The organism is Burkholderia sp. 4NA327C6 (assembly GCF_005502655.1).
Classification (GTDB): domain Bacteria; phylum Pseudomonadota; class Gammaproteobacteria; order Burkholderiales; family Burkholderiaceae; genus Burkholderia; species Burkholderia contaminans.
Window position 1 is genome coordinate 115344 of sequence record NZ_SCNZ01000005.1, and the last position, 56129, is coordinate 171472.

The window sequence follows — 56129 nt, forward strand, 5'->3', positions numbered from 1 at the left end:
GGCGGTCGCGTTCATGCGGCTCGACCGCGGCGACACGCCGGCCGACCATCACACGCTCGCGCTCGCGCAGGGCTTCGTGTCGACCTACAGCCACAGCGCGTTCGAGGTCGTCGACACCGACGCGCTCGGCATGGGCCAGCGCATGCTGCGCGACGCCGGCTGGACCCACGCGTGGGGCATCGGGCGGCACATTCTCGGCAGCCAGGTATTCGATTACTGGCAAGACCCGTGGGGCGCCAAGCACGAGCACTACTGCGACGGCGACCTGTTTACCGCCGACGAACCCACCGGCATCCACCCGGTCAGCCGCGAAGCGATGGCGCAGTGGGGCCCGACGATGCCGCGCAGCTTCACGAAGCCGCGCTTCACGCCGTCGAGCATTGCCGCGCTGCTTCGCAACCTGCGCCGCAGCCCTGATCTGACACTCGGCAAGCTGCTGACCCTCGCAAAACTGTTCGCCTGACTCCGACGCCTGTTCGACTCACGAGAGACCCACACATGTCACTGCTAGTCCTGCACTTCCGGCACAACGGCCGCGCCCAGTGGGGCGTCGTCGCCGATGGCGCCGTCACGCCGATTCCCGGCGACTTCGATACGACCGCGCGCTTTCTGGCGGCGAACCCGGTCGAGCGGCTCGTCACGCTCGACGGGCCGACGATTCCGGAGGCCGACGTGGAATGGCTGCCCCCCGTCACCGCCAACCAGCAGTTCGTCTGCCAGGGCGCGAATTATCGCCAGCACATGATCGAATCCGGCATGGATCCGGATGCGAAGAAGTTCAACATGATCTTCACGAAGGCGACGAGTTGCATCGTCGCCGCGAATTCGCCGGTCGTGAAGCCGCGGCACGTGCGGTTTCTCGACTACGAGATCGAGCTCGGCCTCATCCTCAAGCGCGACATCACGAGCCGCCAGCGGATCACGGACGCGAACCTGCACGACTACGTCGCCGCCACCGTGATCGTCAACGACTACTCCGCGCGCGACGTCCAGATCCCTCAGATGCAGTTCTACAAGGGCAAGAGCTTCCGGACGTTCGGCCCGGTCGGCCCTTACCTGTGCCTGCTCGAGCAGCGCGACTTCCCGAAGCTGAAGGCGCTCGACCTGACGTTGACGGTCAACGGCACGGTGCGTCAGCAGGATTCGACGTCGAACCTCGTCTATGGCCCGGCCGAGACGTTGACCGAATTGTCGGGCGTGCACGACCTTCACGCCGGCGACCTGCTCGCGACCGGTACGCCGGCCGGCTGCGCCCTCAGCATTCCGTCGCCGCTCAAGCAGCGGGCCGTCGCGCTCTTTCCCGAATCGGTCAAGTGGAAGATGTTCATGAAGGTGCAGGCGGGACGCACGCAGTACCTGAAGGCCGGCGACATCGTCGAAGCCCGGATCTCGAGCCGTGACGGCACGATCGACCTGGGCGTGCAACGCAACGAAATCATGGACGAAGCGGCATGAACGGCATCGCGACCCAAGACGACGTGCTGGCGATCGAAGCGCAGGGCCTTCCGCCGGCGCTGCCTGCCAGCACGTACGAGATGATTTGCGCCGGTGCGGCGATCGATCCGTTAGCGCCCGCGCTGTCCTTCTTTCCGACCGCCGACGCCCACCGCGACGCCGAGCGCTGGACCTATCGCGAGCTGGTGCGCGACATCACCCGGACGGCGAACATGTTCACCCGCATCGGCGTGCGCGCGAACTCGGTGATCGCCTATGTGCTGCCCAATCTTCCGGAAACGCATTTCGTGATCTGGGGCGGTCAAGCGGCCGGCATCGTCTGCGCGATCAATCCGCTGCTGGAAGGCGAAGCGATCGCAAAGCTGCTCGAGGCGGCCGGCGCGAGCGTGCTCGTCACGCTCGCGCCGTTCCCCGGCATCGATCTCTGGCAGAAAGTGGCCACGATCGTCGATCGGGTCGAGTCGCTGCGGCACCTCGTGCTGGTCGATCCGGCGGATCGTCTGCGCGGCCGCACGGTGCCGCCCGCCCCGCGAACGGGCGTGCACGACGATGGCGGCTTGCGCGCCGCGGTGCCCGCCCACATCGAGATCCACGACTTCGGTACGGCGATTGCGCGGGAATCCGGCGACGCGCTCGATCATCCGCGCCGCGCCCGCCCAGACGACATGTCGTCGTTCTTCTGTACCGGCGGCACCACGGGCCTGCCCAAAATCGCGATGCGCAGCCACGGCAACGAAGTCGCGAACGCATGGAGCGCGAGCCGATTCCTCGGCGACAGCATCGGCCCCGGCAAGACGACGTTCTGCGGCTTGCCGCTCTTTCACGTCAATGCCGCGATGGTGACCGGCCTGCTGCCGTTTTCGCGCGGCGCCCATGTCGTGCTCGCGACGCCGCAGGGCTACCGGGGGGACGGTGTCGTCAAACGTTTCTGGGAAATCGTCGAACACCATCGCATCAATTTCTTCAGTGGCGTCCCGACGCTCTATGCGTCGCTGCTCGACGTTCCCGTCGACGGTCATGCGATCGATTCGCTCGAATACGGCCTGTGCGGCGCGGCGCCGATGCCCGTCGGCGTGTTCAAGGCGTTCCAGGAAAAAACCGGGATCCGGATCCTCGAAGGCTACGGCCTGACCGAAGGAACGTGCGTGAGCAGCGTCAATCCGCCGACCGGCGAGCGCCGGCTGGGCTCGATCGGGCTGCGCCTCCCGTTCCAGGCGATGAAAACGATCGTCGTGGACGAAGCGGGACGGTACGTGCGCGACTGCGCGCCAAACGAGGCGGGGCTGCTCGTCATCGCGGGGCCGAACGTGTTCAGCGGCTACCTGCGTGCCGACCAGAACAACGGGCTGTGGCCCGATCTCGGCGACGGCCGGCGCTGGCTGAACACCGGCGACCTCGGCCGCTGCGACGCCGACGGGTACTTCTGGCTGACCGGCCGCAAGAAGGAACTGATCATTCGCGGCGGCCACAACATCGATCCCGCGTCGATCGAGGAACCGCTCCATCGGCATCCGGCCGTGCAGGTTGCCGCGGCCGTCGGGCGTCCCGATGCACATGCCGGCGAGCTGCCCGTCGCGTACGTCCAGCTCAAGCCCGGCATGCACGCTACCGAGGACGATCTGGCAGCGTTCATGCAACAGGAAATCGCGGAACGGGCTGCGGTGCCCAAGCACGTGCGGATCGTGGCCGCCATCCCGCTCACAGGCGTCGGCAAGATCTTCAAGCCCGAGCTCAAGCGCCGCGAGACACGCGATGCGTTGCAGGCCGCGTTGGCTCAGGCAGGCGCGCCGTGCACGTCGCTCGACGTCAACACCGACGACGCGGGCAGGATGTCGGTCGCGGTCGCACTGAGCGACCCAGCGCTCGAGGCCGCCGCGCGCTCGGTGCTCGGGCGTTTCCCGTTTGCATTCTCGATCTCGATCGCCGCGCATCCGATGCGGCCGGCCTGACCGACAACGACAGATTCCGGGCGACGAGGGATTCCCGGTCGCCCGGATGACTATCGCGCTTCAAGGCAGTACGCGCCGTTTGATCAGTAATCCATACGAGTTTTGAAAATTGAATCGCCATTCGTAAAACGAATCGAGACGGAGGAGACACGAGATGAATTTCAACAGGACGACGAGCGCCGCAAACATCGCGGCTTGTATCTGCATGGCTTCACTTGCGGGCCTTGCGAATGCGCAGACGGCCGGCAGCATTACGACGTCGGTGGGATGGCTGCACATCGCGCCGCAGGGGGACGCGACGCCGCTGACCGTGCAAAGTGTCGGCGGCGTCGCGGTCAATCAGCAAGTGGCCGGTACCGGCGCACATGCGAGTTCGACCGACACGATGGGCATCACGACCGAGTATTACGTCACGGACAATCTGGGTATCGCGGTACTTCTGGGCATGCCGCTGACAGTGAACCTGATCGGCGACGGCACCCTGCAGAAGTACGGCACGCTCGGCACGACACGGCCGATGCCGCCCGCGATCGAGCTTCGCTACCACCTATTTGCAGCCGCATCGAAATTCCGTCCGTACCTCGGCATCGGCGTGAACTATACGTGGTTCACGCAGGTTCGCGCGACCAATAGCCAGTTCATTACCGACAGCTTCGGCCCCGGCGGCTCGGCGCGTGCGACCCTCAGCGCATCGTGGAACCCCGTGTTCGAGATCGGCGCGAATTACGCGCTGACGAAGCACTGGTCGGTCGGCACCTCTCTCAACTACATGCCGGTGAAGACCCACCTTACGCTGTACGGACAAACCGCGACCGGCACGCCGGTGGTGTCCACCTCGACGCTCCGGCTCAATCCGCTGAGCGTGTTCCTGAACGTCGCCTATACGTTCTAGCAGAGTGGGCCGGATGCCGATCGAGGCTGGCAGGGGCAGCGTGTCATCGACCAATCTCGACGCCGGCATCGAGCCAGTCTCGCATCATGATGGCGACCTCGTCACGCAGCCACTGACGGAACAGTCGGTACTCCGGCCGCGAGTGCGCATTCCTGTGCGTGATCAGGTAATGATGGCGATCACGAAACACGAGGACATCCTGCACCGGGCGCACCAGCACGCCCGCGTCGATCTGCCGGTGCACGAGGTGGTGCCAGCCCAGCAGCGTGCCCTCGCCGGCCTCGGCCTGCGCGACGAGCAGCCGGTAGTCGTTGCTTTCCAGATACTTGCTCCCGGCCAGCGTCTCGGTGCCGTCGCTCTGCTGGAACCAGTTGCGCCACACGCGCCAGTCGACGTGCTCGCACACCTGGGCACGGCCGAGCATCGACAGGTTCAGCGTCGGGCACGACAGCAGGTCCAGCGGCTTCAGCGACCGGCCATGAAAATGCCGCTCGCGAAACGACGGACTGCACACCGGATACACGATGTCGTGGAACAGCGGTTCGGCTTCGAACTCCGGGGCGCGCGGCGGGTTTTTCGTGATGATCACGTCAGGCTCGATGAGGCCGTCGAGCTCCATGAAATGCTCGGTGACGATCACGTGCAGCTGGATATCCGGAAACCTTTCGCGAAACGCGGGCAGTCGCGACGACAGCCACAGTGCGGAAAACGTGTGCGACGCGCAGACCATCAGCGCGTGCTTGTCGGTCCGGCGCACGGCCTCCGCCGCCTCGGCGATGTTCATGATCGACAGGTACGACGCGTTGTACAGGACCCGCCCGGCATCCGTCAGCGCGATATGCCTGCCCGTGCGCTCGAACAGCGCGACGTCGAGCGAATCCTCGAGCTCCTTGATCTGCCGGCTGATCGCGGCCTGCGTCACGCACAGCACCTCGGCGGCCTGAGTGAAGCTTTCGTAGCGCGCCGCCGTCACGAAGCAGCGCAGCGCGCGAAGCGACGGCATCTGCGCGAGAAGTCGGTCGGCAAACAATTGCTTCTTCAACATGGCTTCCACTCTCAAAACGGCGGTCGGACGCTGCGCCGACGAACGCGTCGACGGCAGTCCCGCCGGCTGCCTTCAGTCAGTCTCGCCGCAAACCTTTCAATTGGCTGATATCGCAGCTTGCGCATCGGTTGGGCGGTTCGCAAGAACGAGGCGGCCGCGCAAACGGCGTCACGATGACGCCATTTTCGATCGATTGTGCACCGTATCGCTATTATCGGAAGCGATGACGGGGACGGCAACACGCACGTCCGGCAGACACCGCCGCTCCTTGCCTGGCCTATGCGCGGCACACCGCAGCCGATACCGTCACGGTGTCGCGTCGCGCCGCCAGGTGCGGATCGCGCTTTCCTTAGCGCGCCACCTCTGGGGCGCTCGCCGGCGGTCGGCCGGTGACCATGCCCGCACAACAGGGGGCAGCACGACATCGTGGTCGATCGGCGGCAGCGCGCGCGCCGCCGAAACCGCTCATCCAAGCGCCATCGCGGGCCGTGCGAGCCTGCGATGCCGCGTGCTCCGCATCGCTCAGTCGAGCTTCAGCCAGGTGGTCTTCAGTTCGCAATATTGATCGTGCGCGTACACGGATTTGTCGCGGCCGCCGAACCCCGACTGCCTGAATCCGCCGAACGGCGTCGAAAGATCGCCTTCGCCGAAGCAGTTCACCGTGACCGTCCCCGCGCGAATGCGCGCGGCGACCTTGTGCGCACTGTTCACGTTGTCGGTCCAGAGCGATGCAGCGAGCCCGTAGCACGTATCGTTCGCGATCCGCACCGCGTCGTCGACGTCGTCGTACTCGATGAAGCAGACGACCGGCCCGAACACCTCGTCGCGCGCGATGCTCATCCCGGGCGTCGCCTGGTCGAAGATCGTCGGTTCGACGAACCAGCCGCCGGTTTCGGCGAGCATTGCCTGCCCGCCGCACACCACGTGTGCGCCTTCCGCCTTCGCCTTCTCGATATGGCCGAGCACCTTGTCGTAGTGCTTCTGCTCGATCAGCGCGCCGAGCTTCACGTCCGGGTCGAGCGGGTCGCCGGTCTTCCAGCCGTCGAGCACCGCCAAAACCTTCTCCAGCAGCTCCGCCTTGAGGCTCGACGGCACGAGGATCCGCGAGCCGGCGCTGCAGTTCTCGCCCATGTTCCAGAACGCGGCCGCGACCGCCTGTTCGGCGACCGCATCGAGATTCGCGACGTCCGGCAGGATCACCTGCGGGTTCTTGCCGCCGCATTCGAGCACGACGCGCTTCAGGTTCGTATCGGCCGAGTAATGCAGGAAGCGCTTGCCGGTTGCGGTCGAGCCGGTGAACGCGACGAGATCGACGTCCGGATGGCGGCCAATCGCCTCGCCTGCCTCGCCGCCGAACCCGGTGACGACGCTGAACACGCCCGGCGGCACGCCGGCTTCCCGCGCGAGATCGGCGATGCGCAGCGTCGACAGCGACGTCTGCTCGGCCGGCTTCACGACAACGCTGTTGCCCACCGACAGGGCGGGGCCGATTTTCCACGCGAGCATCAGCGCCGGGAAATTCCATGGCAGCACGGCGCCGACGACACCGATCGGCTCGCGCGTGATCATGCTGACGACACCGCTGCCGGACGGCGACAACGCGTCGTAGCGCTTGTCCGTCACCTCCGCGTGCCAGCGGATGCACGCGGCCGACTCGGGAATGTCGAGCCCCAGGCACTCGCCGATCGGCTTGCCGGCTTCCAGCGCCTCGAGCAGCGCGAGTTCCTCCGCATGCTCGTCGATCAGTTGCGCGACGCGCAGCAGCACCGCCTTGCGATGCGCGGGCGCGGCCTTCGACCAGACACCCGACTCGAATGCCTCGCGCGCAGCCGCGACCGCGCGATCGACGTCGCGCTCGTTGCAGCGCGCGACTTCGGCGAGTACCTTGCCCGACGCCGGGTTGAGCGTCGCGAACGTCACGCCCGACGCCGCCGCACTGCGCTCGCCCGCGATGAACGCGCGGCCGTCGAGCGACAACGCATTCGCCTTCTGCTTCCAATCCTGATGGGTCGTCATGTCGTTTCCTCAATAATCAAAGCTCGGCACCGGCCGAGAATTCCTTCGCCCAGATCGTCGCCGACACGGCAAGGTCGACGAGCGGCCGAACCGGCAGCGGCCGCGGATGCGGCTGCTTCAGCAACTGCTGCACGAGACTGTTCGATTCGCCGAGAGCGTATTCGGCGATCAGCTTGCCGGACGACGATCCGCGGCTCAGCCCGAGACCGTTGCAGCCGATCGCCTCGTAGAGACCGTCGTCGCGCTTGCCGAACAGCGCGCCGTTGTTCGCGGACAGGCACAGCGGCCCACCCCACGTATATTCGAGTTCGACGCCACCGAGCATCGGGAAGCGGCGCTCGAACGAGCGCTGATGCAGATGCCGCGCCTTCGCAAGATCGGCAGGCGATACCCTCACGTCCGGCCTGAACGCGAAATGGTTGCGCACGCAAATGCGATCGGTGATCAGGCGCCGCACCGTCGTGCCCATCGGATCGGCCGGAATCACTGCCCACGACCGCATTCCGCCGAGCTTCGCGACTTCGTCGGCATTCATCTGCCGCGTGAGCGACGCGAACGTGTAGACCGGCAGCAATCCGTTCGAATGGATGCCGAAGGTCGCTGCGTACGCATTCGTGCACACGATGACCTGCTTCGCGACGATCGTGCCGCCGGCGAAGTGCAGCGCGCGCGTGTCGCCGCGCGGCTCGATCCGCGTGACCGGGCTGAGCTCGAATACCGTCACGTTGTCCGGCTGCGTGGCCGCGAGGCCGCGCATCAGCGCGGCAGGCTGCACCGTGCTGCAGCCCGGCGTGAACAGCGCGCCCGTGTAGAAGTCGGTGCCGGTCACGGCCCGGATGGCCGGCTGGTCGAGCCACTCGAACGCTTCGCCGATGCGCGACAGGCCGTCCGCGAAATGCGTGAGCGCGGCGGCGCCCTTCCTGTTGACCGATGCGTGGAATTTGCCGTCGTCGCGCCAGTCGCAATCGATGCCGTAGCGCCGCACGATGTCGCGCACATAGTCGATGCCGTGCCGCTGGAACCGTACGTCGGCGCGGTCCTCGTCGATGCTGCGCGAGTAGCTTTCGCTGCTGATGTCGTGCGGCAGGTCGACGAAGAATCCGGAATTGCGCCCGGCGGTCGTACGGCCGATCCGGTCGGCCTCCACGAGCGCGATCGACGCGCCGGGCGCGAGCTCCGCGAGCCGGCGAGCCGCGCACAGCCCGGTGATGCCGCCGCCGACGACGACCCAGTCGAACCGGCCGTCGGACGTGACGGTGCGCGCGTCCGGTGCGGGCGGCAGGCTCTCCCACCAGCCGTTCATTCCGTCCGGCGCCGGAAACCGCGCGAATTCCAGATTCGAACGCATGATGAATTACCGGCCGTCGCGCAGCAGCGGCTTCACGAGCTTCGCGAACGCGTCGCGCTCGTCGCCCGACAGCGCGCCGAGCGGGGCGCGTGCGACCCCGACCGGCAAGCCGGCCAGCTCGCATCCGTAACGCACGTACTGGATGAACTTGCCGCTGCGCTCGAGCAGTTCGAGCACCGGCAGCAATTGCGCCATCAGCTTGCGGCCTACCGCGAAATCGCCGCGCGTGACGCACGCGTCGAACAGGTCGGTGTGTGCTTCCGGCAGGAAGTTCGACGCGCCGCCGACCCAGCTGCGGGCGCCCCATGCGAAGAACTCGAGCGCCTGGTCATCCATGCCGCAGCTCAGCACGAGCCGGCCGCTGAAATGTGTGGACAGGTGATGCAGATGCGCGATGTCGCCGGTGCTTTCCTTCATCGCGACGAAATTCTTGCGCTGGAGCAGCGTCTCGAGAATTCCGTCGCCGATTTCGGTGCCGGTGCGGGCCGGAAAGTTGTACAGCATGATCGGCATGTCGAGCGCGTCGTCGATCGTGAGCAGGTGCGCGAGCAGTTCCTGCTGCGTCGGCTGCGCGTAGTACGGCGCCGCCACCAGCAGCGCATCCAGCCCCGCACGTTTCGCTTCGCGGCCGAGGCGCAGCACTTCCTTCGTCGTCGTCGCGTTGATGCCCGCGGTCAGGAACGTCTTGCCGCCGGCGGCAGCCGCGACCGTGTCGAACGTGCGCACGCGCTCGTCGAAGCTCAACGCGTAGTATTCGCCCGTCGTGCCGCCGATGCCGAGGCCGGACACGCGGCCGGCGAGATCGGCCGCATGCCGGCCCAGCAGTGCGTGATCGATTTCGCCGTCCGCGTCGAACGGGGTGACCAGCGGTGTGTGTACGCCCTCGAAGCTCATTTCAATTCCTCATTCAGGTGAGTGGGTGCCCGGTTCCCGCCGTCACGCACGGACGGGCACGGGACAAGACGTCGGCGCGCGCCGTGCGTGTTCCGCGCAGCCACGCCGATCGATTCGTCAAGCGGTTCGAGCCATGCGTCCGCCCGATCCGGTTCCGGCGATCAGGCAAACGCCTCCGCGTGGGCGTAGATCGGAAACTGGGCGCACAGATCGCGCACGCGAGTGCGGACCGCGCGCTCGACGCCCTCGTCCCCGTCCGGATTGCGCTCGAGCGCCGCCAGGACCGTGAGGATCATGTCGCCGATCTGCTCGAACTGCGCGGGCCCGAAGCCGCGCGTCGTGCCGGCGGGCGTGCCGAGCCGGATCCCGGACGTGACGGTCGGGTTTTCCGTATCGAACGGAATTCCGTTCTTGTTGCAGGTGATGCCGGCACGCTCCAGCGCCTTCTCGGCCTGCATGCCGGTAATGCGCCGCGCGCGCAGGTCGACCAGCAGCAGGTGGTTGTCCGTGCCACCGGTCACGAGCGTCAGGCCGCCGGCCGTCAGCACCTGTGCGAGCGCTTGCGCGTTGCGCAGCATCTGGTCGATATAGCGCGTGAACTCCGGGCGCAGGGCTTCCGCGAAGGCCACCGCCTTGCCCGCGACGACGTGCATCAGCGGGCCGCCCTGCAGCCCCGGAAAAACGGCCGAGTTGATCTGCTTCGCGACGTCGGCGTGGTTCGTCAGGATGAAACCGCCGCGCGGGCCGCGCAGCGTCTTGTGCGTGGTCGACGTCACGACGTCGGCGAACGGCAATGGGCTCTGATGGCGGCCGGCCGCGACGATGCCGGCGATATGCGCCATGTCGACCATCAGCTTCGCGTCGACGCTGTCCGCGATCTCGCGGAACGCGGCGAAGTCGAGCGCGCGCGGATATGCGGAATAGCCCGCGATGATCAGCTTCGGCCGATGGCGCTGCGCGAGCCGGCGCACATCGTCGTAATCGATGCGCAGCGTGTCCGGGCTCACGCCGTACTGCACCGCGTTGAACCACTTTCCCGACAGCGCGGGGCGCGCGCCATGCGTCAGGTGGCCGCCCGCATCGAGCGACATCCCCATCACCGTGTCGCCCGGCTTGACGAGCGCGAGCATCACCGCGCCGTTGGCCTGCGCGCCCGAGTGCGGTTGCACGTTCGCGTGGCTCGCGTCGAACAGCGCGCACGCGCGGTCGATCGCAAGTGCCTCGATCCGGTCGACATGGTCGCAACCGCCGTAGTACCGGCGCGACGGATAGCCTTCCGCGTACTTGTTCGTCAACACGGTGCCCTGTGCTTCCAGCACCGCCGCGGACGCGATGTTTTCGGATGCAATCAGTTCGATCTGCGTCTGCTGGCGACGCAACTCCAACGCGATTTCAGATGCGATCACCGGATCGCGGCTCTGGAGCGTTTCGGCAAAAAAGCGGGCGTTCTCGTTCACTGGGTGACTCCGCGACGCGATTCGTGACGTGCTGCGTGGATTCAAAGCACCGCGCGCTGCAAGGCCGGTGCCGTCGTGACGGCTCCAGGCCGCCGGCATCGGCCAGCGCCCGCGCGCGGCTTGCGCGGACGACGCGGCTCGCGTCGTCCACGTGGCCGGCGCGTGGCCTTATTGCTGCAGCCAGGCTTTCAGCTTCTCCGGATGGGTGTCGACGAACTTCTTCGCGGCGCTCGCGTAGTCGTTCGTGCTGTTGCCTTCGAACTCGATCGCCTCGACGTCGGCCAGCGTCAGTTTCAGGTGCTTGAAGAACACGTCGGCGCGCGGAAACTTGCCCGCGAACTTCTTCGACGCGAACGCGTGGATCTGCTCGTCACCGCCCAGCGTGCCCTTCGGGTCCTTCAGGTAACGCATCTGCCACTTCTGGAACAGCCAGTGCGGGCTCCACACCGTCGCGACGATCCACTGCTTCGACTGGTACGCGCGCGACACGCTGGCCAGCATCCCGGCCTCGCTCGACGCCTGGAGGGTGTAGCCGTCCAGGCTGTAGCCCTTGATCGTCCGCTCCGACGCCTGCATCAGGCCGCCGCCCGGTTCGATGCCCTGGATCGTGCCGTTCAGCTTGCTCTTGACTTCCGGCTTGTTCAGGTCGGCGATCGACGACAGCGCCGATTCCGGCACGTAGGTCGGCACGGCCCAGCCGTTCTTGCCGCCGGTGTAGATAATGCCCACGTCATCCAGGTCGTTCTTGTACTTCGCGTAGTACGCGCCGTGCGTGACCGGCAGCCAGCCGCCGACCATGATGTCGAGATCGCCGCGCGCGACGCCCTGATACTGGATGCCGATGTCGGCCTGCACGAACTGCACCGGCTGCTTGAGCTGCGTCTCGAGCACGTACTTCGCGACGTTGGCCACCGCGAGCACGTCCGCCCAGTTGGTGACCGCGATCTTGACCGGCTCCGCCGCCGACGCGGCACCCACACCTGCGCTGCAGGCGACCACCGTCGATAGGGCAAGTTTCGCCAGAAGCGACTTGAACACATGGGCATTCATCTAGTACTCCTTTTTAATCACGCGAGTCTTTCGAAGATGAGGAACGCCTTCGATCGGCGTTTCCGGTCTCCACGCACTGCTACACCGGTTCCGCCGCGGCACCGTGGCCGCGGCGCTGCATCGTCTTTCGATGATCTTCGACTGCCGTGTCCGTCAGGTCCGTGCCGCGCCGCGCGGCTCTGCCTTGCCGGCACGCGCGAGCGGCCTTTTCACGTTCTTCTTCGCCTTCACGCCGAAGCTCTCGGTCAGTCGATCCAGCACGATCGCGAGCAGCACGACGCCGAGCCCGCCTTCGAAGCCGATCCCGATGTCGAGACGCTGGATCCCGCTCAGCACGTATTCGCCGAGGCCGCCCGCGCCGATCATCGACGCGACCACCACCATCGACAGCGCCATCATGATCGTCTGGTTCACGCCGGCCATGATCGACGGCAATGCGTTCGGCAGCTGGATCTTCCACAGCAGCTGCCAGTCGGTGCTGCCGAACGAACGGCCGGCTTCGATCAGTTCCTCGCGGACCTGCCTGATGCCGAGCGTCGTCAGCCTCACGACGGGCGGCATCGCGAACACGATCGTCGCGATCACCGCCGGCACGCGTCCGAGCCCGAACAGGATCACGGCCGGGATCAGGTACACGAACGCGGGCATCGTCTGCATGAAATCGAGCAGCGAGCGCAGGATCATGCCGATCCGGTTGTTGCGCGCCCCCCAGATGCCGAGCGGCACACCGATCACGAGGCTGAAGAACGTCGCCGCCGTGACGAGCGCGAGGGTCGACACCGTCTGCGCCCACAGGCCCATGTAATGGATGACGAGCAGCGCGCAACCGACGAAGATCGAAAACACGACGCCCCGGCGCCACACTGCGAGGCCCACCAGGATCACGACCATCGCGATGAACGGCACGGCGGCGAGACCGTCCTCGAGCAGCTTCACGACCGCGCCGAGCCCCGCCGAGAACGTGTCGAAGCCGCCACGGAAATGCAGAAACAGAAAGTTGACGACGTTCTCCGCGAACTTCCCGATCACCGACGAATTCATGCTGCCCTCCGTTGCATCATCTGCTTGAGTATCGTCCGGCAGGACACGACGCCCGCCAGTCGTCCCGCTCCGTCCGTCACCGGCACGTCGTGCTGCTGCGTCAGCGCGATCGACGCAAGCCGATGCAGATCCGTATCGATCGACACCGCGTTGAAGTCGTTCAGGAACGCGTCGCGAATCGGCTTCGCGCCGGACCGGTGCAGCGTGGCGGGCGTGACGCAGCCAAGGTAACGGCCGGATTCGTCGCACACGTAGCCGCATTCCGCGCCGCTGTCGATCAGCTGGTTCAGATAGCGGTCGGACGGCGTGAGCGCATCGCTGCGAAGCAGCCCGCGCTCGACCGGCGTCATCATGCTCGATGCCTTCATGAAACGCGACACGTCGACGTTGCGGAAGAAGTCCTGCACGTACGCGTCGGCCGGCGTCTGGATCAGTTCGGCGGGCGTGCCGACCTGGATCAGGCAACCGTCCTTCATGATGCCGATGCGACCGCCGATCTTGACGGCTTCCTCGATATCGTGGGAGATGAACACGATCGTGCGCTGCTCTTCCTTCTGCAGGCGCAGCAGCTCGTTCTGCATTTCGAAGCGGATCAGCGGATCGAGCGCGGAGAATGCCTCGTCCATCAGCAGCACCGACGGATTCACCGCCAGAGCGCGGGCGAGGCCCACACGCTGCTGCATGCCGCCGGACAACTCGCTCGGCAGCAGTTTCTCGTACGAGCCGAGGCCGACGCGCTCCAGCGCCGCGCGCGCGACCTCGTAGCGCTGCGCCTTCCTGATCCCCGCGACTTCGAGCCCGTACGCGATGTTGTCGAGCACGGTGCGGTTCGGCAGCAGCGCGAACGACTGGAACACCATGGCCATCTTCTGGCGCCGGACGTCGCGCAGTTCCGGCGTCGACATCGGTGCGATGTCGCGACCTTCGAGCACGACCTGCCCGGCCGTCGGCTCGATCAGCCGGTTCAGCAATCGGACGAGCGTCGACTTCCCCGAACCCGACAGCCCCATGATCACGAAGATCTCGCCGGCGCGCACGCTCAGGCTCACGTCGTTGACCGCGACCATGTTGCCGGTTTCCGCGAAGATCTCGTTGCGGCCGACGCCGCGCTTCATCATCTCGATCGCACGCTCGGGCTTCGGACCGAAAATCTTCGACAGGTGCTTGACGGTCAGGATGTCCGTTCCCGTCGCGATACTCGACCGGGCAATCGACGGCGCACCGCCGGTGTGGATTGCCCCGGTGGGAAGTACGTCGCCCGGCGCAAACGTCATATTTGGAGCCATTCTGTCATCCCGACTGACTGGAAAGGGAAGCCGCGAACTTCGTGCGAGTCGTCATCGATCGCCCCCATGGCGTCGGCTCGATGCGGCTCCTGCGTGGTTGACGGCGCTGATGCAGTGAATGCAGCGTATCAATCCAATTTCGTCGCTCCAGATACATTTTCTGTGCGCTTTCCCATACCTTTGGTAATGCATCGTTTCGGGGCGAAAAGGCGTGTTCGCCGCAAAACGGTGCGAAATAGGTGAAACGCAATGCCGGCGCGGCTGTGCCGAATTTTGCGGGGGCGGCGGCCCAGCGGCGCGCGCAGCGCGCGCAAGCGTCCGCTAGGGGAAAATCCCGACGCGGGGACTTCAGGGAAACTACCGAGAAATCAGGCTGGCAACTTCGCGAGCTGCTTTGGACCATGCGTACGCGACGAACTGCCCGCTGCCCCATATCAGGGTGCCGGCGGCTGTCGATCGACAGCGCGCATACCGAACGGCAGCCGCGGCACGCAGATGGCGGCCAATGCCAAGCCCGTCGCGCTTTTTCGCTGCCCGCATCGACAGGTTTCTGCCTAGACTTTCGCTGATCGGCCCACATCACTCAGGGAGCAGCAAGCAGCATGCATGAACGTCCGAAACCCATCGCGGATTTCGTCCGGATCGCCGGCGAACTGTTCCAGTCGGAAAAGCTGCCCGCCGCCGCGCGCGCGTTCGCACCGCACGTATTCGCCCGATTGCGGCAGCCGTCGGACAACGGCGCGCGCAACGCAGTGCGCTACCCCGCGTGCGAATGGCTTGGCCCGGCGCTCCAGGCCGTCGCACGCGTGAACCCGACGTTCGCCGCCGTCGCGCGGCTGATCGGGTCGCTGGAGCCGGTAGTCGGCTGGACGCGCCGTACGTCAGGAAAGGACGGTAGCCCGAACTACATCGATGGGCACGTGAACGGAATGATCTGCGGGCCCGGCGGCGCCGAAAGCCGCGACGACATTCAACTCGGCTTCTCGCTGATGATGCCCGGCGTGCGATACCCCGATCACGGCCACGCGCCGGAAGAAGCCTACGTGCTGATGACCGCCGGTGAATTCCGGCAGCAGAACGGCGAATGGTTCGATCCCGGGATCGGCGGCGGCATCCACAATCCGCCCGGCGCGCTGCATGCGATGCGCTCCGGCGACACGCCGTTCCTCGCGATCTGGTGTCTGCTGAATTGAACCGTCGACCGTTGCGATCAGAACGACGTCCTGATGCCAGCCGTCACCGCCCATGGGTCGAATCCCGGCGTCACCGTCGCCGCCGGGTTGTTCAGAAGTGCGAATCCCTGTGTCGAATGACGGTTGTTCAGTATCGTCGTCGCGAAGCCATACAGCTGCGTGCGCTTCGACAGGTAGTACACGTAGCCCACATCGCAAGCGATCGCACGCGCATCGCCATTCTCGATACGCCGCGACACGCCGACGTTGATGTCGCCGAATCCGACACGCACGCGCGCGTTGAGCAACGCGGCGGACGCGAACCATCCCGTGCCGTCGGTACGCTTCGAATACACGTAGTTCCCGCCCACCACCATGCGACCGAAATCGTATGCGGCGGTCAGTACATGCGTGAGCTGCGACGACGCGTCGGATGCCGTCGCGCTCGCGTAGTACTGGTAGCGGTTGAAGCCATAGCCGACCAGCACGTTGTTCTTCGCGTACTGGAGGTTCACGCCGACGTTGCGCGCGTTCAGCGTCTGCCCGGCAGGATCCTGCGCACCGAACGAATAGCCGATCTCGCTCGACCAGCCGCCGAGCGCTTCCGGCGTCCGGTAGCGCACCGCGTTACGGTAGAACCCGCCGGTGCCGCTGGAACCGAGCGTCGTCGTGTGTTCGAGCGACATGATCGCGGCTGGATTCGCGAGCCCGTACGTGCCGACGTCGGACGCGAGAAACACCCAGTAGATCGGCAGGTACAGATAGCCGGCGTCGACGCTGCCGAACGGCCCCGACAACCCGACCGATGCGCCGCGGTTGAACTCCGTCGCGCCGCCTCCCATCCCCGTGTAGATATTGAAGCCCGTCTCGAGACGGAAATTCGCGCGATAGCCGCCGCCGAGATCTTCCTTGCCGAGCAGCCCGAAGCGCGATGCCTGCAGGTTGCCGCTGGCCGCCGACGCGGTCGTTCCGGTCGTGCTGTTGAAGCGGCCGTACTGCACGGCTGCATCGACGATGCCGTACATGACCAGCGTCGACTGCGCGTGCCCGGTGTGGCTGGCGCAGGCGAGCGCGACGGCACCCGCCGTGCGCAGCCCGGTTTTCAGCCGGGGCGTGAAGCGAAAGCGCCAGCGCAATGCGGCGGCGCGGCGAACGGGACGGATGGCGGCGGTACGGGAAGCGAGTCGGTTCATGACAGCGGCTCTGCGAGCGAGTGGAGTATCAAGTCAGCGGGTGAAGGAAACCGGGTGTGCAATGTCAGCGACCTGGATCGCACGCGGAATGACGTTCGCTCGACGGAACGTATCCGCAACGCGTTGCTGCGCGCCGAGCACGGTCGAATTGACGGGCAGCAGCCCGAATGCGGATCGCGCGAGATAGCGCTCGACGACGGGCTGCGGCACGCCGATCTCGCGAGCAATCAACTGCGCGGCGTCGCTGCGATGGGCGGCCGCCCATGCGTCGCCGCGCGCGACCGCCGACAGCACATCCGACAACACCTCGGGGTGGGCCTTCGCGAAATCCGGCGCACCGAGAAAGAAGCTGTACGGCTGCACGATGCCCGACGCATAGTCGGCGATCGTGCGCACGCCGAGCGTCTGCTGGACGACCGCGAGATACGGATCCCAGATGACCCATGCGTCGACCTTGCCGCCTTCGAAGGCCGCGCGTGCGTCGGCGGGCGACAAGAAGGCGGGCTTGATGTCCGCATAGGTCAGGCCGGCTTTTTCGAGCGCGGCGACGATCAGGTAGTTCGAACTCGACCCGCGGGCGAATGCCACCGTCCGCCCTTTCAGGTCGGCGACCGATTTGAGCGGCGAGCCGTCGAGCACGATGATGGCCTCGTTGTGCGGGCCGGCGGGTTCGGCCGCCAGGTAGACGATCCGGCTGCCCGCCGCCTGCGCGAAGATCGGCGGCGGCGAGCCCGTATAGCCGAGATCGATCGAGCCGGCATTCATCGCCTCGAGCAGCGGCGGCCCGGACGGGAATTCGGTCCATGCGATGTCGAAGCCGCGCGCGGCGAGCGGCTTGTCGAGCGAGCGCTGCGCCTTCAGCAGCGTGAGCGGCGTGCCCTTCTGGTAGCCGATGCGCAGCGTGCGGCCGGTGTAGGCCTGCGCGCCGCCGGCGAATGGCATGGCGAACGCGGCCACGGCTGCAGCCTGTGCGGTTCGGAGAAACGAACGTCGGGAAAACGTCATGATCGGAGGTTCCTTATCGGATGGATTCGACGGGACGAATGTGCGCGCTACGCACGCACCGGTCGCGGCAGCCCAAGATGCTCGCGCAACGTGGAGCCGGTGTAGGCCGTGCGGAACAGCCCGCGCCGCTGCAACTCGGGCACGACGAGCGAACAGAACGCCTCGAGGCCGCCCGGCAGTTCGGCCGGCATCACGTTGAAGCCGTCGGCCGCGTCGCGCTCGAACCACGTCTGCATCAGGTCGGCCACGGTTGTCGCACTGCCGACCACCGTCACGTGCCCGCGTCCGGCCGCGATGCGCAGCACCAGTTCGCGGATCGTCAGGCGCTCGTCGCCGGCCAGCGCGGTCAGGAGTGCCTGGCGGCTGCGCTGGCCGCTGTCCGTGAGCGGCAAATCCGGCAACGGACCGTCGAGCGGATAGCCGGACAGGTCGAAGTTGCCGAGCATCCGCGCAAGCATCGCGACGCCCGCGACCGGATCGACGAGCGCCTGCAGCGCGTCGAAGCGCTCGCGCGCCTCGTCGTCGGTACGCGCGACGACGACCGACAGGCCAGGCATGATCTTCACGTCGCCCGGCGCGCGGCCCGCGGCAACCGCACGCGCCTTCATGTCGCGGTAGAACGCCTGCGCGGCATCCAGCCGTGCGTGCGCGGTGAACACGACGTCGGCCGTCCGCGCGGCGAGGTCGCGGCCCGCCTCCGATGAGCCCGCCTGCACGACGACGGGCCATCCCTGCACCGGGCGCGGCACGTTGAGCGGGCCCGCCACGGAGAAATGCAGGCCGCGATGATCGAGCACGCGCAGCGTGGACGCGTCGTAGTACACGCCGCTCGCCTTGTCGCGCACGAAGCTGTCGTCGGCCCAGCTGTCCCACAGCCCCGTCACGACGCGATGGAATTCCCGGGCGCGCGCATAGCGCTCGTCGTGACCGACGTGTTCGGCGCGGCCGAAGTTGCGCGCCTCCGCCGCGTTGTCGGACGTCACGAGATTCCAGCCGGCCCGCCCGCCGCTGATGTGGTCGAGCGACGCAAACTTGCGCGCGATGTGATACGGCTCGTTGTAGGTCGTCGTCGCCGTGGCGATCAGGCCGATGCGCTCCGTGACCGCCGCGAGCGCAGGCAGCAGCGTCAGCGGATCGAGCCGGTCGGAACGGGCCGATCGCGCGGCGCCGTCTCCGACGTTCGCGGCGACACTGTCCGCGATGAAAATCGCGTCGAAGCACGCGCGTTCCGCCGTGCTCGCCAGCGCCGCATACGCACGAAAATCCGTGCCGCCACCGGCCGGCACGTCCGGATGCCGCCACGCGGCTGCATGGTGTCCGGTCTCCATCAGAAAGGCCCCGAGGTGCATGAGGCGGGAAGCTGTCGTCATCCGATATCCTGTCGCGAAAGCAGCGCCTCACCACCGGGCCGCGCATCGTTTCGTGCTGGCGACCGCGCTTGGTTAGCGCTAACATTGCAGGCAGTTTCCCGTGGCGCATTTGCCGCGTCAAATAACGAAATCAGCGGAACATATGTCCGATTCGACTAAAAGCGATGCGCGTCCCCGCCGCACGTCGGGACGCCTGACCCTGCGCGATGTGGCCGAGCACGTCGGCGTGTCGCAGATCAGCGTGTCGCGCTATTTCCAGGATCCGGCGCGGCTGTCCGCGCCGCTGCGCGAGCGGATCGCCGATGCGGTCGCCGAACTCGGCTACGTGCCGAATCTCGTCGCCGGCGGGCTCGCATCGGCGCGCAGCCGTGTCATCGGCATGGTCATTCCGAACATCTCGGGGCCGATCTTTGCGAACACGATCCAGAGCTTCAGCGACGAGGTCACCGCACACGGTTACCAGTTGCTGCTCGCATCGAGCTATTTCTCGACGGATCTCGAGGAGAACGCGGTGCGTGGATTGCTCGGATGGTCGCCGGCGGCGCTCGTGCTCACGTCGCACTTCCATTCCCGGGGAACCGAGGAACTGATCGAACAGACGCAGGTGCCCGTGCTCGAAACGTGGGACTTCCAGCCGCGGCGCAAACCGCTGCAGATCGGCTTCGTGCACCAGGAAGCCGGACACATCGCGGCGCGTCATCTGGTGGAACGCGGCTATCGACGCATCGCGTTCGTGCTGAACAGCGCGGCGGGCGACGCAAGCGCGCGCGAGCGTTGCGATGGTTATACCGAGATCATGCGCGAGCATGGGCGCGAGCCGATCGTGTTTGCACCGACCGAAGCGCAGCCGATGCACGCAGGACGCGAGGCGCTGCTCGCGCTGTGTTCCGCCCGCCGCACGGCCGACGCGATCATCTTCGCGAACGACAACCTCGCGTTCGGTGCGCTGCTGTCCGCGCCCGGCGCGGGCATTCGCGTACCGGAGCAATGCGCGATCGTCGGTTTCGGCGACTACCCGATGGCGGAAATGCTGACGCCGGGCCTGACGACCGTGCGGCCGCCCGCGAGTGAAATCGGCATCACGGCGGCCGCGCGGATCTTTCAGCTTCTGCAGGAGGATCCGCCGGCGCTCGACACGCTTCGCAAAAGTCAGCGACCGATGTCGTGCCAACTGATTGTCCGGGCGAGCAGTTAACTGCCGAAGGCAACGAACCGGTTTTCGCGTTCAGCGAACGTAGACCCAAAGGCGTCATCCCGCATTTCGCCGTCGCCGTCGCCGTCGGCCACGGCCGCGCGCATACGCGGCGCTCGGCGTTGCGCCCGGCCCGATGGCGCCGCGCACGCGTGCTGCGTGCGGTCGCCCTAATGCGCGGTGCGCCGCAACATCGTCGTGTCGTAACCGAGCGCCCGCACCCGTTCGACGAGCGCCGCGGCCTGTTCAGCGGAAGGCTTCGCATCGCGCGTCAGGATCCACAGGAACCGCCCCGACGGTTCACCGACGATCGACCATGCGTAGTCGTCGGCGCGATCGAGCACCCAGTAATCGCCGAGGAAGAACGGCCCGAAGAACGACACTTTCAGCTTTGCGCCGCCGCTGTCGGCCACGATCCTTGCGCGCCCGTCGGCGCTTCGCGCGCGGCCGTCCGGCCCGCCTTCGCGGCAGGTATTGCGCACGCCGACGAGACCGTCTTCCCGCTTCGCATAGTCGGCCGTCACGCCGTCGCATCCGCGCTCGAAGCGGTTTTCATACCGCGCGAACTCGTACCATCTGCCGACGTAGCGATCGAGATCGACGGATTTCGCGGGTTGCGGAACGTGTGCATTCCCGCTGGGCCCGCCGGCGAGGCCTGCACATCCCGCCAGCACCAGGGCGGCGCCCGCCACGATCACGCCCGCCGCCCACAGCGGTCGGCCCACGATACTTCGCTTCATTGAATGACTCTCCAGACACGAAACCCGCTCATTGTGCACGCAACCGACGGTAGTCGGCCGCATCCGCCGCACGTTGCGGCTGCCTGCATCCGCGCGGACGCGTCGCTCGTATCTGGCTGAAGAGATCACAGCGGGCGTTGCGCTGCACAACGTGCAGCGGACGCGCCACCGATCGCTCGATCACATGTATCCGGGAATGCTATATTTCGCTCGACATTCACATCATGGCGGTCCGCGCCATCCCCTTCGCATGAGCGACACGCCAGGCGGTGCCAGCGGCTTCGATCAGTCAGCCCCTTCGCGCGATGCCGATGCGGATGTCGCGCGCCGCGAACATCTGAACCGGGTGATGCTTCAGGCAGCATCCGGCGATCAGGCGGCTTTCGCGGAGTTGTACCGGCTGACCGCGTCGCGGGTGTTCGGGACGATCGTGCGCATGCTTCACGATCACGGGGAAGCCGAGGATCTCCTCCAGGAGGTCTACACGACCGCATGGCGACGTATCGACGCGTTCGACCCGGCGCGCGGCGGCGCGATGACGTGGCTGATCACGCTGGCGCGCAACAAGACGATCGACCGCTTGCGGCAGCATCGCGACGCGCAACTCGACGACGAGCAGGCGCTGGAGCTTCCCGCCGAAGATCCGACGCCCGCCGCGCTGGCGGAGGCCTCGCAGGAGCGCCTTCGCCTCGAGCGATGCCTCGCGCAACTCGATCCGCAGCAGGGCCGCGCGGTGCGCGAGGCCTTCTTCAGCGGCGCGACCTACAGTGAGCTGGCAGCGCGACTGCGTGTGCCGCTCGGAACCATGAAGAGCTGGATCCGGCGCAGCCTGATGCAGCTGAAGGTGTGCCTGGAGCAATGAATACGCCGGCCGATCACAATCCCGAATTGCGCTGCGCGGAATACGCGCTCGGCGTGCTCGACGCAGACGCGCGCCGCGAGCTGGAGCAGGCCGCCGCGCGCGACCCGGCGTTGCAAGCCACGCTCGAGCGCTGGCAGCGCCACCTCGCCCCGCTCGCGGACGACGTCACGCCCGTCGACCCGCCCGCGCGAACCTGGACGAGGATCCAGCACCAACTGGGCTTCATCCCGCCGTCGCGCCCGCGCAGCGCCGCGCCATCCGACGGATGGTGGAATAGCCTGCGACTGTGGCGCTGGGTCGGCATGGGCGCGAGCGTGGCGGCGCTCGGGCTGCTCACGGTCAACGTGATCCGGGTGGGCGAAGCGCCGCCGCGCCCCGCTGCCGAAGACAGCCACTACATGGCGGCCACGCTAGCACAAGCGGATGGCGTCGCACGGTGGACCGCCACGGTCGACTTGCGGCGTGCCCGGATGGTCGTGGTGCCCGCGAACACGCCGCCGGTCGCCGCGGACCGCTCGACGGAGCTCTGGCTGATTCCGCCGAATGCGAAGCCGATCTCGCTCGGCGTATTCGCGTCGAACGCACCGGCGTCGATGACGCTGCCGCAAGCGATCGTCGCGCGACTCGATGCACGCGCGGTGCTCGCCGTATCGCTCGAGCCTCACGGCGGCTCGCCGAGCGGCCAACCCACCGGGCCGGTGCTCGCCACCGGCGCGATGCACACCACTTGACGCGCGCAACGCGCGCTCGCCCTGTAAACGTAAAGCGCGGCGGCGTGCCGCCCGCTGCCGTCTCTCTCGACGAGATCACGCATCTCGTCGCATTCGTCTGCATCCGATCGGTCGCCGGCTCCGTATAAAGGGTATCGCGCCCTCGGAGCCCGTATGCCCGCCGTCGTCGTTGCCCTCCTCGCCTTCGTCGGACTGATCCTGTCCTTCACGGCGGTATGGATTGCCCAATTGCATTCCCGGAACGCCGGGATGATCGATCCGGTCTGGGCCGCGACGCTCGGCGGCGTAGCCGTGTTCGTCGCCGTGCTGGCTACCGGCCCGGAATTGAATCGTGCGCTCGTCGCCGCCGGCGGCGGCATCTGGGGGCTGCGACTCGCGCGACACCTGTGGCGTCGCAATCGCGGGCAGCCGGAAGACCCGCGCTATCGACAGTTCCGCCTGCAGTGGGGCGACGCCGCGCCGCGCAACATGTTCTGGCTGTTCCAGTTGCAGGCGCTGATCTCGATGCTGCTGTCGATCGCGTTCTTCATCCCCGCCTACAGCACGGCAACCCCGTCCCGGTTCGCGATCGCCGCGGCAGCGGCGATCTGGATCGCCGCGGTCGCCGGAGAGACTGCGTCCGACCGGCAGCTCAAGCGGTTTCTCGCGGATCCCGACCACGGCGGCCAGGTCTGTCGCGCCGGCTGGTGGCGCTATTCGCGGCACCCCAACTATTTTTTCGAGTGCGTGCACTGGCTCGCCTATACGGCGCTGGCGATCGGCATGCCGTGGGGCTGGCTGACGCTGTTCCCGCCACTCCTGATGGCATGGCTGCTGCTCAAGGTATCCGGCTTGCCGCTGCTCGAAGCGCGTCTGGTGCAAAGCCGGCCGGGCTACCGCGAGTACATGCGCACGACCAGCGCCATCGTTCCGTGGCCTCCGAGGCCGGCGCCCGGCCCTTCCCCCACTCGATCCGATCACCCTGAAGACCGGAGCACGCGATCATGACCGCTACCACCTCGCAACCGTCGCCGGCCTCGGCGGCGGCACCCAACGACGCCTGGCTGATTCGCTGCTGCGAGCGCGGCTGGCTGCCGGACCGGCTGATCCGGGCCGGCATGCGCTCGCTCATGCGGCAACGCCTGCGCGACGAACACGCGGATGACGGCGAACGGCGCGCGGCGGCCTACGACACGCTGGTGCGTGAACTGGGCGCGAGCCCGATCGCAATCGAGACGCTCGCGGCGAACACGCAGCATTACGAAGTGCCCGGCAGCTTCTTCGAGGCCCATCTCGGCCCGCGGCTCAAATATTCGTGCGGCTATTACCCGCGCGGCGACGAAACGCTGTCGCAGGCAGAAGAAGCCATGCTGGCGTTGTACGCGCAGCGCGCCAGGCTGGAGGACGGCCAGCGCATTCTCGACCTCGGTTGCGGCTGGGGTTCGCTGTCGCTCTGGCTCGCCGAACGGTATCCGGCCGCGCAGGTCGTCGGCCTGTCGAATTCGCACGGTCAACGCCACTTCATCGAGCGATGCGCGGCGCAGCGCGGGCTGACGAATCTGCGAATCGTCACCGGCAACGTGGTGGAGTTCGACTTCGATCCCGCGGATGCCGGTTTCGACCGCGTGCTCTCGATCGAGATGTTCGAGCACATGAAGAACTACGGGCAACTGCTCGCCAAAATCGCGCGCTGGATGCACGACGACGGCAAGCTCTTCGTGCACATCTTCGCGCACAAGCTGCTCGCCTATCACTTCGCGGTGCACGACGACACCGACTGGATGTCGCGCTATTTCTTCACGGGCGGGACGATGCCGTCGGCCGACCTGCTGCTGCGGTTCCAGGACGACGTGCGCATCGCCCGCCAATGGTGGCTCGACGGGACTCACTACGCCCGCACGGCCAATCAGTGGCTCGCGTCGCTCGATGCGGCGCGCCCCCGGGTCATGCCGATTTTCGAGACGGTCTACGGCGCCGACGCCCGCATCTGGTTCCAGCGCTGGCGGATGTTCTACATGGCGGTCGCCGAGCTGTTCGGCTATGCCGACGGGCAGGAATGGGGCGTCGCCCACTATCTGTTCGACAAGCGCCGGGTTCTCGCATGACGGCCGCGATCGCGTACCGGGTTCTCCGCCGCATCGCCGTCACGGTCGTGACGGCGCTCGCGATCGGAGCCGCCGGGTGCTCGGGCAGCCCGCCGAACCCGAATCCGCGCGCCGCCGTTCCGCTGTCGACCGTACCCGTCGACCTGCCGCGCTACATGGGCCGCTGGTACGTGATCGCGAACATCCCGTATTTCGCGGAACGCCGCTTCGTCGGCAGCCGGGCCGAGTGGCGCCTGCGCGACGACGGCCGGATCGACGACGCATTCGTCGGCCGCAAAGGCGGCTTCGACCAGCCCGAGACGCACTATCGGTTCGTCGACGCCGTCAAGCCCGGCAGCGGCGGCGGCGAATGGCGCGTGCGGCTGTTCTGGCCGGTGTATGTCACGCAACTGACGCTCTACGTCGATCCCGACTACCGGTACACGATCCTCGGCTACCCGGGCAAGACGCTCGGCTGGATCTTCTCGCGCGAGCCGACGATGGACGAGGCCACCTATCGCTCGCTGCTCGCCCGGCTCGATGCGATGGGTTACGACACGTCGCGCTTCAGGCGGGTGCCGCAAACACCCGACCAGATCGGCAAGCCGGGCTTTGCGTCGCCCGGCGATCGCGAATGACCACCGCGCCTGCATCCGCCGCGTGCGGTGCGACGTATATGAGCACATGTGATTCCCGAACCTGCACTTGTGACTGACGGAGACCATTCGCGATGCACCCGGAACTTTCAATGTCGCTGCCCGGCCGGCGGATTGCCGTCGTCGGCGCCGGCATCGCGGGCCTGGCCAGCGCATACTTGCTGGCCCGCCGTCACCGTGTGACGCTGTTCGAGGCCGCCGACTATCTCGGCGGTCACACGCACACGGTCGACGTCGACCTCGACGGCGCACGCCACCCCGTCGACACGGGATTCCTCGTGTTCAACGACCGGACCTATCCGAACCTGATCGCGCTGTTCGACGAACTGGGCGTGGCCGCCCATTCGACCGACATGTCGTTTTCGGTTTCGGTCGACGGCGGCCGGCTCGAATGGGCCGGCAGCAACCTGAACACGGTGTTCGCGCAACGCCGCAACCTGTTCTCGCCGACCTTTCTCGGCATGTTGCGCGACATCCTGCGCTTCAACGCGTCCGCGCAAGATCACCTCGAATCGGCGAGCCGGCAGCGTCTTTCGGTCGGCGAACTGCTCACGGCCGGCGGATACGGCGCATCGTTCCAGCATCACTACCTGCTGCCGATGGCGGCCGCCATCTGGTCGAGCGCGGCCAACGACATCCTGCGGTTTCCGGCGGCGACGTTCCTGCGCTTCTGCCTGAATCACGCGTTGCTGCAGGTCAACAACCGGCCGACCTGGCGCACCGTCGCGGGCGGCGCGCGGCAGTACGTCGAGCGCATCGCCGCGACGCTCGACGACGTGCGCGTGAATACGCCGGTCCGCGCGATACGGCGCGACGACGCGGGCGTGACGGTGGCGACCGATACGGCCGGTCACGAGCGTTTCGACGCGGTCGTGCTCGCGTGCCATGCGCCGACCAGCCTGCGGCTGCTCGCGGATGCGAGCAAGGCCGAGCGCGACGTGCTCGGCGCCGTGCGCTACCAGCACAACGTCGCGGTGCTTCATACCGATACCGCGTTGCTGCCGCGCCGGCGGCGCGTGTGGTCGGCATGGAACTACCTGGGCGGCCGGCCGAGGCGCACGGGCGGCGCATCGCCGGTGTGCGTGAGCTACCTGCTCAACCAGTTGCAGCCGCTGCCGTTCCGCTCGCCGGTCGTCGTCACGTTGAATCCGGTGGACGAGCCCGCGCCCGACACCCAGCTCGGCCGCTACGATTACGAGCACCCGCTGCTCGATCTCGCGGCGGTGGATGCGCAGCATCGCCTGCCGATGCTGCAAGGGCGGCGCAATACGTGGTTTGCGGGAGCATGGACGGGCTACGGGTTCCATGAGGACGGACTGAAATCGGCGTTGCGCGTCGCCCGCAGCTTCGGCATCGCGCCGGCCTGGGCTCGCCCATGAACGCGCCCTTTGCCCGCGACGGCATGGCCGCCCGGCTTCTCGTCGGCACCGTGATGCATGAACGGCTGCGGCCGGTGCGCCATGCGTTCGCGTACCCGATATTCCAGGTCTGCTGCGACGTCGAGCGGCTGGCCGAGATCGACGCCGGCTGGTTCGGCATCGATCGCTGGGCCCCGCTCGCGCTCGCTTCCCGCGACTACGGCCCGCGCGACGGCCGCGCGCTCGGCCCGTGGATGCGCGATGTCCTCGCGCACGCCGGCATTCCCGCCGACGGCCCGATCTGGCTGCAGACGATCCCGCGCGTCTTCGGCTACGCATTCAATCCGGTGAGCTTCTGGTACTGCTACGACCGCGCGGGCCGGCTGCGCGCGCTGTACGCCGATGTGCGCAACACGTTCGGTGCGCACCACGGCTACCTGCTGAGTGCGATGTGCCACGCGCCGATCGACGCCGACACCGTGCTCGTCAGCCGCAAGACGTTTCATGTCTCGCCGTTTTGCGACATCGTCGGGGATTACGCGTTTCGCGTGCGTCAGTGCGGCGACCACCTGAGCGTGGCGATCGACTATCGCGACGACGACGGCCTGCTGCTGCGCACGGCAATCGCCATGCAGTCCGCGCCGCTGACGGCGGCACGCGCATGGCGCGCGCTGGCCCGGCAGCCGCTGAACGCGATCAACGTCGTCATTCGCATTCATTGGCAAGCGCTGCGGCTGTGGCTCGCACGCGTGCCGTTCTACGGCAAGACGCCCCCCGGCCGTCCTGCCGCTGCCGATTCGCCATTGTCCCGTTCGCCGGGCGCGTCGCCACGCGGCCGCTCGGCGCTGTCCGATCACGAGGCTCGTCCATGACCTTGCTGCGCCTGCTGTCTCCCGCATCGCAACCGGCGATGCCGCTCTCGGCCCGGTTGTTCATCGCGCTGCTCCGGCAAATCCACGACGGGCACCTGACGCTCGTGACGCCCGAAGGCGCGCAGCACGTGTTCGGCGATCCGCACTGCCAGCCGGCCGCGACGCTGCAGGTCCGCGACTGGCGGGCATGCCGTGCGATCCTGCGCGCGGGCGACATCGGATTCGCGGAAGCGTATCGCGCCGGCTGGATCGACACGCCCGAACTCGTCGCGCTGCTGCGCCTCGCGATCCGCAACCAGCCGGTGATCGCGACGACGGTGACCGGCGGCCGCCTGGCACGCCTCTGGTACGCGCTGCGCCACCGGCTGAGGATGAATACGCGGGCCGGCAGCCGCCGCAACATCCACGCGCACTACGATCTCGGCAACGACTTTTACGGATTGTGGCTCGACGACACGTGGACGTATTCGAGCGCCTGCTTCGACGGCGACGCGCAGCGTTCGCTCGCCGACGCGCAAACGGCGAAGTATCAGCACATCGTCGATTCGCTCGGCCTGCGCGCCGGCATGCGCGTGCTCGAGATCGGCTGCGGCTGGGGCGGGTTCGCCGTGCATGCGGCACGGCAAGGCATCCACGTGCATGGCGTCACCATCTCGCAAGCGCAGTACGCGCTGGCCGCCGAGCGCGTTGCGCGCGACGGGCTGTCCGATCGCGTCACGCTCGAATTGCGCGACTATCGCGACGTCGACGGCCAATACGACGCGATCGTGTCGATCGAGATGTTCGAGGCCGTAGGCGAAACGTTCTGGCCGGTGTACTTCGACACGCTCAGGCAGCGCCTGAAGCCCGGTGCTCGCGCGCTGATTCAATCGATCACGATCATCGATTCGCTATTCGACGCGTACCGCACGTCTAGCGACTTCATTCGCGAGTTCATCTTTCCCGGCGGGATGCTGCCGAGCCCGGAGCGTTTCGTCGATGCCGCGCGGCGGGCCGGCCTGGCCGCCGAACCGGTGCTCGCGTTCGGCGACGACTACGCGCGCACGCTGCGCACCTGGCGGGCCGCGTTCGAGGCGCGCATCGACTCGGTGCGCGCGCAACGGTTCGACGAGACGTTCATTCGCACCTGGCGCCTCTATCTCGCCTATTGCGAAGCGGGATTTGCCGAGCGGCGGACCGACGTGATGCATTTCATCGTGTCGTCGGGCGGCTGACATGAGGCGCCGGCTTGCGATGCTCGCTGCGGCTGCGGCGCTGGCTGCCCCGTTGTCCGCCGGCGCGAGCTGCGTCGACGACATCGCATCGGCGCGACTGATCGGATCCGGCCGGTTCTGCATCCTGGGCATCTGTCTGTACGACGCCCAGCTGTGGGCGCCCCGGCCGCCGGGCGCGTTCGACACGCCGTTTGCGTTGTCGCTGGCCTACCGTCATGACGTGAAAGGCGAGCGGCTCGTCTCGACGGGCATGGACGAGATCGAGCGACTCGCACCCGCGCCGTTGCCGGCTGCGACGCTCGAAGCATGGCGCCGCGATATCGAACGGGCGTTCACCGACGTATCGCGCGGCGACGTGCTGTGCGGTGTGTATGTGCCCGAGCATGGCGCACGCTTCTACACCAACGGCCGCCTCACGGCCGACGTGACCGACCCGGCGTTCGCGCGCGCCTTCTTCTCGATCTGGCTCGACCCGCGTACGCGGGCAAAGTCGTTGCGCCGTCAGTTGTTGGGCGACGATGCGCGCTGATTCGAGGGTGAGTGATGGCGACGGGTCCGGTGTATCGACGCGCCAACGCCGCTCGGCCGGGCAGTTCGTCAGAGATCCGTCTGGATGCGTGATTCGCCATGGTCGACAAGATGCACTTGCCTGAGAAGATCTGCGAGACCTGCGGCTTGCCTTTCAGCTGGAGAAAGAAATGGAAAGCCGCCTGGGACGAAGTCCGATATTGCTCGGAGCGTTGCCGTCGGAATCGGCGGCCGCGCTCCCGCATGAAGCCAAACGCTGCACGTTGGTGACTTCGCGTTGACGAGCCGGTCGCGAGCAGCGCGCGGGCCCGGTTAGCGCTTCGATCCGAGACGGAATGCTCGCGCCTGTTTCGGGGAATCGGGATCGATCGGCGCCGGTGCGCGCATAGGCGCGCTCGTCAGAGCAGTCCTCCCCCTTCCCCGTGGCCGCCTGGTTGCCTACAGGCGGTTCACTCCACCCCGTTTCAACTGCACGACGCTTGCGTGAACGACCGTGGACCGGTTCCCGCCGTATCGACACGCAAATGCGCGACATGGCCAATGCATGCATCGAAATCGCACGCCTTCCGGCGTACTTTCTGGCCCGTTGTGGCACAAATTAACCACCACCCCATTGACCCCGGAAATCGTTTCATACGCCACGCCAACACGAAATTCCCTTGCATAAATGGGCACTCTCGTGCTCGCAACGCAACCTGACAGCACCGACGAGGCAAACGACTCAAAAGAATCCGGTACACATTGTTATGTGAATCACTTTTCCGCTTCACTTTCCGGAAAATTTGCATACAATCCAGCTGTGACGCATGAATCGACCGAGGGAGGCCCCGTGCCAACACGCAATCACGACATCAAGCCGCGCCGGTTTCCGGCGTGTCCGGCTTCATGGATGGCGCGCGTGTCCGTCGCCCCGGCACGCAGCCCGTCACACCACGCCGGTGCGGCACCCGACCGGCCGATTGCATCGCGTTTGCGGGTCGCCGCGCAGCAGCGCGGCCAACGCTGCCGGCGCCGCTCGCCGCAGGTGACCGACCGGTGTGCAAGCGCCAGCCTGCACGGCGCACTGCCCGAGCGGCGATCGAACACCGTCGCGGCTCGCGTGTGTCCCACGCTACTCGTCACGGGCGTCCTGACTGCATCCGACGAAACGATCGAGCAGGCCGGCCTGCACGTCAGCGAGCGCGTCGAGTCGGTGCCGCGGGCGCTACGACAGCCGGGCCCGGCTGTCGACGCCCTGATCGCCGAGGTCTCGTCGTTGCAGATGAATCTGGCGATTCAATTCGTGTCGCTCGCACAGGCGCGCCGTGTCCGCGCGGCCGCGATCATCTATGAGTACGGCAGCGTGCAGGCCCTCGCGTTGATCCGCCTTGCAGGGTTCCACCTGTTTCACTCGGTCGGCGGCCGCGTCGACCAGGCGTTCGTCCTGGCCAGGTTGCAACAGTCCGCCGCCGTCATGCTCGCGGCGAAGCCGACGGCGAACGACCCGATGTTGCGGTTCCGCCGGGACGTCGGCGGCTGGGCCCCGGCAACGCCAATGGGTCCGTCGTGCGCGATCAGGACCGGATCTCCGGTGACGCTGCCGGGCCGCCATGCACGCCCGCGCACGCCTGGTGAGCGCCACCCCGTCGGCGCGTCGTCGAAATAGCGGCGGCGTTCGCCCGGCTTTTACCCAGGAAACACAGGCAAATCATCGCCTCTGTCGCGATCCATCGCATGACCCCCTAACCTCGAGAAACGAACCGAAATGGGCAATTTGATCGACGCTCCCGAACACACCTTGACTGCGATCGACGAGGGCATTCCTCTGTCGCACATCATCCGTCGTCGGCTCGAGAACGCGGGCGTGCGCTTCCATGCAAACGACAACATCGCCGCGCACCTGCGCGACGGAGAACTGGATGCTCTGCAGAACGAAGTGGCGCAGGGAATGGAAGCCGTGCTGCGCTCGCTCGTGATCGATGTCGACAACGACCACAACACGCGGGAAACCGCGCGGCGCGTCGCGAAGATGTTCATCCGCGAAGTGTTCGCGGGCCGCTACGGCGCGGCGCCGGCCGTCACCGAATTCCCGAACGTCGAGCGGCTGGACGAGCTGCTGATCGTCGGGCCGCTCCGCGTGCGCAGCGCGTGCTCGCATCATCTCTGCCCGATCATGGGCCGCATCTGGATCGGCGTGCTGCCGAGCGCCGCGTCGAATCTGATCGGCCTGTCGAAGTACGGAAGGCTCGTGAACTGGGTCATGACGCGCCCGCAGATCCAGGAAGAAGCGGTCAAGCAGATCGCCGATCTCCTCGAATCGCGCATCTCGCCCGACGGGCTTGCCGTCGTACTCGAGGCCGAGCACTTCTGCATGCATTGGCGCGGCACCAAGGACGACCAGGCAAGAATGACCAACAGCGTGATGCGCGGGAAATTTCTCGCGGACGCATCGCTTCGCCGCGAGTTTCTCGCCTTGTTGTCCGGAAAGAATGCGTAATGCGCGCGACAGGCATTCGCGACGAATGCGACGGCACCGTGCCCGGCCATGAGCCGCGCCCGCTCGTCACCGCGGGCGCGCAACAGCACGAAGCGCAAAGCCATACGGAGTTCCCGATGAACTGCTCGCACGATTCGCTCCGCCCGTCGTCCGGCCAGGGTCGATCGACGAAGCCGCATTCAGGCAGGCAGCAACGCCGGGACGCGTCCCGCGCGAGGTCGCGCCCGGGCGGCAGAACCGAATTCACCGCCGATGCGGTGGTTCAGCCCGACGAAGCACCTGACGCGCATGCGGAACTCGACCAATTGCTGTCTCGCGTCGCCGCCGGCGACGAGCACGCGTTCGCGCAGCTGTATCGATTGACGGCGGCGCGGCTGTACGGCGTGATCGTCCGGATGATCCGCGACCGCCACGAAGCGGAAGACCTGCTTCAGGACGTGTTCACGACGGCGTGGCGTCGCGCCGACTCATTCGACGCCGGACGCGGTACGGCGATGACATGGCTGATGACGCTCGCACGCAATCGGACCATCGACCGGATCAGGCAGCACCGCGAGGTTCCGCTCGACGACGAACTGGCGCTGTCGATCCCCGACGAAAACCCGACGCCCGATCTCGGCGCGCAGGCGAGCCAGGAGCGCCTGCGTCTGGAGCGCGGGCTCGCGCATCTGGGCGAACGGCAGGCGTATGTGCTGCGGGAAGCGTTTCATGGCGGCGCGTCGTACGCGGAGCTGGCCGAACGCATGCAGGTGCCGCTCGGCACGATGAAGAGCTGGATTCGCCGCAGCCTGATGCGACTCAAGGTGTATCTCGAGCAATGAGCGCGCGAATCACTTCGCGGTTCGATCGCGCTGCGCGAGTCGGACCGCGCGGCCGTTGAATCGGCATTTGCCGCGGCGGGGGCAGCGCGCCGCCGACTCGATGGAGACGCGACAGCATCGCCGCCGCGGGCCTGCGATATTTCATCGTGATGCCGCCGAATTCGATGCTCCGGCACTCGGGTCGGCGAGCTGTTCGGGAGGTCGCCACGGAAGGATCCGGATCAACCGTTCATCGAAGGCGCGGCGGCCAGCAGCGAGAGACTTGCCACACTCGTCAACAGGCACCGCAACGCGAAATACCAGGCAGGAATGAATTCCTTTCTCCACAGCACGCCGTCGACGGCCGCGCAGGCGACGAGCACGATCGCCATTCCCGTGAGCCGCGCGCCAATGCCCGGCATCATGAGCACGGCCCACGCCATCAATGCGGGGATCACGCTCCACCCGTAGAGAATGCGCTGGCGGGGCGGCGATTCGGATGCGCGCAGCGCGACACCCCAATGCACGGCCCCGACGAACGACGCGATACACGCGGCGTAGTTCAGCAGCGCGTGCACGTAATCGTCATTGGCAGCCGACGCGTGGACACTCAGCCACGACAGCGCGACGAACGGCGCCAGGCCGGCCAGCGCCAACGCTGCGGGAACGCGGTAGCGATGCAGCGCCGCACGCATGATCATGATCTCGGCGAAACGATCAGCGCGCCCTGGCCGCCATCGACGCCGAATTGCTGGCCGGTCACCCATGACGCATCGGCGCTCAACAGGAACGCAGCAAGCGCGGCGGGATCGTCGCCGACGCCGAGTCGTCCGAGCGGATTGGCGTCCGCGAGTCGCTTCGCGACCTGCGGCGCACTCGTCAGACGCGCGGACATCGCCGAGACGATCAGGCCGGGATGAATGCAGTTGACGCGAATCCCGCGCGCCGCGTAGGTGGCGGCCGCCACCTGCGCGAGCGCGCCAACCGCGGCTTTCGCGCTGGCGATGGCTTCATGGTTCGGGAACCCGGTTCTCGACGCGACACTACCGAACAGCACCGCACTGCCCCCGGCCTGGGCGGCGAGCAACATGCGGACGAACGCGCGCAATGCGTTCCATGCCGAGAAGTAATTCGCCGCGAACGCGTCATGCAGTTCGGAATCCGAAGTCGAATGCATCGGCTTGACGACGATCGAGCCGACGCAATGCGCAAGCCCGTCCGGCACACCGAATCGCTCGACGCCTGCCTCGAGCGCCCGATCGAGCGCCGCCGCATCAGTCGCGTCGGCAGGCGCAACGACTACTCGCTCGCGCGACATCGTGTCGGCAAGGGCGCCGAGACTGTCAGCGTGTCGGGCGGTGAGCACCATTGAAACGCCCTTGGCGTCCAGCCGACGCGCAAGCGCGCTGCCAACGGCTCCCGTTGCCCCGCAAATCCAGACAAAAGCCATGACGACTCCTGTTGCAAGCACCCTTCCCGCGCGGCGACTCCGGCTCCTGCGCGCGCGGCGCTCGACGACCGCCGCACGATGCGCGGCCGGGCCGCGACATGCCGTTTATTCACAGTTTCTATTCTATGCCAATTCCCGGCAGGATGAAGCGATATGACGACTCAACATGACTTAACGAGTCAAAATTCACGTGTCACATGCCACAAATATCGGCTTCATATGCCCACTCATGACGTAGAATTCAATATAAGCGCGAAGAATTTGCGCAATATTCTGCATTTTCTAAGACGAATCAGATGACTTCACTTTCCGATTCACCCGCCAACATCGCGATCGTCGGCGCGGGAATCGCCGGGCTGGCCTGCGCGCGCGTCCTCACCGATGCGGGCCACCGAGTGACGGTGTACGAGAAAAGCCGTGGCGTGGGCGGGCGCATGAGCACGCGCCGCACGGACGGCTGGCAGGCCGATCACGGCGCGCAGTATTTCACCGCGCAACATCCGGCATTCGTCGCCGAAATATCGCGATGGGTCGCCAGCGGCGCAGCCGCCCCGTGGGCCGCGCGCGTCGCATCGATCGGCTCGCTCTGGCCGCGGGCACTGCTCGCGCCAGCTCAGCGATATGTCGGCGTGCCGGGCATGACTGCGCCGGCGCGCCATCTGTCGGCCGGAATCGAAACGGTGCGCGAGACGACGATCACGGGGTTGATGCGAGACGTACATGGCTGGCGACTGATCTCGGCCGAGCATCGTGCGCTGGACGCGCGTCACGACGTCGTCATCGTCGCGGTCCCGGCGCCGCAGGCCGTCCCGCTCCTGCAGCGCGCCGAACCAGGTCTCGCGGTGATTGCCCAGCGTACCGAGATGCGCCCGGCCTGGGCCGTGATGGCGCAGTGCGGCCATTTGCCGGACCCGGGATTCGACGCCGCATTCGTCAATTCCGGTCCGCTTGGCTGGATCGCCCACGACACGTCCAAGCCCGGGCGCACCGGCGCGAGCACGTGGGTGCTGCACGCGACACCCGACTGGAGCCAGGCTCATCTGGAGGCGCCGCCCGAGCAGATAACGCGCACGCTGCTGGACGCCTTTCGGGACATCGTGGGCGCCACCGCGGACACGGCAACCGCCCATCGCTGGCGCTATGCCGAGCCGGCGCCGTCGTCTGTCGCGACTCCCGGCCGCTTTGCGTGGCGGGCAGGCCCGCGCATCGGACTGTGCGGCGACTGGCTGGGCGGCGGCAAGATCGAAGGCGCGTGGCTCAGCGGCACCGGCCTCGGCGGCGCGGTGGCCGACACCCTGATCACGCACTGAACGGCGGCGGCCGATGACGGAACGGCCTACAGCGATTCGATATTCCGCACCACAGTGTCCGCCTGCATGCGAATCGCTTCGAGCGCCTCGTCATCAAAGCGCGCGAGCTGCCGATAGACCATCCCGAGCCGGTTGTTGTGCTGCAGCGCGCCGCGGTGCCGGTCGAAAAAATCCCAGTACAGCGCGTTGAACGGGCATGCGCGCGCGCCGGTTCGCGCATTGCGGTCGTACGCGCAGCCCTTGCAGTAATTGCTCATCCGATGGATGTACGCGGCGCTGGAAACGTACGGCTTGGTCGCCATTGCCCCGCCGTCGGCGTATTGACTCATGCCGAGCGTGTTCGGCATCTCGACCCATTCGAACGCATCGATGTAGACACCGAGGTACCACTCATGCACCTCGTGCGGATCCAGCCCGGCCAGCAGCGCAAAGTTGCCGATCACCATCAGCCGCAGGATATGGTGCGCATGCGCGTCTTCGAGCGACTGCCGCAGCGCGTGCGACATGCAGGCCATTCGCGTGCGGCCATCCCAGAACCAATGCGGCAACGGGCGGCGATGACCGAACGCGTTGCTGTTTTCATAGCCCGGCATGCGTGCCCAGTACACGCCGCGCACGAACTCGCGCCAGCCGAGTATCTGCCGGATGAACCCTTCGACCGCGGCAAGCGGCGCCGCGCCGCTGCGATACGCGTGCTCGGCCCGCGCGACGACCTCGCGCGGATTCAACATTTTCACATTGAGCGCGAACGACAGCATCGAGTGGAACAGGCGCCGCGCGCTCCCGTGCATCGCGTCCTGGAACTGCCCGAAAAACGGCAGCGCATCCCGGATGAAGGCGTCGAGGCAGGCGAGCGCTTCGGCTCGATCGACGGGCCAGCGGAAGTCGCCGGCCGACGGCTCCCCGAAGCTGCGCACGCCCGCCGCAACGATCTGTTGCCACAGCGCGCGATGATCGTGATGCGGACGCCAGTCGGCCGGTTCCGCGGGCGAGCCGGGCCATGCCTGGCGGTTTTCGGCATCGTAGTTCCACTGGCCGCCTGCCGGTCGCCCTTGCGCGTCGAGCAATACGCGATGCCGCACGCGCATGCTCCGGTAGAAGCGATCCATGATCCATGATCGGCCGGTTCCGAGCACATGTCCGACCTCGTCGCGCGTCGTATGGAAATGACCGGTATCGACCGCGCGAACCGGCACGTTCGCCGCTGCCGCATAAGCGCTCAGTTGCTGGTCGACCCGCCATTCGTCCGGCAGCAGATACTCGATGCACGCTGCGCCGTGAAGCTCGGCGACACTGTCCAGGTTGGCGGGAATGGCCTGACGATTGAGCGGGTCGTCGATCTCGATGTAGTGCACGCGATGGCCCGCATCGCGCAACAGCGTCGCGAAGCGACGCATCGCCGCAAAGATCGCAATCAGCTTCTGAGCGTGATGGAGCGTGTAGTCGGTTTCCTGCCGAACTTCCATCAGCACGTAGATCGTTTCGGCCCGGACATCGGAAAACCAATGATGATTCGGGTCCAGCTGATCGCCGAGGACAAGCCTTAAAGTCTTCATGGGACGCTTCGCGATTGATGATCGCCGCCTGGGTTGTCGAGACACCTGCGCGTGCGCGTCGAACGAAACACCTTGACCCACCGTATGCCCGGCACCGCGCGCGTCCCGACCGACCTCGCGACACCGAGCGGCACCGCTTCGAAGCATTCTAGCCGGCTCGCGCTTCGCGAACCACCTTTTCGGACGAAAATCCGCACGTTGAATCACTTTCCTGCTTCGTATTTCACGCAAACTGCGTACAATCCTGAGACAACAGTACGTCAACTTCAGGAGAGCAACGATGCCCCCTCGCAAGGATCGCGATACGCCCCATCGCTATCGCAGCGGCGAGGCCGCGCGCCTGGCGCGCATGCCGGCAGCCACGCTGAGAATCTGGGAAAGGCGCTATGGCGTGGTTGCGCCGCCCAAAACGCCGTCCGGACAACGGCTGTACTCGGACGACGACGTCCAGCGCATTCGATTGCTGAAAACGCTCGTCAATCAGGGCCACGCGATCGGGTCGATCGCCAGCCTGAGCCGCGAGGAACTCGAGGCGTTGTCGTTGACGAATACGCGTGACCCGGCGTTTCACGAGGCAAGTGTGAGCCTCGCGGTCGTCGGCGCGCTTTCGATTCCGGAAGCCGCGATCGAGCGAATGGGAATCCGGATCGCCGCGCGAATCGACTCCATCGACGACGCGAGCGCGCATGCGGGTACGTCGGTCGATGCCCTCATCGCGACGACCACGTCGCTCCATGAGGATGTCGTTTCGCAGCTCGCTGCCCTGGCGCAACAGCTCAACGCGCACGCCGTGGCCGTCGTATACGGGTTCGGCACGGCAGAAGCGGTCGAGCTGGCGCGTCTGTCGGGGTTCGAGCTGTTCCGGTCGACGGAAGGCCAGACCAACCCGATATCGATCATTTCGAAACTGGCGCAAGCCGTCGTCAAGTCGCGCCAATCGAATGACGCGGATCGCGGGCTCTGGCTGCGCACGCGGCGACGCTTCGACGAGGCGACGCTCGCGTCGCTCAGCGGCCTGTCCACCACCGTCAAATGCGAGTGTCCGCGTCACCTCTCCGAATTGATCATGCAGCTCAGTGCGTTCGAGCGATACAGCGACGAATGCGTGTCGCGATCGCCGGCAGATGCGCTGCTGCACCGCCACCTTGGAGACGCAGCGAACCGGGCAGCCGAATTGCTCGAGACGGCGCTTGCCGTCATTCTCCGCGAAGAGGGATTGGGCGGGACGACGCCGGAACTGAAGGCGCTGTAGCGCGGCACGCGCCGCCGGCTGTTCCAACCTGCCCACGACGGCAGGTGGCGATGCTCTTTCGCGTGCAATGCAGGGCTTGCGTCGATCACTGAGCCGAAACGGAAGAACGAGCCGCTGCGGCAGGCGATGCCGGCGGCCTGCCCGTGGTTCCGGCATTCGACGCATGCGCGACTCGATCCACGAACGCGGAGAGATCGTCGAGCACTGACGCCATCCCTCTCAACGGCGCGCCCAGAACACCGACGATCGACGCATGGCCCACGTTCCGGTAACGCATGACCACGACGGTGTCGCCCTTCTCTTGCAATGCTCGCGCGAAGCGGGTCGTGTTGCCGGGCTCGACCACGGTGTCGTTCTCCGCGGTGGCCAGCCACATCGGCGGCTCCGTACCCTGAATGAACCGGATTGGCTGGCTCGCGGCACGCACTTCCTGCGGGAATATCCTTTCAAGCGTGGTATCGCGCAGCGGCAGGAAATCATAAGCCCCGGCCAGGCCAATCACGCCGGCGATATCGCTCTTCCGCATCGCCTGAGCCGCCAGATAGCGGCCGTCGGTCGCAAGCAATGCGGCAATCTGCGCACCCGCGGAATGCCCCATCAGAAACAGGCGACGGGGATCGCCGCCGAACGCAACCGCGTGCTCGCGTGCCCACGCGACCGCCTGCGCCGCATCGTCGACGAAACCGGGAAAGGTGGTCGCCGGATACGTCCTGTAGTCGGGTAAGACGGCAACAAAGCCCCTCGACGCGAGCGCCTCGCCCACGAACAGATAGTCCTTGCGCTCGCCGGACTGCCAGCTTCCGCCGTAAAGGAACACGACCACCGGGGCGCCCGCACTCGCATCGGCCGGCCAGTGATGCAAGACGCGCGTGGGCAAATAGACGTCGAGCACCTGGCGTTCGCCGGATCCGTACGGGATACCTGCGAACAGACTGAACGTGTAGCTCGGCGTCAGCGCATTCAGGAGCCGCACCGGGCTGCACGCGGAGAGGAGACCGGCCGCGAGCAGCACCGACAGGACGACAAGCCCGGCTTTCATGTTCATGGAGATCCCCATTCCTGACGATTCCGGCCGCATCCGCCGCCTGGTACGAGGTTTACGGCGCTTGCGCGCAAGCGGATGCATGCATCGCATGGCAACCGCGCCCCTTGACGGCATCCAGATCTTTCCTGCGCAAGTGCATCCGTCCGCAACGGAGAGTCGTATGTGAATGGATAGGTGAATCAACGCGGAATGCCGACCATCGCTCGCTGCAAAGCAACCGTCCGGTGGCGAGTCCGCTCGTCGACGATAGTGAGATCCGTCTGCCATGAACGTTCTACCTGCCACTTTCCCCGAGATGCAACGTCGACGTGGCGGCATGGCGACCATGCCGTTACCGATGATCCCGCGCGAACGATCATGAGGAGCGCGCCGAATCAACTGACGTCGAGCACGCAAAAGTCCGGCGCCGCTCGCGTGTACATCTATCTCGCGACGACCCAGGCAGGATGGCTGGTATGCGTGATGACTGCCGCAGCGCATCACGCGGCGTGGGGCGTCACCTATGCGCTGATCGCGACAGCCGGCCATCTTCTCTTCGCGCGTCGGCCCGCATCCGAGGCGCGGATCGTCATCACGGTCACGGTGTCCGGATGGTTATGGGACAGCGCCGTTGCACATTCCGGCCTGCTCGTGTACCCGAGCGGCGTTCTTCTCAACGGTACAGCGCCGTACTGGCTCGCGGGGCTGTGGGCGCTGTTCGCGATTCAACTCAACACCGTGCTGCTCTGGCTTCGGGCGCGACCACTCGTCTCGGCGCTCGTCGGCGCATTCGCAGGCCCCGCATCCTTTCGCGCAGGTGCGGCGCTGGGGGCCGTTCATTTCAAAGACTCGGCTGCAGCGCTCGTCGTTCTCGCAACCGGCTGGGCGTTCATCTTGCCGGCCGCGCTTGCGATTGCAAGCCATTGGGATGGCGTAACGCCCCCTTCTCCTCCGCCAATCGGCGCAGGCGACATGAATGACGCCCGCGCCGGATAGAGCCGGGAGCGTCGCAAGCCAGCGTTATCTCCGATCCCGTTCAAATTGCCAACGTACCTTCTCAGGCACCACACATGACAAGCTCCGAACTGCCTTATGAATCCCGCCCCGTTATCGTATGGTTTCGGGATGACCAACGACTCAGTGACAATCCCGCACTCTCTCATGCGGTCAGTACCGGCCATCCTGTTGTTTGCGTCTACGTCTACGACCCTGCCCCGAAGCTCGGGCGCGCCATGGGGGGCGCGCAGAAGTGGTGGCTGCACGAGTCGTTGAAAAAACTCGACGACTCGCTTTCCGCTCTCGGCGGCTCGCTGCTCGTGCTTCGCGGTAACGAACACGAAGCCATCAGGAGCCTCGCCGTCGAGACCCGGGCGGCAATGGTTTTCTGGAATCGCCGCTACTCGAAAGCGCAAACGGAAATGGATGCATCGATCAAGAAAGACCTGATCGGGCGCGGCATCGACGTGTCGACATTCAATGGCCATCTTTTGCGCGAACCCTGGACAGTGGCCACGCGCGACGGCTTGCCGTTCCAGGTATTCAGCGCGTACTGGAGAGCCGCTCGCCGCGATAATTTTTTCCCGCCGTGCCCACTGTCGGCGCCCGCCCGGGTCACGTTCTTTCCTGTCTCCAGAAACGTCAGCGCACACGTCTGTACGCTTCCCGAGCTTGCACTGCAGCCCTCGACGCCGGACTGGGCGGAGGGCCTGCGTGCAACCTGGCGATGCGGCGAGGAAGCGGCCGGGCATCAACTCGAGGCCTTCATTGAACACTCGTTTTCCGATTATGCCGGCGCTCGAGATTTTCCGGCCACTCGAGCGACGAGCCGGCTCTCTCCGTATCTTCGCTTCGGAAATATCTCGGCCCGGCAGGTGTGGTACGCGACGTTATCAGCGGTAGACGCGATGCGAAGCAGGCGAGTTGTTCGCATTGACGATGCCAAAAATGAGTCGTTGAACAAGTTCTTCAGTGAACTCGGATGGAGAGAATTCTCGTATTACCTTCTTTACCACTGCGAACCCCTTCATCAGGTCAATTTCCGGCGTCAGTTTGACGCCATGCCGTGGCGTACCGACGCCAAGGCGCTTCGCGCGTGGCAAAGGGGGAAAACAGGATACCCGCTGGTCGACGCCGGCATGCGCGAGCTTTGGCACACAGGCTGGATGCACAACCGCGTGCGCATGGTGACAGCGTCATTTCTCACCAAGCACTTGCTGATCGACTGGCGCGAGGGCGAAGCATGGTTCTGGGATACGCTGGTTGATGCGGACGAGGCGAGCAATCCCGCCGGGTGGCAATGGGTGTCAGGAAGCGGCGCCGACGCAGCCCCGTATTTTCGAATCTTCAATCCTGTTTTGCAGGGGGAAAAGTTCGACTCGAGCGGCGAATACACGCGGCGGTGGGTGCCCGAACTGTCTGCACTTCCCGCCGAAACACTCCACAGCCCATGGACCGCCTCCGCTGAAGCGCTGCGGGAAGCATCCATCGCGCTCGGCGCAACTTATCCCTTCCCGATCGTGGATCACCAGGTTGCACGCGCGCGCGCCCTCAGTTCGGTAGAGATCCTGAATACACAGAGCCAAATGAAGTGACCTTCGATCGCTAGCCGGGCTCGACCGTGCGACGGGGCGCCCCGACGACATACCGGGGGCGACGTGATGTGCAAGCGCGCACGGCCTGCTTCCGCACATCACGCCTTCCTCCCGATACAGGCTGAAGCATCAGGGCATCAGCACGGAGTCGACCACGTGAATCACGCCATTGGACTGCATGACATCGCCGATCGTGACGTGCGCGACATTGCCCTTGTCGTCGGTCACGGCCAGCCCGTTCGCGCCACGGCTGACGATCAGGGAATCGCCTTCGACCGTCTTCAGCGTTGCCTTGCCGCCACCTTGCTCGACCGCCCTGGCAAGGTCGAATGCCGTGAGCCGTCCGGATACGACGTGATACGTCAACACCTTGACGAGCATCGCCTTGTTCTCCGGCTTCAACAACGTCTGCACCGTGCCGGCCGGCAACGCGGCGAATGCGTCGTTGGTCGGTGCAAATACCGTGAAGGGCCCCTTGCTCGACAATGTGTCGACCAGCCCACCCGCCTTGACCGCAGCGACCAGCGTCGTGTGATCGTGAGAATTCACCGCGTTTTCGACGATGTTCCTCGACGGGTACATCGCAGCGCCACCCACCTCGACCGTCTGCTCCATCGACATGGATCCTGCCTCGGTGGCAGGCGCGTACACGCACGTTGCGAATGCAAGGGCGAGCGCCGCACCACCCAGTTTTGCTTTGCTGCAAGATTTCATTTTCGTTCTCCGAAAGATTGCCGCCGTTGACTGGAAGCAATCGGAGATACGAGTCGAACCGCGCAGCGGATGCGCGATGAGTACTTCATCGCGGACAGATCCGCGATCCAGGGAATGCCGAGGGCGTCGACAACCGTTCGCATCTTCAATCGCCACTGCATCCGTTCTCGCTCCGCCACCGTATCTGCAAATGTCATCCAGCCAAGGTGCTTGGCGTCCCACCTCGGGAAATGGCGTCGCGATGGCATTCAGAGGAGACAACTTATGAAGCTTTTCATCGGTATCGTCGTTGCCGCAGCGGCGCCGTTCGCGCTCAGCGCTTGCGGAGGCGGAGACGACATTGCGCCCGTGGCAGCGCAACATCCGGAGAATCTGGCCATCTGGACCGCGCTCGGCGGTGATTCGGCGGCCCCCGGCGTAGTGGCCGGCGTGGTCAATGCGGCTGTCGCAGGCCTTTTGGCGGACCCGGTCGAAGCGCCCTATTTTGCGGCTGTAACAGGTAACGCGAGCCACAGCAGCGCAGCCCATGACACGCCAGCACGGCTTGAAGCCTGTCTCACGCTGCAGTTCGAATCGCTCCTCGGCGGTCCGTACACCTACCCTGGCCCTGTCAAGGTGGCCGGAGACATCGACGCCCAGCCGGAGATGTGTCAGGACATGACGGCTGCCCATAACGACGTCGGCGTTCCAGGCTGCGTGTTCGACCAGTTCATGGTGGATCTCGTCGCGACGCTGCAAAGCAAGCTCTCGGCCGCGGACTTTGCCGCACTGACGTCGACGACAAATGGAACGTACACGCTCACCGAGAAAAACGCTGCCGGCATCCCGGTCGGCACAAAATTCCAGTTCAGTGCGGTACCTATCCTCTTCAACCTGCGTAATACCATCATCAGCGCCACACCCGGCGGCCCCGTGTATCTTCCCCCGACGGTTGCAACATCATGTACGGGCTGACGGCGGTGCGAAGGACCCACGTGATCGCGTGGGTCGCTGCGGCAATCGCCGTGAGTGTTGCCGGGATCGGCTGGCTGCACACGACACAAGGGCGACGGCTCCTCACCGAGCTTGGCGTGAAGTGTCCGGTTGATTCCGTCGATTCCCGAACGGTGCTGTCGATTCGAAACAAAGCCATTTTGCAGGAGAGAGGTGTATCAGCGGCCGCCCACCGCCCTGCGTTCGGCCTGCAGCTCGATCGCAGTACGGAAGCAGAAGTATCGGAACGAATGTCGCGATACAACGCGCAGTGCCTCGAATTGTCCCGCGGCTTGCGCTACCTGCGCTGCCGAGGCGTGCCTGCCGAATCGCTCGGCTCGAATGGCCCACCCGTGAGCGAGATATGGTTCAGTTTCGCGCCGGATCACACGTTGATGGCCATCAATGTGTACCGTCGCGACATGTCAGCAGATGAAACACGACGGAGCTGGCAGATCGCCGTCCGGAATCTGCACGATGCGCTCGGCGCACCCACATCCGTGTCTGGAGATACCACGCTGGAATCGCTGATAGGCAAACCCGTGGCGGTTGCACGGGTGAGCTACGCCTATTCGGATTACGTAGCGACGGTCACCGCATCGCACCTGCCATACGGAGGGCTGGCAGTCCGCGAACAGTACATGTCTACCGCGGTCAGGCAGGAGGGGTAAACCGGGCGCGCGAACACGATGCCCGATGCCGCGCAGGTACGACGAGAAACGGATCAGGATCTCGCTTGGGGCACTCAGTCCGATTGACTACAGTGAAAGCTTCGGGCTGACGACACCAACCAGTCCAGGAATTCCGCCGCGCGACGCTCGGTGCATCCTCGCGCGGCGTTAGAATAGCGCCCCTTCTCACAGGAGACGAAAATGTCCTGGTTCGTATACGAAGTGCCCGAATACCACGAAGACGCTGCGCGCATCGAGCCCTTCAGTGACCTGCGTAGCCGTGTGCTGCAAATCAGTGGCCCGGCCATGGCCGACGAACTGGAAAGCGTGCGCGAGAACGCCGCGGCGACGGCCGACAGCCCCGAGCGCCCGCTGCGTACGCCGGAAAATCCGCATGTCTTTCCGATCCCTTACGCCGACTCCATGATCCTGGTCGGGTTCATCTTCGATCTGAAACGCGAATTCCGGCAACTGGTCGTGTCGCCCGTGGAAATGCCCTGGTTGAAAGATGCATAAATGGTGAGGAGGCTTGGTCGGTCGACCACCGATCGCCTCGATCATCTCGATCGCATCGCCGCTTGCTTCGGTTTTCCGACTTGCCGCCGCGATCGGCATCCGGGCGCCGTTATCTCCACGGCATTGCGTTTCATCCGGGGCGTCGGCGTGGGGGGCGAACGGGGCGACTCGGCCCTGATGTCGATGGAGGGGACGCGCACCCATGCGCATCGCGGTTTCGACGCGTCGTGGCCGCAGTTCGGCTGGACGGTGGGCTCGTTGTTCGCCAACCTTGCCGTGCTGGCCACGAGCTGGCCTGCAATTGAAAAAGCCGCCGCACGGCGAGATCGTCGCTATCGCGCAGCGGCTCGTCCCGCGGCACCGGATTATCGTTCGCTGACCTTCACGCGCGGCAGCCATTCGGCCTCGGCGCCCTGCGTGACTTTCAGATGAGCAGGCGTCGCGTCCTGCGTGTGCGCGTCGAAGCGGCGTACCGCCTCGGTGTCGAGATGCCGGCCATCGAACGTCGACTGGCGACGGGTAATCATGTTGATGCGAAGGCGTTTTGCCGCCATGGTCGGTATTCCTTGAGAAAACGGTACCTCGCCGACTGGCGAAGTACCATAGATTTACGCGAGAAAGATGTCGCTGCGATGACGCAGCGCGCGATGCGAATTCCCCGCCATCGCATTGCTTGCCGCATGCCCCGCAGCGGCGGCACTCGGGCCGCCCGCTCCATCGCCTCAAGGCAGCGATGGACGCAGGCAACTCATGATGGTGATGGACAAGAAGCAGCACTTCGAGTTCAGTTTGCGCGGCGCCCGCCACGGTCACGCGTCACCGCGCTCCGCCCCTTCGTCGCTTTGCCGTTCCAGGCGAACACCTGCGCCGGTCCGTTCACGCATGAACCGGCGCGTGTCGAATACCGAAACCGAACGGCGCCGGCGACGCATCGCGGGCCGGGTCGATCACTGGATCGGCGACGTCGTACCCAGCTTCTCCGACAGCATCCGCTCATACACGCCGAAGTGCAGATCGACCTCCTTCTGCGTGACGGGCGTGACCGTGATGTTGATCTGGTCAGGCAACAGGCCCAGCACGACCGCCACGGCCGCTTCGAGTTGCGGCGCACAAGACTTGTCCTCCGCGATCGTGGTGCCGACGACGACGTCGTAAGTCTTTTCCTGCCGGCAGACGACCTCGACGAGCCGCGCTCGCGCACTCATGTTGTTGTCGATCGCAAGCCGGACGACCTCCGCCACGGTGCGCATCGACTCGGTCGGAAACCCCCGCGTCGAACGCAGCCGAATACGATGCCTGCCGAGCGTAAGCCAATCCGTGTCGAATTCCATCGCGTCCTCCGTCATGCAGTACCGATTCGCCGCGATGATAGGGTCCAGCGCAGCAATTTCAAGTGCAAAAAAATGACGGTTGCCCCTTGAAATTCTCCGCAGAATTCCTATCTTAGGTTTCGCTCAGGCAGACGCGCGGGTCGCTTCATTCCGCGCGCTGCGTGTTTCGATTTGTTTGCCACGCAGTCAGGCAGGCGAACTGGAGCGCGTAGGCCCGTTCGCCTCCATGCTGCATGCGAGGAGGATAAGATCATGAGCGATCTCTATTTCGGAACCGATCTCTTCAGCGAGTTCGACCGCCTGCGGCAGCAGATGGCGGAACGCTTCGGCGGGTTCCCGTCCAGCATTCGTGCAAGCCGTTTCGGCACTTTCCCTCAGATCAATATCGGTGTGACGGACGATTCAATCGAGATCGTCGCGTTCGCGCCCGGCGTCGACGCCGCAGCGCTCGATGTGTCGATCGACAAGGGGCTGCTGACCATCGGCGGCGAACGCAAACCGGCACAACCCGACGCCGGGGGTGAGCGCCGCACCTATGCGCAAGAGCGCTTTGCCGGGACGTTCCGGCGGGTCATCGAGCTGCCCGAGGCCGCCGATCCCGACAAGGTCCAGGCGCGCTACGAAAATGGGTGTCTATCGATCAGCATTGGCAAGCGTGAATCGTCGAGGCCGCGCGCCATCGCTGTCCAGTAAGAGGAGGAGCCGATCATGAAAGACACGACCCAAATGACGGAACGCGACTCGTCCGCCGTTGCGCGTCGCGAAACCGAACAGCCCGTGCGCCGGATGACACTCGTGCCGGCCGTCGACGTGTACGAGGACAGTCAAGGCGTCACGCTGTGGGCCGATTTGCCCGGCGTGACGAAGGACAAGCTGGACGTGAAGGTTCACGACAGCAGCCTCATGATCGAGGCCGAGGCTGTGGTGCCGACGCCGGCAAATCTGCGGCTTCAGCATGCCGAGGTTCGGGAGCCGCATTTCGCCCGCACGTTTACGCTGTCGGCGGATCTCGACTCGTCGAGGATCGAGGCGAGCCTTCAGGACGGCGTGCTGAAGCTGACGATCCCGCGCCGCGACGAAGCGCGTCCACGACGCATCGAAGTCAAGACCGGCTGACGCGTCATGAGCCAAGGCGCAGCGCGGCCCCTGCGTCGACGCAGAACAGGATCGGCGAGGCTTCGCTGCCTGAGTTGACGCAGGCGCATGGGTGAGGACACGCGCCCCGGATCCGCACGATCCGCGTGAAGCGAATCACGGCGCGCGTGTCCGCACCGGCTGGCTACGCCAGGCTCGAAACAGACTGGAGATCAATCGGAGGACGCCATGAATGTCGATCCGAAAAAGTGGAACCCCTTCAAGTTCCTTCGCGGGGCCACCCGCAAGCCCGATGCGGAAGGCCCGGACAGTACGCCGGCAGGCGAGTCGTGGCGTGCGTCGTGGCCCGACGTTTCGAGACTGTTTTCACGAGAACCATGGCGCGCCATGGAGGAATTCCTGCATGACCCGTTCGCCGGCAACGGCACGCTCGAACGGTGGTTTGGCGACTTCAGTTCATCGCGCTTCCAGCCGCGCATCGACGTCGTCGATGAAGGCCCGGTGCTGCGCGTGACCGCCGAGTTGCCGGGAATGGAGCGCGAAGATCTGAAGGTGAGCGTCGAGGATGGGGCAATCGTGCTGCGCGGAGAGAAAAGGCAGGACGTGCGCAGTGAAGAAAACGGTTGCTACCGGCTGGAGCGCGCCCATGGAAGCTTCGTGCGCACGATCCCGATGCCGGAAAATGCCGACCCCGATCACACCCTGGCAAAGTTTGACAACGGTGTCCTCACGTTGACCGTACCGAAATCGGAGCCGGCCAGGTCCACCAGTCGCACGATCGAAATCGGCTGATCCGGTTTCCCCTGCCGCGCGACGCATGAGGCCGGAAGCGCTCGACGCATATCGCACTGCGTCGTGCTTCGAGCCCGACTCGATCTCGCACCAGAATTCCGGATGACGGGCACCGGGACGGCGGGCCGCCTCATGCACATCATGCCCCGCGAGCCGACTGGAACCGGCCCGGCCGATTCAGTCGTTCGCCATCAGATAGCCGATCACGAGTGCCGGATCCGCGATATCGAGGATCAGTCGGCGAACGATACGTCGGCGCATGTGTTCCGCGTCCAGGCTCCAGGGCGCCCCCTTCTCGTTCAGATAACGGGTGATGGCGTCCCGGTGATCGGTGTTTGCCGGCAAATCGAGCCGAGCAGCCAGCAGTCCTGCCACGACGTCGTCAAGCTCGATCTCGAGCGGTTTCGAGTCAATGCAAAGTTCGAGTTTCATGTCGATCTTCGGCAAAAAAGGGCGCCGCATGTCCTGGGGCAGCCTGCGGCGCCAAACGACTTGCGCCGGCCGCGACTGTTGGCCGGCGCGTACACGACCCGCTGCCGCGGTCAGTGCTCGAACTCGGGTGCGACCGACTGCGCCGGTTTAGGGTCCTTCGGCGCTTCGGCGACCGTCGCGTCCGTCGTCAGGATGAGCCCGGCAATCGATGCGGCGTTCTGCAATGCCGTGCGCGTGACCTTGGTCGGATCGACCACACCTGCCTCGACAAGATCGCCGTATTCACCGGTGGCCGCGTTATAGCCAAAGTTGCCCTTGCCTTCAAGCACTTTCGCCACGACGACCGACGGTTCATCCCCGGCATTCGCGGCGATCACGCGCAGCGGCGCTTCGAGCGCGCGCAGCACGATTTGAATGCCCGCATCCTGATCGCTGTTGGCGCCTTTCAGGCTCGTCGCCGTGGAACGCGCGCGCAGAAGCGCCACGCCGCCACCCGGCACGATGCCCTCCTCGACCGCCGCGCGGGTGGCATGCAGCGCATCGTCGACGCGATCCTTTTTCTCCTTCATCTCGACTTCGGTTGCTGCCCCGACCTTGATGACGGCCACCCCGCCGGCCAGCTTCGCCACGCGTTCCTGAAGCTTCTCGCGATCGTAGTCGCTCGTGGTTTCCTCGATCTGCGCACGGATGGACTTCACGCGCGCGTCGATGTGCTGCGCGTCGCCCGCACCGTCGATGATGATCGTGTCGTCCTTGCGAACCTCGACGCGCTTCGCGCCGCCGAGATCCTCGAGCGTGGCCTTCTGCAGTTGCTTGCCGGTTTCTTCCGAGATGACGGTGGCGCCGGTGAGGATGGCGATGTCTTCGAGCATGGCCTTGCGCCGGTCACCGAAGCCGGGCGCCTTGACGGCCACGACCTTGAGGATGCCTCGCATCGCGTTGACCACGAGCGTGGCCAGCGCTTCGCCATCGACGTCCTCGGCAACGATCAGCAGCGGCTTGCCTGCCTTGGAGGCCGCCTCGAGGATCGGCAGGAGATCCCGGACGTTCGAGATCTTCTTGTCGTGCAACAGGATCAGCGCGTCGTCCAGATACGCCGCCTGCTTTTCCGGATCGTTGATGAAGTACGGGCTGACGTAGCCGCGATCGAACTGCATCCCTTCGACGACATCCAGCTCGTTCTCGAGGGACTTGCCATCCTCGACCGTGATGACCCCTTCCTTGCCGACTTTCTCCATGGCGTCCGCGATTATCTTGCCGATCGCCTCGTCGGAGTTGGCCGAGATCGAACCCACCTGCGCGATTTCCCGGTTCGTGGAAATCGGCTTGGACAGTTTGCGCAGTTCATCCAGCACGGCCGCCACGGCCTTGTCGATGCCACGCTTGAGGTCCATCGGATTCATGCCGGCGGCAACGTGCTTCATGCCTTCCTGCACGATCGCCTGCGCAAGCACGGTGGCCGTGGTGGTGCCGTCGCCGGCCACGTCGGCGGTCTTCGATGCGACCTGCTTGACGATCTGCGCGCCCATGTTTTCGAAGCGGTCCTTCAGCTCGATTTCCTTCGCGACCGACACGCCGTCCTTCGTGATGGTGGGCGCGCCGAAGCTGCGCTCGATCACCACGTTGCGACCTTTCGGCCCGAGCGTGACCTTCACGGCATCGGCCAGCACGTTCACGCCGTCGACGATACGAGCGCGGGCGCTGTCGTGGAATTTGACGTCTTTTGCACTCATCTTCTTGCTCTGGATAGAAGTCGTTGATTCGATGCATCGCGAATACCCCGTGCGGGGTACGCGATCTGCCCGGTATCTCAGGCGGCCTTGCGGGACGCGCCGGACTCGGCGTCGAAGACGCCCATGACGTCCTCTTCGCGCATGACGAGGAGTTCCTCGCCATCGACCTTGACCGTCTGGCCCGCGTATTTGCCGAATAGAACCTGGTCACCGACTTTCAACTGGAGCGCGCGAAGCGTTCCATCCTGCAGCAGCCGGCCACTGCCGACCGCGACGACTTCACCCTGCTCGGGCTTTTCCGCGGCCGAATCGGGAATCACGATGCCCGAAGCCGTCGTCCGCTGCGTCTCGATTCGCTTGACGATAACCCGGTCGTAGAGGGGACGAATCTGCATTCTCATCTCCTGAGCGATTAAAGGTTCGAAAAAGGAATCCGCCTGCCAGGCATCGCGACGCAAGCGTCGCTGCCGGGCAGCCGTACCACTGTCTGGCGGAAAGCGAAATAGAGGTGCGCATCGCTCACTTCAAGGGGGGCGAAATCGGCTCTTTGTAACAAATTGTTTCAGCCCGCCAAAACCCTGAACCCACCCGCTGTCTTTGCTCGTTTTATCAAGCGCCAGGAATGGCGGCGGAAAAGCCGGCACGTGATACCGGCGAGCGTTTGACGCATTCCCGGATCGGGCGGCCGCGCAAGATCGCCGGTTTCAGCGACGCAATCCCGTTAATCACGTTGCGATGGCGCTGGCCGCCTCGCCGCCGCTTACGCCTGCCTGGCCGTGGCCTGCGCCGCCAGCGCGGCCCGCTCGATCCAGCGGATGGCCGGCGCATCCTGCTCGCCCGGTGCGGGCTTGCCGATCAGGAAACCCTGCACCTCGCGGCAGCCGGCATCCGTGATGCACGCCAGTTGCTCCTCCGTCTCGACGCCTTCCGCGACGGTCGTCACGCCGAGGCGCTTGCCGAGATCGGCCACCGTGCGCACGACGGCCGCGCAGTCCGGGCGCGTGACCGCATCGCGCACGAAGCTGCCGTCGATCTTGATCTTGTCGAACGGGAACGCACGCAGATGCGCGAGCGACGAGAAGCCCGTGCCGAAATCATCGAGGGCGACGCGCACGCCCATCGAACGCAGTGCGCGCAGGTCCGCGATGGCCTTGCCCTCGTCGTGCAGCAGCGCGGTTTCCGTCACCTCGATTTCGAGCCGGTCGGGTGCTAGGCCCGTGCCGGCCAGCGCGGCCGCGAAGATCGGTGCGATCGTGCCGTGGCCGAGCTGCCCCGCCGACACGTTGACGGCGACGCGTGCGCCGTCGGGCCAGCGCGCCGCCTCCCGGCAAGCCTGCTCGAGCACGAAGCGGCCGAGCCGGTCGATCAGGCCGCCGCGCTCGGCCACCGGAATGAAGCGGCCCGGCGAAATCCAGCCGGCGCGCGGGTGATGCCAGCGCAGCAGCGCCTCGCGCGTCGTGATCCGGCGGGTGAGGACATCGACGATCGGCTGGTAGAACACGTACAGCCCCTGGTTCTCGTCCAGCGCGACGCGCAGTTTCGATTCGAGCGCGACCCGCTCCTGCGCGCTCGTTTCCATGTCCGGCGAGAACATCCGGTAGGTGCCCTTGCCGGCTTTCTTGGCCGCATAGAGCGCCATGTCCGCGCGTGACAGCAGCACGCCGGCGTCGTTGCCGTGATGCGGCGCCAGCACGCAGCCGATCGATGCACCGATGCGGAACGGCCGGTCGGGCGACGGCGCATAGGGGGCGATGAGCGTGTCGACGAGCCGCGCGGCCGCGCCCATCGCGCGATCCGCATCGGTGTCGCGCAGCAGCACCGCGAATTCGTCGCCGCCGATGCGCCCGAGCATCATCGCCGGCTCCGGGCACTGCCCGCGCAGGCGTTCGGCGACCTGGCGCAGCACCGCGTCGCCCGCCGAATGCCCGCACGCGTCGTTGATCAGCTTGAAGCCGTCGAGGTCGATGAAGAGCAGCGCGAGCACCTTGTCCGAGCGGCGCAGGCTCGCGTCGAATTCGGCCAGGAAGGTCGCGCGGTTCGGCAGGCCGGTGAGCGAATCGTGATGCGCGAGCTGGTGAATGCGCGCCTCCGCCTCGGCCTGCTGCGTGACGATCGACCACGACAGCATCGGGCCGATGTAGCGCCCCTGGGCGTCGCGCACGGCCGAGACCTGGATGTCGAGCACTTCCGGCCCGAGCGGGATGCGGGCGCGATGCGGCAGGTTCGCGGGATCGGCGAGCAGGCGGCGCTGGTGCTGCGGGTGCGGATGGAAGAAGTCGATCGACGCGCCGAGCGCGTCGTCCGCGCGGATCGGCAGCAGGTGCTCGATCGAGCGCAGCAGGTTGCGCGACGTCGCGTTCAGGTAATTGATGCGGAACGTCTCCGGGTCGGCCGTCATCACGGCCACCGGCATGTCGTCGATCATCCGCATCAGCCGCGTCTGCGCCTGCTCGCGCAGACGCGATTCGGCCTGCGCATCGACGGTACGCAGGAAGCCCCGGTAATTGACGGAGATGACGGCGATCAGCGCCGCCGACACGAAGGCCATGTTGACCGCGGTGGCGACGAGCGTCGGCTGGCGCGTCGAGAGGAAGAACGCGATGAACGCGACGTTGACGACCAAGGCCACGCCCAGTGCGGCCGTACGCAGGTACATCAGGCTGAAGACGCAACCGATCACCGTGATCGCCATGTAGAACGCCACCTGGGCCTTCTGCCACGCATCGCCGTACGGGAACAGCAGCAGCGCCCAGGTGGTGAACGTCACCGCGACCGGGATCACCACCCAGTTCGTGACCGTGAGCGCGCGCATCACGGCGTCCGGCGTCGGTTCCAGCAGCCGGGTGCGGTGCCAGTGCAGCAGCCGCGCGAGCGCCGCGAGCGTCATCGCGGCCGGCATCGCGACCGACAGCCACCACGGCGTGCTGCCGAAATGCGTGACGGCGAGGCTCCAGGTGCTCGAGATGAGGATCAGGTACGACACCGGGATCTGGCCGGCGAATACCCGGTATTGCGCCGCGAGCAGCTCCGGGTTCCGGGCCGGCGCCGCGATGCTTGCCAGTCTTGCCATCCGTGAGTAGAGCATTTTCATGTGAGCCTGCGGGCTGCAACCCGGGGGCGGGCTGCCGTGTCCGGCGTCGAGGGTTACCCGCGCGGGCCCGGGTCGAGATCGGCCTCGACGGCCGATTCGGACGCAGGAGCCGCCGTGCGGGCGCGGTTGCCGCCGGTCAGCGCAATCTGCCCGCTGCCGACGATCTCGTTGAGGGGAGCGGGCCTGCCGAGCAGGTAGCCCTGCACTTCGTCGCAGCCTTCGTCGGCCAGCAGCGCAAGCTGGTCGCGCGTCTCGATGCCTTCGGCCAGGATCGGAATGCCCAGGCTCTTGCCGAGCGCGAGCACCGCGCGGATGATCGCGCGATCCTGCGGTTTCGCTTCCGCGTCCGCGACGAACGACTGGTCGAGCTTGATGCGGTCGAACGGGAACGAGCGCAGCGTATCGAGCGACGAATAGCCGGTACCGAAATCGTCGAGCGCGATGCTCACGCCGAGCGCCTTGATCTGCCGCAGCGTGTCCAGCGCGCGCTCGCGGCCGGCGAAGATCGTCGATTCGGTCAGCTCCAGCTGCAGGCGCGACGCCGGCAGGCGGGTTTCTTCGAGCACGTTCGCCACGAGCGTCGTCAGGTCCGCGTGCATGAACTGCACCGCCGATACGTTCACCGCGACCGCATAGGGCGGCTCCCACGTCGCTGCCCGCGCGCAGGCCTCGCGCAGCACCCATGCGCCGATGTCCAGGATCACGCCGTTTTCCTCGGCGAGCGGAATGAACTCGGCGGGCGGAATCGTGCCGAGCGTCGCGTGCTGCCAGCGCAGCAGCGCCTCGTAGCCGCGGATCTCGCCGGTCGCGAGCGACGCCTGCACCTGGTAGTGGACGCTCAGCTGGTTGTCGGCCACCGCGCGGCGCAGGTCGGCCGCGAGGCTGCGGCGCGCGCGGACGATCAGGTCCATCGCCGGCTCGTAGAAGCAGATCGATTGCGCGATGCTGCCCTTGGCGCGGTACATCGCGAGATCCGCGTTGTTGATGAGGATGGCCTTGGTGGTGGCGTCGTCCGGGTAGACGGCGACGCCGAAGCTCGCGCCCGGCACGACCTCGTAGTCGTCCAGCCTGACCGGCTTGTAGAGCGCCGGCTCGAGCCGTTCGAGCAGATCCATCAGGCGCGTGTCGTCGTCCATCCGGCAGAGCGCCGCGAATTCGTCGCCGCCGATGCGGGCGACGAATTCGCCTTCGCGCAGCAGGTTCGCCATGCGGCGCGCAAGGATGCGCAGCACTTCGTCGCCGGCGTGGTGGCCGCGCAGGTCGTTGATTTCCTTGAAGCGGTTCAGGTCGATGCCGATCAGCGCGAGCTTCGTGCGTTGCTCCTGCGCAAGCGCGATTTCGAGGTCGAGCCGCTCGTTGAAGCTGACCCGATTGGGCAGGCCGGTCAGCATGTCGCTCAGCGCCAGCCGGCGCAGGTGTTCGAGCGATTCGGCCCGCACGTTGCTGTCGATCACATAGCTCACGAGCCCCGTGCAGACGATCACGAGCGACGTGCCCGCAACCGCCAGCGCGAGCGGACGCAGTTCGCTCACGTCGGCCCAGTTGCCGTCGAGCACCAGCGGCGTGATGCGCAGCGCGGACATCCCGGTGAAATGCAACGCGAGGATCGCGAGCGACAGCACGCCGGCCATCTGGTTGACGGCGTGCGGCGACGGCCGCATCGCGAGGTGCAGCGCGAGCGCGGCGAGCGTCATCGCCAGGACCACCGACGCGATCAGGTAGCCGACGTCCCACGACACGATCCCTTCGACCCGCCACGCGAGCATGCCGGTGTAGTGCATCAGCACGATGGCCACGCCGACGATCGCGCCGCCGAGCGCAGGCGCGACCTTGACGATGCGACAGGTCGTCAGCGCGAAGCCGATCGTGCTGCCGACCACCGCGATGAGCAGCGACACGAGCGTGAGCGGCAGGTTGAAGTGCACGGGCGCGCCGGCTTCGAAGCCGAGCATCGCGATGAAGTGCGTGCACCAGATCGCCACGCCGGCCGAAATGGCCGTCAGCACCTGCCAGCCGATCCGCTGCGTGCCGGAGGTGTTCACCGTGCGCTGGAACAGGCGCGCGGTAACCCACGAGCCGCCTCCGCACAGCAGTGCGGCAAGCAACACCAGCCAGTGATTGTGCCGATGAACGATGCACCCGAAAACTGTCACCAAAACCTTTCTTCCCCTATCCGTCGCATGGGCTGATGCCATTCCCGATCGATGCGGCGGGGGCAATGCCGCTTCGATCAGGCGCGCCCCCGAGATATCGGCATGCGATGAATAAACTGAACGCCGCACGGCCGGGCGCAAACGATTGCCGGCAGATATTTTTTCCGGGAAAAAGCGCCGGCACGACGCGGGACGGGATAGCGGGGGTGCGGGCGATGGCTGGCCTGCCTGATGCGGGGTGCAGGCGACGGGTAATGCTGCGGGTGCAATGAAAGCCGGACTTCAAAAAAACGACCGCCTGCAATCGCAGGCGGTCGATCAACCTCTGCCCTTCATTCGCCCGGGCATCGTGCGGCTTCGACTGGTTCGCACTACTCCGAAGCGCAGGGTCCGCCACGCGACCCTCGGGCATTCGACGCACTCACACGAGCGCCATCAATTCACCCCGACCGCACTCCACGCGCGAGCGACCGCTGCGCTTTCGGGCGAGTTCGTGCCATACAGGTCGTTCGCTGCCTGGATCGATGCACGGCGTGCGTTCGGGTAGCTGGAGTTGGCGTTCAGATACACGGTCAGCGTCCGGTACCAGATCTTGCCGGCCTTCTCGCGACCCACGCCGCTGAAGGTCGTGTCGCCGTTGCAGACCAGCTGCGCCTTCGTCAGGCCGGTATCGGTCGACGGCACCGTCGGGCCTTCCGCGAGCAGGTAGAACAGGCGGTTGCCGACGCCCGACGTGAAATGCGGATCGTGGCGCGGATTCGACCACGAGAATCCGCCGGAC

The 56129-nt window shown here is 66.0% G+C and carries 53 protein-coding genes and 2 pseudogenes (2 of these 55 cut by a window edge); 30 read left to right on the forward strand and 25 right to left on the reverse strand.

What is annotated here, in order from left to right; genetic code table 11:
* From FFS49_RS07090 to FFS49_RS07105, 4 genes are all read left to right on the forward strand, one after another.
* On the forward strand, positions 1 to 463 hold the 3' portion of the coding sequence (locus tag FFS49_RS07090; RefSeq protein ID WP_071336017.1) for a VOC family protein. 608 nt of this gene lie to the left of the window's left edge; the window shows 463 of its 1071 coding nt (coding positions 609-1071); the start codon falls outside the window, past its left edge; the stop codon is at positions 461 to 463.
* Between the two features lie 35 nt (positions 464 to 498).
* On the forward strand, positions 499 to 1455 hold the full coding sequence (locus tag FFS49_RS07095) for a fumarylacetoacetate hydrolase family protein (RefSeq protein WP_105817051.1): 957 nt from the start codon (positions 499 to 501) through the stop codon (positions 1453 to 1455).
* Positions 1452 to 3404 carry an acyl-CoA synthetase gene (locus FFS49_RS07100; RefSeq protein ID WP_105817052.1) on the forward strand — a complete coding sequence of 651 codons (1953 nt, stop codon included), beginning with the start codon at positions 1452 to 1454 and terminating at the stop codon, positions 3402 to 3404. Before FFS49_RS07095 ends, FFS49_RS07100 begins: the two co-directional genes overlap by 4 nt.
* A 154-nt stretch (positions 3405 to 3558) precedes the next feature.
* On the forward strand, positions 3559 to 4296 hold the full coding sequence (locus tag FFS49_RS07105; RefSeq protein WP_105817053.1) for an OmpW family outer membrane protein: 738 nt from the start codon (positions 3559 to 3561) through the stop codon (positions 4294 to 4296).
* 43 nt (positions 4297 to 4339) lie between these two features.
* Here FFS49_RS07105 and FFS49_RS07110 read toward each other — a convergent pair whose 3' ends face one another.
* The 8 genes from FFS49_RS07110 to FFS49_RS07145 all read right to left on the reverse strand — a co-directional run bounded on the left by FFS49_RS07110 (position 4340) and on the right by FFS49_RS07145 (position 14433).
* The gene (locus tag FFS49_RS07110; protein ID WP_039371915.1) at positions 4340 to 5341 is read right to left on the reverse strand and encodes a LysR substrate-binding domain-containing protein; all 1002 of its coding nucleotides are present in this window, start codon (positions 5339 to 5341) and stop codon (positions 4340 to 4342) included.
* Between the two features lie 522 nt (positions 5342 to 5863).
* Positions 5864 to 7357, reverse strand: coding sequence for an aldehyde dehydrogenase (locus tag FFS49_RS07115; protein ID WP_105817054.1), 1494 nt, complete (start codon positions 7355 to 7357; stop codon positions 5864 to 5866).
* Between the two features lie 16 nt (positions 7358 to 7373).
* The gene (locus tag FFS49_RS07120) at positions 7374 to 8705 is read right to left on the reverse strand and encodes an FAD-binding oxidoreductase (RefSeq protein ID WP_105817055.1); all 1332 of its coding nucleotides are present in this window, start codon (positions 8703 to 8705) and stop codon (positions 7374 to 7376) included.
* A 6-nt stretch (positions 8706 to 8711) separates the two neighbouring features.
* Positions 8712 to 9599, reverse strand: a complete 888-nt coding sequence (locus FFS49_RS07125; RefSeq protein ID WP_105817056.1) for a dihydrodipicolinate synthase family protein — start codon at positions 9597 to 9599, stop codon at positions 8712 to 8714.
* A gap of 161 nt (positions 9600 to 9760) precedes the next feature.
* A complete protein-coding gene (glyA, locus tag FFS49_RS07130; RefSeq protein ID WP_105817057.1) occupies positions 9761 to 11056 on the reverse strand; it encodes a serine hydroxymethyltransferase in 1296 nt (431 codons plus the stop codon).
* A 168-nt stretch (positions 11057 to 11224) separates the two neighbouring features.
* Positions 11225 to 12106, reverse strand: a complete 882-nt coding sequence (locus FFS49_RS07135) for a glycine betaine ABC transporter substrate-binding protein (RefSeq protein WP_105817058.1) — start codon at positions 12104 to 12106, stop codon at positions 11225 to 11227.
* 153 nt (positions 12107 to 12259) lie between these two features.
* Entirely contained in the window at positions 12260 to 13147 is an 888-nt protein-coding gene (locus FFS49_RS07140; protein WP_039371928.1) for a proline/glycine betaine ABC transporter permease, read from the reverse strand.
* Entirely contained in the window at positions 13144 to 14433 is a 1290-nt protein-coding gene (locus tag FFS49_RS07145; protein WP_039371930.1) for a glycine betaine/L-proline ABC transporter ATP-binding protein, read from the reverse strand. Before FFS49_RS07145 ends, FFS49_RS07140 begins: the two co-directional genes overlap by 4 nt.
* A 602-nt stretch (positions 14434 to 15035) precedes the next feature.
* On the opposite strand from FFS49_RS07145, the gene FFS49_RS07150 reads away from it, so the two are divergent.
* Complete coding sequence (locus FFS49_RS07150) at positions 15036 to 15626, forward strand: dimethylsulfonioproprionate lyase family protein (RefSeq protein ID WP_071336005.1); 591 nt, start codon at positions 15036 to 15038, stop codon at positions 15624 to 15626.
* Positions 15627 to 15643: 17 nt separating this feature from the next.
* Here FFS49_RS07150 and FFS49_RS07155 read toward each other — a convergent pair whose 3' ends face one another.
* From FFS49_RS07155 to FFS49_RS07165, 3 genes are read right to left on the reverse strand one after another with little or no spacing between them, the layout of a single operon-like run.
* The gene (locus FFS49_RS07155; protein WP_105817059.1) at positions 15644 to 16798 is read right to left on the reverse strand and encodes a porin; all 1155 of its coding nucleotides are present in this window, start codon (positions 16796 to 16798) and stop codon (positions 15644 to 15646) included.
* 33 nt (positions 16799 to 16831) lie between these two features.
* The gene (locus tag FFS49_RS07160) at positions 16832 to 17803 is read right to left on the reverse strand and encodes a sulfonate ABC transporter substrate-binding protein (protein WP_105817060.1); all 972 of its coding nucleotides are present in this window, start codon (positions 17801 to 17803) and stop codon (positions 16832 to 16834) included.
* A 47-nt stretch (positions 17804 to 17850) separates the two neighbouring features.
* Positions 17851 to 19173, reverse strand: coding sequence for an LLM class flavin-dependent oxidoreductase (locus FFS49_RS07165; RefSeq protein ID WP_105817061.1), 1323 nt, complete (start codon positions 19171 to 19173; stop codon positions 17851 to 17853).
* A 142-nt stretch (positions 19174 to 19315) separates the two neighbouring features.
* On the opposite strand from FFS49_RS07165, the gene FFS49_RS07170 reads away from it, so the two are divergent.
* Positions 19316 to 20368 carry a LacI family DNA-binding transcriptional regulator gene (locus tag FFS49_RS07170; protein WP_105817062.1) on the forward strand — a complete coding sequence of 351 codons (1053 nt, stop codon included), beginning with the start codon at positions 19316 to 19318 and terminating at the stop codon, positions 20366 to 20368.
* 167 nt (positions 20369 to 20535) lie between these two features.
* On the opposite strand, the gene FFS49_RS07175 is transcribed toward FFS49_RS07170, so the two are convergent.
* Positions 20536 to 21105 carry a lipocalin family protein gene (locus FFS49_RS07175; RefSeq protein WP_039370025.1) on the reverse strand — a complete coding sequence of 190 codons (570 nt, stop codon included), beginning with the start codon at positions 21103 to 21105 and terminating at the stop codon, positions 20536 to 20538.
* Positions 21106 to 21355: 250 nt separating this feature from the next.
* Here FFS49_RS07175 and FFS49_RS07180 point away from each other — a divergent pair, with 250 nt between their 5' ends.
* The 13 genes from FFS49_RS07180 (at position 21356) to FFS49_RS07240 (ending at position 32686) form a co-directional block, all read left to right on the forward strand.
* Positions 21356 to 21967, forward strand: coding sequence for a sigma-70 family RNA polymerase sigma factor (locus FFS49_RS07180; RefSeq protein WP_105817063.1), 612 nt, complete (start codon positions 21356 to 21358; stop codon positions 21965 to 21967).
* On the forward strand, positions 21964 to 22698 hold the full coding sequence (locus tag FFS49_RS07185; protein WP_105817064.1) for an anti-sigma factor: 735 nt from the start codon (positions 21964 to 21966) through the stop codon (positions 22696 to 22698). Before FFS49_RS07180 ends, FFS49_RS07185 begins: the two co-directional genes overlap by 4 nt.
* A gap of 153 nt (positions 22699 to 22851) precedes the next feature.
* The gene (locus tag FFS49_RS07190) at positions 22852 to 23685 is read left to right on the forward strand and encodes a DUF1295 domain-containing protein (protein ID WP_105817065.1); all 834 of its coding nucleotides are present in this window, start codon (positions 22852 to 22854) and stop codon (positions 23683 to 23685) included.
* The gene (locus tag FFS49_RS07195) at positions 23682 to 24782 is read left to right on the forward strand and encodes a cyclopropane-fatty-acyl-phospholipid synthase family protein (protein WP_105817066.1); all 1101 of its coding nucleotides are present in this window, start codon (positions 23682 to 23684) and stop codon (positions 24780 to 24782) included. The genes FFS49_RS07190 and FFS49_RS07195 overlap by 4 nt, the downstream gene beginning before the upstream one ends.
* On the forward strand, positions 24779 to 25399 hold the full coding sequence (locus tag FFS49_RS07200; protein WP_105817067.1) for a lipocalin family protein: 621 nt from the start codon (positions 24779 to 24781) through the stop codon (positions 25397 to 25399). The genes FFS49_RS07195 and FFS49_RS07200 overlap by 4 nt, the downstream gene beginning before the upstream one ends.
* Positions 25400 to 25491: 92 nt before the next feature.
* Positions 25492 to 26796 carry an FAD-dependent oxidoreductase gene (locus FFS49_RS07205; protein ID WP_105817068.1) on the forward strand — a complete coding sequence of 435 codons (1305 nt, stop codon included), beginning with the start codon at positions 25492 to 25494 and terminating at the stop codon, positions 26794 to 26796.
* A complete protein-coding gene (locus FFS49_RS07210) occupies positions 26793 to 27647 on the forward strand; it encodes a DUF1365 domain-containing protein (RefSeq protein ID WP_105817069.1) in 855 nt (284 codons plus the stop codon). Before FFS49_RS07205 ends, FFS49_RS07210 begins: the two co-directional genes overlap by 4 nt.
* Positions 27644 to 28861 (forward strand): cyclopropane-fatty-acyl-phospholipid synthase family protein, encoded by a 1218-nt coding sequence (locus FFS49_RS07215; RefSeq protein ID WP_105817070.1) that lies wholly within the window; start codon positions 27644 to 27646, stop codon positions 28859 to 28861. Before FFS49_RS07210 ends, FFS49_RS07215 begins: the two co-directional genes overlap by 4 nt.
* 1 nt (position 28862) lies before the next feature.
* Positions 28863 to 29390 (forward strand): chalcone isomerase family protein, encoded by a 528-nt coding sequence (locus FFS49_RS07220; protein ID WP_105817071.1) that lies wholly within the window; start codon positions 28863 to 28865, stop codon positions 29388 to 29390.
* A gap of 98 nt (positions 29391 to 29488) precedes the next feature.
* Positions 29489 to 29659 carry a DUF2256 domain-containing protein gene (locus FFS49_RS07225; RefSeq protein WP_105817072.1) on the forward strand — a complete coding sequence of 57 codons (171 nt, stop codon included), beginning with the start codon at positions 29489 to 29491 and terminating at the stop codon, positions 29657 to 29659.
* A 397-nt stretch (positions 29660 to 30056) separates the two neighbouring features.
* Positions 30057 to 31034: a hypothetical protein gene (locus FFS49_RS07230; RefSeq protein WP_224755652.1), complete on the forward strand. Its 978-nt coding sequence runs from the start codon at positions 30057 to 30059 to the stop codon at positions 31032 to 31034.
* A gap of 99 nt (positions 31035 to 31133) precedes the next feature.
* Entirely contained in the window at positions 31134 to 31865 is a 732-nt protein-coding gene (locus tag FFS49_RS07235; RefSeq protein WP_105817074.1) for a GTP cyclohydrolase I, read from the forward strand.
* A gap of 116 nt (positions 31866 to 31981) precedes the next feature.
* Entirely contained in the window at positions 31982 to 32686 is a 705-nt protein-coding gene (locus tag FFS49_RS07240) for a sigma-70 family RNA polymerase sigma factor (protein ID WP_039370051.1), read from the forward strand.
* 82 nt (positions 32687 to 32768) lie between these two features.
* On the opposite strand, the pseudogene FFS49_RS42520 reads toward FFS49_RS07240, so the two are convergent.
* The 3 genes and pseudogenes from FFS49_RS42520 to FFS49_RS07255 all read right to left on the reverse strand — a co-directional run.
* Positions 32769 to 32894: pseudogene (locus FFS49_RS42520) on the reverse strand (succinate dehydrogenase, cytochrome b556 subunit); the annotation flags it as partial.
* 13 nt (positions 32895 to 32907) lie between these two features.
* Positions 32908 to 33366: a DUF3429 domain-containing protein gene (locus FFS49_RS07250; RefSeq protein WP_105817075.1), complete on the reverse strand. Its 459-nt coding sequence runs from the start codon at positions 33364 to 33366 to the stop codon at positions 32908 to 32910.
* Positions 33363 to 34115: an SDR family oxidoreductase gene (locus FFS49_RS07255; RefSeq protein WP_039369986.1), complete on the reverse strand. Its 753-nt coding sequence runs from the start codon at positions 34113 to 34115 to the stop codon at positions 33363 to 33365. The genes FFS49_RS07250 and FFS49_RS07255 overlap by 4 nt, the downstream gene beginning before the upstream one ends.
* A 296-nt stretch (positions 34116 to 34411) precedes the next feature.
* Here FFS49_RS07255 and FFS49_RS07260 point away from each other — a divergent pair, with 296 nt between their 5' ends.
* Positions 34412 to 35425 carry an FAD-dependent oxidoreductase gene (locus FFS49_RS07260; protein ID WP_105817076.1) on the forward strand — a complete coding sequence of 338 codons (1014 nt, stop codon included), beginning with the start codon at positions 34412 to 34414 and terminating at the stop codon, positions 35423 to 35425.
* Positions 35426 to 35451: 26 nt separating this feature from the next.
* Here FFS49_RS07260 and FFS49_RS07265 read toward each other — a convergent pair whose 3' ends face one another.
* Entirely contained in the window at positions 35452 to 36981 is a 1530-nt protein-coding gene (locus tag FFS49_RS07265) for a cryptochrome/photolyase family protein (protein ID WP_105817077.1), read from the reverse strand.
* A 280-nt stretch (positions 36982 to 37261) separates the two neighbouring features.
* Here FFS49_RS07265 and FFS49_RS07270 point away from each other — a divergent pair, with 280 nt between their 5' ends.
* On the forward strand, positions 37262 to 38233 hold the full coding sequence (locus FFS49_RS07270; RefSeq protein ID WP_105817078.1) for a MerR family transcriptional regulator: 972 nt from the start codon (positions 37262 to 37264) through the stop codon (positions 38231 to 38233).
* Positions 38234 to 38318: 85 nt separating this feature from the next.
* Here the strand turns inward: FFS49_RS07270 and FFS49_RS07275 are convergent, their stop codons facing one another.
* A complete protein-coding gene (locus tag FFS49_RS07275; RefSeq protein WP_105817079.1) occupies positions 38319 to 39278 on the reverse strand; it encodes an alpha/beta hydrolase in 960 nt (319 codons plus the stop codon).
* Positions 39279 to 39692: 414 nt separating this feature from the next.
* Here FFS49_RS07275 and FFS49_RS07280 point away from each other — a divergent pair, with 414 nt between their 5' ends.
* Together FFS49_RS07280 and FFS49_RS07285 are read left to right on the forward strand one after the other, a co-directional pair.
* Positions 39693 to 40253 (forward strand): DUF2878 domain-containing protein, encoded by a 561-nt coding sequence (locus FFS49_RS07280; protein ID WP_226285420.1) that lies wholly within the window; start codon positions 39693 to 39695, stop codon positions 40251 to 40253.
* Positions 40254 to 40327: 74 nt separating this feature from the next.
* Positions 40328 to 41848, forward strand: coding sequence for a deoxyribodipyrimidine photo-lyase (locus FFS49_RS07285; RefSeq protein WP_105817081.1), 1521 nt, complete (start codon positions 40328 to 40330; stop codon positions 41846 to 41848).
* Between the two features lie 129 nt (positions 41849 to 41977).
* Here the strand turns inward: FFS49_RS07285 and FFS49_RS07290 are convergent, their stop codons facing one another.
* Positions 41978 to 42469, reverse strand: coding sequence for a fasciclin domain-containing protein (locus tag FFS49_RS07290; protein ID WP_223274486.1), 492 nt, complete (start codon positions 42467 to 42469; stop codon positions 41978 to 41980).
* A 357-nt stretch (positions 42470 to 42826) separates the two neighbouring features.
* On the opposite strand from FFS49_RS07290, the gene FFS49_RS07295 reads away from it, so the two are divergent.
* The 4 genes and pseudogenes from FFS49_RS07295 to FFS49_RS07310 all read left to right on the forward strand — a co-directional run.
* Positions 42827 to 43516: a hypothetical protein gene (locus FFS49_RS07295; protein ID WP_137909725.1), complete on the forward strand. Its 690-nt coding sequence runs from the start codon at positions 42827 to 42829 to the stop codon at positions 43514 to 43516.
* Positions 43517 to 43536: 20 nt separating this feature from the next.
* Positions 43537 to 44205, forward strand: coding sequence for a hypothetical protein (locus FFS49_RS07300; protein WP_137909726.1), 669 nt, complete (start codon positions 43537 to 43539; stop codon positions 44203 to 44205).
* Positions 44206 to 44406: 201 nt separating this feature from the next.
* Positions 44407 to 44721, forward strand: coding sequence for a hypothetical protein (locus FFS49_RS07305; protein ID WP_039369963.1), 315 nt, complete (start codon positions 44407 to 44409; stop codon positions 44719 to 44721).
* A 102-nt stretch (positions 44722 to 44823) separates the two neighbouring features.
* A pseudogene (locus FFS49_RS07310) lies at positions 44824 to 45015 on the forward strand (MFS transporter); the annotation flags it as partial.
* 653 nt (positions 45016 to 45668) lie between these two features.
* Here the strand turns inward: FFS49_RS07310 and FFS49_RS07320 are convergent.
* On the reverse strand, positions 45669 to 46052 hold the full coding sequence (locus FFS49_RS07320; RefSeq protein WP_071336318.1) for a hypothetical protein: 384 nt from the start codon (positions 46050 to 46052) through the stop codon (positions 45669 to 45671).
* Between the two features lie 252 nt (positions 46053 to 46304).
* Here FFS49_RS07320 and FFS49_RS07325 point away from each other — a divergent pair, with 252 nt between their 5' ends.
* From FFS49_RS07325 to FFS49_RS07335, 3 genes are all read left to right on the forward strand, one after another.
* Positions 46305 to 46745, forward strand: a complete 441-nt coding sequence (locus FFS49_RS07325; RefSeq protein WP_105817086.1) for an Hsp20/alpha crystallin family protein — start codon at positions 46305 to 46307, stop codon at positions 46743 to 46745.
* A 15-nt stretch (positions 46746 to 46760) separates the two neighbouring features.
* Entirely contained in the window at positions 46761 to 47168 is a 408-nt protein-coding gene (locus FFS49_RS07330; RefSeq protein ID WP_071335981.1) for an Hsp20/alpha crystallin family protein, read from the forward strand.
* 207 nt (positions 47169 to 47375) lie between these two features.
* The gene (locus FFS49_RS07335; protein WP_105817087.1) at positions 47376 to 47939 is read left to right on the forward strand and encodes an Hsp20/alpha crystallin family protein; all 564 of its coding nucleotides are present in this window, start codon (positions 47376 to 47378) and stop codon (positions 47937 to 47939) included.
* 177 nt (positions 47940 to 48116) lie between these two features.
* Here the strand turns inward: FFS49_RS07335 and FFS49_RS07340 are convergent, their stop codons facing one another.
* The 6 genes from FFS49_RS07340 to FFS49_RS07365 form a co-directional block, all read right to left on the reverse strand.
* Positions 48117 to 48371 carry a hypothetical protein gene (locus tag FFS49_RS07340; protein WP_105817157.1) on the reverse strand — a complete coding sequence of 85 codons (255 nt, stop codon included), beginning with the start codon at positions 48369 to 48371 and terminating at the stop codon, positions 48117 to 48119.
* A gap of 110 nt (positions 48372 to 48481) precedes the next feature.
* Positions 48482 to 50104 carry a chaperonin GroEL gene (gene groL, locus FFS49_RS07345; RefSeq protein WP_039369946.1) on the reverse strand — a complete coding sequence of 541 codons (1623 nt, stop codon included), beginning with the start codon at positions 50102 to 50104 and terminating at the stop codon, positions 48482 to 48484.
* 77 nt (positions 50105 to 50181) lie between these two features.
* Positions 50182 to 50499, reverse strand: coding sequence for a co-chaperone GroES (locus tag FFS49_RS07350; RefSeq protein WP_046546942.1), 318 nt, complete (start codon positions 50497 to 50499; stop codon positions 50182 to 50184).
* A 365-nt stretch (positions 50500 to 50864) separates the two neighbouring features.
* Complete coding sequence (locus FFS49_RS07355) at positions 50865 to 53195, reverse strand: EAL domain-containing protein (protein ID WP_105817088.1); 2331 nt, start codon at positions 53193 to 53195, stop codon at positions 50865 to 50867.
* Positions 53196 to 53248: 53 nt separating this feature from the next.
* Positions 53249 to 55348 (reverse strand): EAL domain-containing protein, encoded by a 2100-nt coding sequence (locus tag FFS49_RS07360; protein ID WP_226285419.1) that lies wholly within the window; start codon positions 55346 to 55348, stop codon positions 53249 to 53251.
* A gap of 435 nt (positions 55349 to 55783) precedes the next feature.
* A protein-coding gene (locus tag FFS49_RS07365) for a M4 family metallopeptidase (protein WP_105817090.1) crosses the window boundary here: on the reverse strand, positions 55784 to 56129 show its final stretch. 1352 nt of this gene lie beyond the right edge of the window; 346 of the gene's 1698 nt are visible here — the last part of the coding sequence; its start codon lies off the right edge, out of view; the stop codon is at positions 55784 to 55786.

What these genes read in the sequence shown, in the direction of transcription:
- FFS49_RS07095 (WP_105817051.1), top strand. Translation starts at nt 499, where the DNA reads ATGTCACTGCTAGTCCTGCACTTCCGGCACAACGGCCGCGCCCAGTGG.
- FFS49_RS07100 (WP_105817052.1), top strand. Translation starts at nt 1,452, where the DNA reads ATGAACGGCATCGCGACCCAAGACGACGTGCTGGCGATCGAAGCGCAG.
- FFS49_RS07105 (WP_105817053.1), top strand. Translation starts at nt 3,559, where the DNA reads ATGAATTTCAACAGGACGACGAGCGCCGCAAACATCGCGGCTTGTATC.
- FFS49_RS07110 (WP_039371915.1), bottom strand. Translation starts at nt 5,341, where the DNA reads ATGTTGAAGAAGCAATTGTTTGCCGACCGACTTCTCGCGCAGATGCCG.
- FFS49_RS07115 (WP_105817054.1), bottom strand. Translation starts at nt 7,357, where the DNA reads ATGACGACCCATCAGGATTGGAAGCAGAAGGCGAATGCGTTGTCGCTC.
- FFS49_RS07120 (WP_105817055.1), bottom strand. Translation starts at nt 8,705, where the DNA reads ATGCGTTCGAATCTGGAATTCGCGCGGTTTCCGGCGCCGGACGGAATG.
- FFS49_RS07125 (WP_105817056.1), bottom strand. Translation starts at nt 9,599, where the DNA reads ATGAGCTTCGAGGGCGTACACACACCGCTGGTCACCCCGTTCGACGCG.
- FFS49_RS07135 (WP_105817058.1), bottom strand. Translation starts at nt 12,106, where the DNA reads ATGAATGCCCATGTGTTCAAGTCGCTTCTGGCGAAACTTGCCCTATCG.
- FFS49_RS07140 (WP_039371928.1), bottom strand. Translation starts at nt 13,147, where the DNA reads ATGAATTCGTCGGTGATCGGGAAGTTCGCGGAGAACGTCGTCAACTTT.
- FFS49_RS07145 (WP_039371930.1), bottom strand. Translation starts at nt 14,433, where the DNA reads ATGGCTCCAAATATGACGTTTGCGCCGGGCGACGTACTTCCCACCGGG.
- FFS49_RS07150 (WP_071336005.1), top strand. Translation starts at nt 15,036, where the DNA reads ATGCATGAACGTCCGAAACCCATCGCGGATTTCGTCCGGATCGCCGGC.
- FFS49_RS07155 (WP_105817059.1), bottom strand. Translation starts at nt 16,798, where the DNA reads ATGAACCGACTCGCTTCCCGTACCGCCGCCATCCGTCCCGTTCGCCGC.
- FFS49_RS07160 (WP_105817060.1), bottom strand. Translation starts at nt 17,803, where the DNA reads ATGACGTTTTCCCGACGTTCGTTTCTCCGAACCGCACAGGCTGCAGCC.
- FFS49_RS07165 (WP_105817061.1), bottom strand. Translation starts at nt 19,173, where the DNA reads ATGACGACAGCTTCCCGCCTCATGCACCTCGGGGCCTTTCTGATGGAG.
- FFS49_RS07170 (WP_105817062.1), top strand. Translation starts at nt 19,316, where the DNA reads ATGTCCGATTCGACTAAAAGCGATGCGCGTCCCCGCCGCACGTCGGGA.
- FFS49_RS07175 (WP_039370025.1), bottom strand. Translation starts at nt 21,105, where the DNA reads ATGAAGCGAAGTATCGTGGGCCGACCGCTGTGGGCGGCGGGCGTGATC.
- FFS49_RS07180 (WP_105817063.1), top strand. Translation starts at nt 21,356, where the DNA reads ATGAGCGACACGCCAGGCGGTGCCAGCGGCTTCGATCAGTCAGCCCCT.
- FFS49_RS07185 (WP_105817064.1), top strand. Translation starts at nt 21,964, where the DNA reads ATGAATACGCCGGCCGATCACAATCCCGAATTGCGCTGCGCGGAATAC.
- FFS49_RS07190 (WP_105817065.1), top strand. Translation starts at nt 22,852, where the DNA reads ATGCCCGCCGTCGTCGTTGCCCTCCTCGCCTTCGTCGGACTGATCCTG.
- FFS49_RS07195 (WP_105817066.1), top strand. Translation starts at nt 23,682, where the DNA reads ATGACCGCTACCACCTCGCAACCGTCGCCGGCCTCGGCGGCGGCACCC.
- FFS49_RS07200 (WP_105817067.1), top strand. Translation starts at nt 24,779, where the DNA reads ATGACGGCCGCGATCGCGTACCGGGTTCTCCGCCGCATCGCCGTCACG.
- FFS49_RS07205 (WP_105817068.1), top strand. Translation starts at nt 25,492, where the DNA reads ATGCACCCGGAACTTTCAATGTCGCTGCCCGGCCGGCGGATTGCCGTC.
- FFS49_RS07210 (WP_105817069.1), top strand. Translation starts at nt 26,793, where the DNA reads ATGAACGCGCCCTTTGCCCGCGACGGCATGGCCGCCCGGCTTCTCGTC.
- FFS49_RS07215 (WP_105817070.1), top strand. Translation starts at nt 27,644, where the DNA reads ATGACCTTGCTGCGCCTGCTGTCTCCCGCATCGCAACCGGCGATGCCG.
- FFS49_RS07220 (WP_105817071.1), top strand. Translation starts at nt 28,863, where the DNA reads ATGAGGCGCCGGCTTGCGATGCTCGCTGCGGCTGCGGCGCTGGCTGCC.
- FFS49_RS07225 (WP_105817072.1), top strand. Translation starts at nt 29,489, where the DNA reads ATGGTCGACAAGATGCACTTGCCTGAGAAGATCTGCGAGACCTGCGGC.
- FFS49_RS07230 (WP_224755652.1), top strand. Translation starts at nt 30,057, where the DNA reads ATGGGCACTCTCGTGCTCGCAACGCAACCTGACAGCACCGACGAGGCA.
- FFS49_RS07235 (WP_105817074.1), top strand. Translation starts at nt 31,134, where the DNA reads ATGGGCAATTTGATCGACGCTCCCGAACACACCTTGACTGCGATCGAC.
- FFS49_RS07240 (WP_039370051.1), top strand. Translation starts at nt 31,982, where the DNA reads ATGAACTGCTCGCACGATTCGCTCCGCCCGTCGTCCGGCCAGGGTCGA.
- FFS49_RS07250 (WP_105817075.1), bottom strand. Translation starts at nt 33,366, where the DNA reads ATGATCATGCGTGCGGCGCTGCATCGCTACCGCGTTCCCGCAGCGTTG.
- FFS49_RS07255 (WP_039369986.1), bottom strand. Translation starts at nt 34,115, where the DNA reads ATGGCTTTTGTCTGGATTTGCGGGGCAACGGGAGCCGTTGGCAGCGCG.
- FFS49_RS07260 (WP_105817076.1), top strand. Translation starts at nt 34,412, where the DNA reads ATGACTTCACTTTCCGATTCACCCGCCAACATCGCGATCGTCGGCGCG.
- FFS49_RS07265 (WP_105817077.1), bottom strand. Translation starts at nt 36,981, where the DNA reads ATGAAGACTTTAAGGCTTGTCCTCGGCGATCAGCTGGACCCGAATCAT.
- FFS49_RS07270 (WP_105817078.1), top strand. Translation starts at nt 37,262, where the DNA reads ATGCCCCCTCGCAAGGATCGCGATACGCCCCATCGCTATCGCAGCGGC.
- FFS49_RS07275 (WP_105817079.1), bottom strand. Translation starts at nt 39,278, where the DNA reads ATGAACATGAAAGCCGGGCTTGTCGTCCTGTCGGTGCTGCTCGCGGCC.
- FFS49_RS07285 (WP_105817081.1), top strand. Translation starts at nt 40,328, where the DNA reads ATGACAAGCTCCGAACTGCCTTATGAATCCCGCCCCGTTATCGTATGG.
- FFS49_RS07290 (WP_223274486.1), bottom strand. Translation starts at nt 42,469, where the DNA reads ATGTCGATGGAGCAGACGGTCGAGGTGGGTGGCGCTGCGATGTACCCG.
- FFS49_RS07295 (WP_137909725.1), top strand. Translation starts at nt 42,827, where the DNA reads ATGAAGCTTTTCATCGGTATCGTCGTTGCCGCAGCGGCGCCGTTCGCG.
- FFS49_RS07305 (WP_039369963.1), top strand. Translation starts at nt 44,407, where the DNA reads ATGTCCTGGTTCGTATACGAAGTGCCCGAATACCACGAAGACGCTGCG.
- FFS49_RS07320 (WP_071336318.1), bottom strand. Translation starts at nt 46,052, where the DNA reads ATGGAATTCGACACGGATTGGCTTACGCTCGGCAGGCATCGTATTCGG.
- FFS49_RS07325 (WP_105817086.1), top strand. Translation starts at nt 46,305, where the DNA reads ATGAGCGATCTCTATTTCGGAACCGATCTCTTCAGCGAGTTCGACCGC.
- FFS49_RS07330 (WP_071335981.1), top strand. Translation starts at nt 46,761, where the DNA reads ATGAAAGACACGACCCAAATGACGGAACGCGACTCGTCCGCCGTTGCG.
- FFS49_RS07335 (WP_105817087.1), top strand. Translation starts at nt 47,376, where the DNA reads ATGAATGTCGATCCGAAAAAGTGGAACCCCTTCAAGTTCCTTCGCGGG.
- FFS49_RS07340 (WP_105817157.1), bottom strand. Translation starts at nt 48,371, where the DNA reads ATGAAACTCGAACTTTGCATTGACTCGAAACCGCTCGAGATCGAGCTT.
- groL (WP_039369946.1), bottom strand. Translation starts at nt 50,104, where the DNA reads ATGAGTGCAAAAGACGTCAAATTCCACGACAGCGCCCGCGCTCGTATC.
- FFS49_RS07350 (WP_046546942.1), bottom strand. Translation starts at nt 50,499, where the DNA reads ATGCAGATTCGTCCCCTCTACGACCGGGTTATCGTCAAGCGAATCGAG.
- FFS49_RS07355 (WP_105817088.1), bottom strand. Translation starts at nt 53,195, where the DNA reads ATGAAAATGCTCTACTCACGGATGGCAAGACTGGCAAGCATCGCGGCG.